At 60.0% G+C, this 56,699-nt stretch carries 50 protein-coding genes and 2 tRNA genes (2 of these 52 running past the window's edge); 18 read left to right on the top strand and 34 right to left on the bottom strand.

What is annotated here, in order from left to right:
* The 4 genes from cobA to C1896_13905 form a co-directional block, all read right to left on the bottom strand.
* On the bottom strand, window positions 1-18 hold the 5' portion of the coding sequence (gene cobA, locus C1896_13920) for a uroporphyrinogen-III C-methyltransferase (protein ID AZZ45897.1). Its footprint begins 720 nt before the window's first position; only the first 18 of its 738 coding nucleotides appear in the window; the start codon lies at window positions 16-18; its stop codon lies off the left edge, out of view.
* 75 nt (window positions 19-93) lie between these two features.
* Window positions 94-2,790: a nitrate reductase gene (locus C1896_13915; protein AZZ45896.1), complete on the bottom strand. Its 2,697-nt coding sequence runs from the start codon at window positions 2,788-2,790 to the stop codon at window positions 94-96.
* A gap of 204 nt (window positions 2,791-2,994) precedes the next feature.
* A complete protein-coding gene (nirD, locus tag C1896_13910) occupies window positions 2,995-3,318 on the bottom strand; it encodes a nitrite reductase (NAD(P)H) small subunit (protein AZZ45895.1) in 324 nt (107 codons plus the stop codon).
* A 54-nt stretch (window positions 3,319-3,372) separates the two neighbouring features.
* Window positions 3,373-5,823 (bottom strand): nitrite reductase large subunit, encoded by a 2,451-nt coding sequence (locus C1896_13905; GenBank protein ID AZZ45894.1) that lies wholly within the window; start codon window positions 5,821-5,823, stop codon window positions 3,373-3,375.
* Between the two features lie 731 nt (window positions 5,824-6,554).
* Here C1896_13905 and C1896_13900 point away from each other — a divergent pair.
* Entirely contained in the window at window positions 6,555-6,875 is a 321-nt protein-coding gene (locus C1896_13900; GenBank protein AZZ45893.1) for a hypothetical protein, read from the top strand.
* A gap of 15 nt (window positions 6,876-6,890) precedes the next feature.
* Here the strand turns inward: C1896_13900 and C1896_13895 are convergent, their stop codons facing one another.
* A complete protein-coding gene (locus tag C1896_13895) occupies window positions 6,891-8,564 on the bottom strand; it encodes a protein kinase (protein ID AZZ45892.1) in 1,674 nt (557 codons plus the stop codon).
* Between the two features lie 79 nt (window positions 8,565-8,643).
* Entirely contained in the window at window positions 8,644-9,855 is a 1,212-nt protein-coding gene (locus C1896_13890; GenBank protein AZZ45891.1) for a NarK family nitrate/nitrite MFS transporter, read from the bottom strand.
* Window positions 9,856-10,198: 343 nt separating this feature from the next.
* On the opposite strand from C1896_13890, the gene C1896_13885 reads away from it, so the two are divergent.
* Window positions 10,199-11,146 carry a phosphofructokinase gene (locus C1896_13885; GenBank protein ID AZZ45890.1) on the top strand — a complete coding sequence of 316 codons (948 nt, stop codon included), beginning with the start codon at window positions 10,199-10,201 and terminating at the stop codon, window positions 11,144-11,146.
* On the opposite strand, the gene C1896_13880 is transcribed toward C1896_13885, so the two are convergent.
* The 14 genes from C1896_13880 to C1896_13815 all read right to left on the bottom strand — a co-directional run bounded on the left by C1896_13880 (window position 11,139) and on the right by C1896_13815 (window position 26,245).
* Window positions 11,139-11,582, bottom strand: coding sequence for a thioesterase (locus tag C1896_13880; protein AZZ45889.1), 444 nt, complete (start codon window positions 11,580-11,582; stop codon window positions 11,139-11,141). The genes C1896_13885 and C1896_13880 overlap by 8 nt on opposite strands.
* Before the next feature lie 130 nt (window positions 11,583-11,712).
* On the bottom strand, window positions 11,713-12,408 hold the full coding sequence (locus C1896_13875; GenBank protein ID AZZ45888.1) for a hypothetical protein: 696 nt from the start codon (window positions 12,406-12,408) through the stop codon (window positions 11,713-11,715).
* Between the two features lie 2 nt (window positions 12,409-12,410).
* Entirely contained in the window at window positions 12,411-13,604 is a 1,194-nt protein-coding gene (locus tag C1896_13870) for a chemotaxis protein (protein ID AZZ45887.1), read from the bottom strand.
* A gap of 58 nt (window positions 13,605-13,662) precedes the next feature.
* Window positions 13,663-14,457, bottom strand: coding sequence for a bacitracin ABC transporter ATP-binding protein (locus C1896_13865; protein ID AZZ45886.1), 795 nt, complete (start codon window positions 14,455-14,457; stop codon window positions 13,663-13,665).
* A gap of 10 nt (window positions 14,458-14,467) precedes the next feature.
* A complete protein-coding gene (locus tag C1896_13860) occupies window positions 14,468-15,457 on the bottom strand; it encodes a nitrate ABC transporter permease (GenBank protein AZZ45885.1) in 990 nt (329 codons plus the stop codon).
* Window positions 15,458-15,509: 52 nt separating this feature from the next.
* On the bottom strand, window positions 15,510-16,883 hold the full coding sequence (locus tag C1896_13855) for a nitrate ABC transporter substrate-binding protein (GenBank protein AZZ45884.1): 1,374 nt from the start codon (window positions 16,881-16,883) through the stop codon (window positions 15,510-15,512).
* A gap of 584 nt (window positions 16,884-17,467) precedes the next feature.
* Window positions 17,468-18,046 (bottom strand): response regulator, encoded by a 579-nt coding sequence (locus C1896_13850; protein AZZ45883.1) that lies wholly within the window; start codon window positions 18,044-18,046, stop codon window positions 17,468-17,470.
* Window positions 18,047-18,060: 14 nt separating this feature from the next.
* Window positions 18,061-19,281 carry a nitrate transporter gene (locus C1896_13845; protein AZZ47676.1) on the bottom strand — a complete coding sequence of 407 codons (1,221 nt, stop codon included), beginning with the start codon at window positions 19,279-19,281 and terminating at the stop codon, window positions 18,061-18,063.
* A 187-nt stretch (window positions 19,282-19,468) separates the two neighbouring features.
* Window positions 19,469-21,091, bottom strand: coding sequence for a protein BatD (locus C1896_13840; GenBank protein AZZ45882.1), 1,623 nt, complete (start codon window positions 21,089-21,091; stop codon window positions 19,469-19,471).
* The gene (locus C1896_13835; protein ID AZZ45881.1) at window positions 21,088-22,815 is read right to left on the bottom strand and encodes a VWA domain-containing protein; all 1,728 of its coding nucleotides are present in this window, start codon (window positions 22,813-22,815) and stop codon (window positions 21,088-21,090) included. The genes C1896_13840 and C1896_13835 overlap by 4 nt, the downstream gene beginning before the upstream one ends.
* Window positions 22,812-23,825: a VWA domain-containing protein gene (locus C1896_13830; GenBank protein ID AZZ45880.1), complete on the bottom strand. Its 1,014-nt coding sequence runs from the start codon at window positions 23,823-23,825 to the stop codon at window positions 22,812-22,814. The genes C1896_13835 and C1896_13830 overlap by 4 nt, the downstream gene beginning before the upstream one ends.
* Window positions 23,818-24,318, bottom strand: a complete 501-nt coding sequence (locus tag C1896_13825) for a DUF4381 domain-containing protein (protein ID AZZ45879.1) — start codon at window positions 24,316-24,318, stop codon at window positions 23,818-23,820. The genes C1896_13830 and C1896_13825 overlap by 8 nt, the downstream gene beginning before the upstream one ends.
* Window positions 24,315-25,286 (bottom strand): DUF58 domain-containing protein, encoded by a 972-nt coding sequence (locus C1896_13820; protein AZZ45878.1) that lies wholly within the window; start codon window positions 25,284-25,286, stop codon window positions 24,315-24,317. The genes C1896_13825 and C1896_13820 overlap by 4 nt, the downstream gene beginning before the upstream one ends.
* Window positions 25,286-26,245 (bottom strand): MoxR family ATPase, encoded by a 960-nt coding sequence (locus C1896_13815; protein ID AZZ45877.1) that lies wholly within the window; start codon window positions 26,243-26,245, stop codon window positions 25,286-25,288. The genes C1896_13820 and C1896_13815 overlap by 1 nt, the downstream gene beginning before the upstream one ends.
* Before the next feature lie 321 nt (window positions 26,246-26,566).
* On the opposite strand from C1896_13815, the gene C1896_13810 reads away from it, so the two are divergent.
* A complete protein-coding gene (locus C1896_13810) occupies window positions 26,567-31,414 on the top strand; it encodes an NAD-glutamate dehydrogenase (GenBank protein AZZ45876.1) in 4,848 nt (1,615 codons plus the stop codon).
* 146 nt (window positions 31,415-31,560) lie between these two features.
* Here the strand turns inward: C1896_13810 and C1896_13805 are convergent, their stop codons facing one another.
* The gene (locus C1896_13805; protein AZZ45875.1) at window positions 31,561-32,484 is read right to left on the bottom strand and encodes a hypothetical protein; all 924 of its coding nucleotides are present in this window, start codon (window positions 32,482-32,484) and stop codon (window positions 31,561-31,563) included.
* A gap of 168 nt (window positions 32,485-32,652) precedes the next feature.
* Between C1896_13805 and C1896_13800 the strand changes: the two genes are divergently transcribed.
* Entirely contained in the window at window positions 32,653-32,874 is a 222-nt protein-coding gene (locus C1896_13800) for a DUF2835 domain-containing protein (protein AZZ47675.1), read from the top strand.
* Window positions 32,875-32,980: 106 nt separating this feature from the next.
* Window positions 32,981-34,021 carry a quinone-dependent dihydroorotate dehydrogenase gene (locus C1896_13795; protein AZZ45874.1) on the top strand — a complete coding sequence of 347 codons (1,041 nt, stop codon included), beginning with the start codon at window positions 32,981-32,983 and terminating at the stop codon, window positions 34,019-34,021.
* Window positions 34,022-34,111: 90 nt separating this feature from the next.
* On the opposite strand, the gene C1896_13790 is transcribed toward C1896_13795, so the two are convergent.
* Complete coding sequence (locus C1896_13790; GenBank protein ID AZZ45873.1) at window positions 34,112-34,327, bottom strand: ribosome modulation factor; 216 nt, start codon at window positions 34,325-34,327, stop codon at window positions 34,112-34,114.
* A 353-nt stretch (window positions 34,328-34,680) separates the two neighbouring features.
* On the opposite strand from C1896_13790, the gene C1896_13785 reads away from it, so the two are divergent.
* Window positions 34,681-36,861 (top strand): bifunctional 23S rRNA (guanine(2069)-N(7))-methyltransferase RlmK/23S rRNA (guanine(2445)-N(2))-methyltransferase RlmL, encoded by a 2,181-nt coding sequence (locus C1896_13785; protein ID AZZ45872.1) that lies wholly within the window; start codon window positions 34,681-34,683, stop codon window positions 36,859-36,861.
* Window positions 36,862-36,991: 130 nt separating this feature from the next.
* Here the strand turns inward: C1896_13785 and dacB are convergent, their stop codons facing one another.
* Window positions 36,992-38,452: a D-alanyl-D-alanine carboxypeptidase/D-alanyl-D-alanine-endopeptidase gene (gene dacB / locus C1896_13780; GenBank protein ID AZZ47674.1), complete on the bottom strand. Its 1,461-nt coding sequence runs from the start codon at window positions 38,450-38,452 to the stop codon at window positions 36,992-36,994.
* Between the two features lie 284 nt (window positions 38,453-38,736).
* Between dacB and C1896_13775 the strand changes: the two genes are divergently transcribed.
* Window positions 38,737-39,081, top strand: coding sequence for a DUF469 domain-containing protein (locus C1896_13775; protein AZZ45871.1), 345 nt, complete (start codon window positions 38,737-38,739; stop codon window positions 39,079-39,081).
* Here C1896_13775 and C1896_13770 read toward each other — a convergent pair.
* From C1896_13770 to C1896_13745, 6 genes are all read right to left on the bottom strand, one after another.
* Window positions 39,071-40,165, bottom strand: coding sequence for an FUSC family protein (locus C1896_13770; GenBank protein AZZ47673.1), 1,095 nt, complete (start codon window positions 40,163-40,165; stop codon window positions 39,071-39,073). The genes C1896_13775 and C1896_13770 overlap by 11 nt on opposite strands.
* A 5-nt stretch (window positions 40,166-40,170) precedes the next feature.
* Window positions 40,171-41,502 (bottom strand): deoxyguanosinetriphosphate triphosphohydrolase, encoded by a 1,332-nt coding sequence (locus tag C1896_13765; protein AZZ45870.1) that lies wholly within the window; start codon window positions 41,500-41,502, stop codon window positions 40,171-40,173.
* A 193-nt stretch (window positions 41,503-41,695) separates the two neighbouring features.
* Window positions 41,696-41,998, bottom strand: coding sequence for a hypothetical protein (locus C1896_13760; GenBank protein AZZ45869.1), 303 nt, complete (start codon window positions 41,996-41,998; stop codon window positions 41,696-41,698).
* On the bottom strand, window positions 41,995-42,375 hold the full coding sequence (locus C1896_13755) for a hypothetical protein (GenBank protein AZZ45868.1): 381 nt from the start codon (window positions 42,373-42,375) through the stop codon (window positions 41,995-41,997). The genes C1896_13760 and C1896_13755 overlap by 4 nt, the downstream gene beginning before the upstream one ends.
* Window positions 42,376-42,395: 20 nt before the next feature.
* On the bottom strand, window positions 42,396-42,800 hold the full coding sequence (locus tag C1896_13750) for a DUF883 domain-containing protein (GenBank protein AZZ45867.1): 405 nt from the start codon (window positions 42,798-42,800) through the stop codon (window positions 42,396-42,398).
* A gap of 216 nt (window positions 42,801-43,016) precedes the next feature.
* Window positions 43,017-44,261 carry an outer membrane porin, OprD family gene (locus tag C1896_13745; protein ID AZZ45866.1) on the bottom strand — a complete coding sequence of 415 codons (1,245 nt, stop codon included), beginning with the start codon at window positions 44,259-44,261 and terminating at the stop codon, window positions 43,017-43,019.
* Window positions 44,262-44,663: 402 nt separating this feature from the next.
* On the opposite strand from C1896_13745, the gene C1896_13740 reads away from it, so the two are divergent.
* The gene (locus C1896_13740; GenBank protein AZZ45865.1) at window positions 44,664-44,906 is read left to right on the top strand and encodes a glutaredoxin; all 243 of its coding nucleotides are present in this window, start codon (window positions 44,664-44,666) and stop codon (window positions 44,904-44,906) included.
* A gap of 170 nt (window positions 44,907-45,076) precedes the next feature.
* Here the strand turns inward: C1896_13740 and C1896_13735 are convergent.
* The 3 genes from C1896_13735 to C1896_13725 form a co-directional block, all read right to left on the bottom strand.
* Window positions 45,077-45,153 (bottom strand) — tRNA-Pro (locus tag C1896_13735).
* 102 nt (window positions 45,154-45,255) lie between these two features.
* A complete protein-coding gene (locus C1896_13730; protein AZZ45864.1) occupies window positions 45,256-45,477 on the bottom strand; it encodes a YgdI/YgdR family lipoprotein in 222 nt (73 codons plus the stop codon).
* Between the two features lie 45 nt (window positions 45,478-45,522).
* A complete protein-coding gene (locus C1896_13725) occupies window positions 45,523-46,125 on the bottom strand; it encodes a molybdenum cofactor guanylyltransferase MobA (protein ID AZZ45863.1) in 603 nt (200 codons plus the stop codon).
* Between the two features lie 435 nt (window positions 46,126-46,560).
* Here C1896_13725 and C1896_13720 point away from each other — a divergent pair, with 435 nt between their 5' ends.
* Window positions 46,561-47,592, top strand: coding sequence for an acyltransferase (locus C1896_13720; protein AZZ45862.1), 1,032 nt, complete (start codon window positions 46,561-46,563; stop codon window positions 47,590-47,592).
* Between the two features lie 107 nt (window positions 47,593-47,699).
* Here the strand turns inward: C1896_13720 and C1896_13715 are convergent, their stop codons facing one another.
* Window positions 47,700-48,002, bottom strand: coding sequence for a peptidase inhibitor I78 family protein (locus C1896_13715; GenBank protein ID AZZ45861.1), 303 nt, complete (start codon window positions 48,000-48,002; stop codon window positions 47,700-47,702).
* 176 nt (window positions 48,003-48,178) lie between these two features.
* On the opposite strand from C1896_13715, the gene C1896_13710 reads away from it, so the two are divergent.
* Together C1896_13710 and C1896_13705 are read left to right on the top strand one after the other, a co-directional pair.
* The gene (locus C1896_13710) at window positions 48,179-48,580 is read left to right on the top strand and encodes a hypothetical protein (protein AZZ45860.1); all 402 of its coding nucleotides are present in this window, start codon (window positions 48,179-48,181) and stop codon (window positions 48,578-48,580) included.
* Window positions 48,580-49,527 carry a hypothetical protein gene (locus tag C1896_13705; GenBank protein AZZ45859.1) on the top strand — a complete coding sequence of 316 codons (948 nt, stop codon included), beginning with the start codon at window positions 48,580-48,582 and terminating at the stop codon, window positions 49,525-49,527. Before C1896_13710 ends, C1896_13705 begins: the two co-directional genes overlap by 1 nt.
* Window positions 49,528-49,531: 4 nt before the next feature.
* Here the strand turns inward: C1896_13705 and C1896_13700 are convergent, their stop codons facing one another.
* Window positions 49,532-50,815: a gamma-glutamylputrescine oxidoreductase gene (locus tag C1896_13700; GenBank protein AZZ45858.1), complete on the bottom strand. Its 1,284-nt coding sequence runs from the start codon at window positions 50,813-50,815 to the stop codon at window positions 49,532-49,534.
* 169 nt (window positions 50,816-50,984) lie between these two features.
* Here C1896_13700 and C1896_13695 point away from each other — a divergent pair.
* From C1896_13695 to C1896_13665, 7 genes are all read left to right on the top strand, one after another.
* Window positions 50,985-51,061: transfer RNA gene (locus tag C1896_13695), tRNA-Val, on the top strand.
* Window positions 51,062-51,284: 223 nt separating this feature from the next.
* Window positions 51,285-53,207 carry a threonine--tRNA ligase gene (locus C1896_13690; GenBank protein ID AZZ45857.1) on the top strand — a complete coding sequence of 641 codons (1,923 nt, stop codon included), beginning with the start codon at window positions 51,285-51,287 and terminating at the stop codon, window positions 53,205-53,207.
* Window positions 53,208-53,224: 17 nt separating this feature from the next.
* Window positions 53,225-53,758, top strand: a complete 534-nt coding sequence (locus tag C1896_13685; GenBank protein AZZ47672.1) for a translation initiation factor IF-3 — start codon at window positions 53,225-53,227, stop codon at window positions 53,756-53,758.
* A gap of 62 nt (window positions 53,759-53,820) precedes the next feature.
* The gene (locus tag C1896_13680) at window positions 53,821-54,015 is read left to right on the top strand and encodes a 50S ribosomal protein L35 (protein AZZ45856.1); all 195 of its coding nucleotides are present in this window, start codon (window positions 53,821-53,823) and stop codon (window positions 54,013-54,015) included.
* Between the two features lie 27 nt (window positions 54,016-54,042).
* Window positions 54,043-54,399 (top strand): 50S ribosomal protein L20, encoded by a 357-nt coding sequence (locus C1896_13675; GenBank protein AZZ45855.1) that lies wholly within the window; start codon window positions 54,043-54,045, stop codon window positions 54,397-54,399.
* A 167-nt stretch (window positions 54,400-54,566) separates the two neighbouring features.
* The gene (locus tag C1896_13670; protein AZZ45854.1) at window positions 54,567-55,583 is read left to right on the top strand and encodes a phenylalanine--tRNA ligase subunit alpha; all 1,017 of its coding nucleotides are present in this window, start codon (window positions 54,567-54,569) and stop codon (window positions 55,581-55,583) included.
* 37 nt (window positions 55,584-55,620) lie between these two features.
* Window positions 55,621-56,699, top strand: partial view of a phenylalanine--tRNA ligase subunit beta gene (locus C1896_13665; protein AZZ45853.1) — the start only. It continues 1,300 nt past the right edge of the window; the window shows 1,079 of its 2,379 coding nt (coding positions 1-1,079); it begins with the start codon at window positions 55,621-55,623; its stop codon lies off the right edge, out of view.

Genomic DNA, 56,699 nt, shown 5'->3' with positions numbered 1-56,699 from the left:
CCAGACTTTTGCGCTCATGTCTCTACCTCTCATGCTGCTGTAATGGTGTCGGCGACACGCCAAGCATCGCCAGCTGTCTATTGGTGGAGCCGTTCAGGCCACCGCTGGCTGCTTCACCAGCAACCGCTTGATTTCCGGTACACAGGACCCGCAGCTGGTGCCGCAACCCAGCTCCCGCTTCAAACCACTGAGGTCGAGGCCGCGATCTATGCCGGCACAGATCGCGGCCTCGCCAACGTTCATGCAGTTGCACAGGGTCTTGGCCGCGCGGACTCCTCCGCTCGGCGGTGTGCTCAGTGGCGCCAGCAGCCAGCGACGCAGTGCCTGATCGGCCGTGCCGTCGTGCCAGAGCTGTTTCAGCCAGTCGCGTGCGGCAGTTTCGCCTGACAGGCTGAGGGCGACGATGCGACCGTCCTCGATACGCACCCGCTTGCCGACAGCACGTCGTGGGTCGTCGTAAGCCACCACCGGGCCTTCATCCAACCCCAGCAGCTGTTCGATCTGCGCCAGTTGCGTCGCATCCGGGGCTTCGTTACAGGCGGCGCGGATGACCAGCGCTGATCGGTCTCGCCCGGTCAGGCTGAAACTGGCATAGGCGAAGCCTTCAAATAATGGGCGCAATGCCTCGAAGCGTTTCTGCACACCGCCTTCTACCAGGGCAAAGAATTGCCAGGGCAGTTCGACCTTTTCCACCTCGATACCGGCGTGCTTGAGCTCCGGCTGTTTGGAGGCGGGATCGAAGTCGGGCAGCGTCAGCACATTCACGCCCATTCCCTTGAGGAAACGATCTCCCCAATGCATCGGCATAAAGGCCTGGCCGGGTCGCAGGCTGTCGTCCTTCTGTACCGGTAACAGCAGCTCGCCGCGGCGGCTGCGGACCTTGACCAGCTGGCCGTCGAGCAGACGGCGACGGTGCATGTCGTCGGCGCTCATGCTCAGCAGTGCTTCCTCGACGTGGCCGAACAGGCGCGCCGCGGTGCCAGTGCGGCTCATGCCGTGCCAATGGTCGCGCAAGCGACCGGTGTTCAGCGTGAGCGGGAAGCGCGCCTCGCGTCGTTCCTTTGGCGCCTGGTACTGCTCGGTGAGAAAGCGTGCGCGGCCGTTGTCCGTAGGGAAGACCCCGTCGCCATAAAGGCGCGTGGTGCCCTCTGTGCTGCCGGCGGGGAAGGGCCATTGCTGCGGCCCGAGCCGGTCGATCAATGCGTGGCTGAGCCCGGACAGATCCAGGTCGCGGCCCGCAGTGAGGAGCTTGTATTCCTCGAATATCGCCGACGGAGTATCGAACGCGAACAGGCTGGCCTGGCCCGGACGCATCAGCGTTTCCAGGCGGTGGGCGAAGTCACAGGTGATCGACCAATCGGCGCGCGCCTCGCCTGGCGCGGCGATGGCGGGGCGCACGTGGCTGACTCGGCGCTCCGAGTTGGTCACCGTGCCTTCCTTCTCGCCCCAGCTGGCGGCGGGCAGAAGGAGATCGGCGTAGCGACAAGTTTCGGTGGTGAAAAAGGCTTCCTGCACCACCACGAAAGGGCAGGCGGCCAAGGCCTCGCGAACTTTCTGCTGGTCCGGCATGGATTGCGCTGGGTTGGTACAGGCGATCCACAGCGCCTTGACCTTGCCGCTGCGCACCGCCTCGAACAACTCGATGGCGGACAGGCCTGGCGCCTCCGGCAATGCTGGCACGTTCCAATAGTCAGCCACTTCGGCGCGATGCACCGCATTGCCCGCTTCTCGATGACCGGGCAGCAGGTTGGACAGGCTGCCGGTTTCGCGACCGCCCATGGCGTTGGGTTGACCGGTCAGGGAAAAGGGGCCGGCGCCGGGCTTGCCAATCTGGCCGGTGGCCAGGTGCAGGTTGATCAGCGCGCTGTTTTTGGCGCTGCCAGCGGTGGACTGGTTGACGCCCATGCACCAGAGCGAAAGGAAGCGCTTCGACGTGCCGATGAGGCGGGCGGTGGTCTGCAGTTCATCGACGCCAATGCCGCAGAGGTCCGCCACCATGGCCGGGCTGTAGTCGCGCACCATGCGCTTGAGGTCGTCGAAGCCATCGGTATGAGCGTCGATGAAGTCACGGTCAATCCAGCCTTCCCAGAGCAGGATGTGAAGGATGCCGTGGAACAGCGCAACGTCAGTCCCCGGCAGGATCGCCAGGTGCATGTCCGCCAGGTCGCAGGTGTCGGTGCGGCGTGGGTCGACGACGATGACCTTCATCTCCGGGCGCTTGGCCTTGGCTTCTTCGAGACGCCGGAACAGTACCGGATGGGCGTAGGCCATGTTGCTGCCGACGATCAGCAGGCAATCGCTCTGTTCGATGTCCTCGTAGCTGCACGGCGGGGCATCGGCGCCGAGGCTGCGCTTGTAGCCGACTACGGCGGATGACATGCACAGCCGCGAGTTCGAATCGATGTTGTTGGTGCCAACCAGGGCGCGGGCGAGCTTGTTGAAGGCGTAGTAATCCTCGGTCAGCAGCTGGCCGGAGATGTAGAAGGCCACGCTGTCCGTGCCATGCTCGGCGATGGTTTCGGCGAATACGTTGGCGGCATGGTCCAGGGCGCTGTCCCAGTCGGTGCGTGCGCGGGCCAGCCCCTTGGCCAGCCGCAGTTCCGGATAGTGCGCGCGGGCGTCCAGGTCGCCGGTCAGGTGCAGCGTCGCACCCTTGCTGCACAGCTTGCCGAAGTTGGCGGGATGATTCGGGTCGCCGGCGACATCGAGGATGCGCTCGCCGTCGTGCTCGATCAGTACGCCGCAGCCCACGCCGCAGTAGCAGCAGGTCGAAGCGGTTGTCTGGCGCATGGCGTCGGTTCCTAGGAAGTGTGGCTTCGTAGGGTGGGCTTTAGCCCACCGTTATTTATTGGTACAGCGGTGCATCGTTGCCCGAGCTCGCGTCCTTCGGGGAAACCCTGCGGTGTTCGGGCCAGTTCATAGGGTGGGCTGAAGCCCACCCTACGATGTGTGCCGCCGTGCGGTCGGGTAGGGTGGGCCGGGCGGCGCTCCGCTTTAGCCACCTGTCTGGCTGTTAAGCGAAAGCAGCACGCGACCGTTCTCGATCCGCGCTTCGTGTCGATGCGCGCAACCCACATCCGGCGCCACGGCTTCGCCGCTGTCGAGATTGATCTGCCAGTTGTGCAGCGGGCAGGCGACCTGCTTGCCGAAGACGATGCCCTGGGACAGCGGGCCGCCCTTGTGCGGGCAGCGGTCGTCCAGTGCGAACACCTGATCGTCCGCAGTGCGGAAGACCGCGATGTCACCCTTCGGCCCGGCGACGATGCGCGCGCCAAGTGGGTTGATCTCATCCAGGGAGCAGATGTCGAACCATTTCATGGTTGTTTCCTCGCAATTCGGTTGATCAAGCAGCTTTCCGGTGGCGGCGAATCGTCACGCGGGCTCGATCTGGGCCAACTGGATGGTTTCGTATTCTTTCTTCAACGATTGCTCGGCGATGGCCTTCTTCCAGCCATCGCCCTCGAAACTCAGCGAGAACATCAGCCGCTGGGCCAGCGCCTTGCGCCGGGTTTCGTCTTCCAGAACTATTTTCTTGATGTATTCCAAGCCGACGCGCTGCATGTAGTGCACGGTGCGTTCGAGGTAGAAGCCTTCCTCGCGGTAGAGCTGGAGAAAGGCGAAGCTGTATTCGGCGACTTCCTCGGCGGTCTTGACCTTGACGAAAAACTCGCCGGCCTCGGTCTTGATGCCGCCGTTGCCACCGACGTACAGCTCCCAGCCGGAATCGACGCCGATGATGCCGACGTCCTTGATACCGGATTCGGCGCAGTTGCGCGGGCAGGCGGAGACGGCCAGCTTGACCTTGTGCGGCGAGTACATCCCGAACAGTGCCTTCTCCAGATCGATGCCCAGCCCGGTCGAATTCTGAGTGCCGAAACGGCAGAACTCCTTGCCGACGCAGGTCTTTACCGTGCGAATGGATTTGCCGTAGGCGTGGCCATCGGGCATGTCTAGGTCCTTCCAGACGTTTGGCAGGTCATCCTTCTTGATGCCCAGCAGGTCGATGCGCTGGCCGCCGGTGACCTTCACCATCGGCACCTGGTACTTGTCGGCGACGTCAGCGATGCGGCGCAGCTCGGCGGCATTGGTCACGCCGCCGAACATCCGCGGGACGACTGAATAGGTTCCGTCCTTCTGGATATTGGCGTGGGCGCGCTCGTTGATGAAGCGCGACTGTGGATCGTCCTTGGCTTCGCCGGGCCATGAAGAGATCAAGTAATAGTTCAGGGCCGGGCGGCAGGTGGCGCAGCCGTTGGGCGTGCGCCAGTTCAGATAGCTCATCACCGCCGGGATGCTGATCAGGTGTTCGTCGACAATGGCCTTGCGCACTTGGCCGTGGTTCAGGTCACTGCAGCCGCAGATGGCTTTTTCACTTTTCGGTTTCACGTCCGCAGCGCCGCCGACGGTACTCATCAGAATCTGTTCCACCAGCCCAGCGCAGGAGCCGCAGGAACTGGCGGCCTTGGTGTGCTTTTTCACATCGTCGACCGAGAACAGCCCGTGCTCCTGTATCGCCTTGACGATCTCGCCTTTGCACACGCCATTGCATCCGCAGACTTCCATGCTGTCGGGCATCGCCATGGCCTTGTTCTGGCCCTGGTGACCGGTGTCGCCGATGGCACCTTCGCCGAACATCAGGTGATCGCGGATTTCGCTGACGTTATGGCCTTCGCGCACCTGACGGAAGTACCAGCCACCGTCCGCGGTGTCGCCGTACAGGCAGGCCCCGACGAGGATGTTGTCCTTGATCACCAGCTTCTTGTACACGCCGCCGATGGGGTCGGAGAGGGTGATGGTTTCGGTGCCTTCGCCGCCGAGGAAATCGCCTGCGGAGAACAGGTCGATGCCGGTGACCTTCAGCTTGGTCGACGTCACCGATCCCAGGTAACGCGAGAAACCCAGCATTGCCAGATGGTTTGCGCAGACCTTGGCCTGCTCGAACAGCGGCGCCACCAGTCCGTAGGCGGTGCCGCGATGACTGGCGCATTCACCAACTGCATAGACACGCGGGTCGTAGGTTTGCAGGGTGTCATTGACCAGGATGCCGCGGTTGCAGGGAATTCCAGACTGTTCAGCGAGTTCGCTGTTGGGACGGATGCCAGCGGCCATCACCACCAGATCCGCGTCAATCACTTCGTCATCGGCGAAACGCACGGCTCGTACTCGGCCCTGATCGTTGCCGATCAGCTCGGCGGTCTGCTTCTGCATCTTGAAGTTGAGCCCACGGGCTTCCAGTGCCTGCTGCAGCAGGGTGCCGGCTGTCTTGTCGAGCTGACGCTCCATCGGCCATTCGCCGATATGCACTACGGTGACCTCCATGCCGCGCAGCTTCAGGCCATTGGCCGCTTCCAGTCCGAGCAAGCCACCGCCGATGACCACGGCGTGCTTGTGGGTCTTGGCGGTGTCCATCATCTTCTGGGTGTCAGCAATGTCGCGGTAGCCGATCACGCCGTCGAGCTGGTTGCCCGGGATCGGCAGGATGAAGGGGTTTGAGCCGGTGGCGATCAGCAGGCGGTCGTACTCGGCCTCGCTGCCGTCTTCGGCGATCACGCGGCGCTTGGCGCGGTCGATCTCGACCACCTTGCGGTTGAGCATCAGACGAATGTTGTTTTCGGCGTACCAGCTGAGATCGTTGAGCACGATTTCCTCGAAGGTCTGTTCGCCGGCCAATACGGGGGAAAGCAGGATGCGGTTGTAGTTCGGATGGGGCTCAGCACCGAACACCGTGATGTCGTAGAGCTCAGGGGCGAGCTTGAGCAACTCTTCAAGGGTGCGAACCCCGGCCATGCCATTGCCAATCATCACCAGCTTGAGTTTCTTCATGCTGTTCTCCGTGCCGGGCCGGCGCGCTGAATGCTGTCGGGCCATGCCGTTGAAATATCCAACAACGAAAAAGGCGTCCCACTGATCTCCCAGTGAGGACGCCTTTGTCCTTGTTTTCCGTATTCGGAGCCTGACCCTCCACGTTGAAGGTCCGGCTTGATGTAAGCCTGACAATGCAGAGGCTGTGCCAACCTGATCGCGGTTCAGCGGCTGGCCGCGGTCAGCCGTAGCGCGCATGTCGCCCTGCACAACGTCTTCGTCGCGCAGCCCAGCACTGACGGGCGCCTGGCACGGAGCGAACCGGTACAGGCGCACGTAATGCTGCGTTGTCTTATCGTTTCGCCAAGCCTGCGCAACCGGGCCGAAGCGACTTGCAGCTGCACCCCTATATAGCAAGCTGCGCAGTACTGGTGCGTCGGAGGACTGCTGCGAGTCTTTTTGGTGGGCTGAAGCCCACCCTACGCATTGAGGCCGTGTGTCGTGACGGCTTTCGGTGGTTGAGACCCGTAGGGTGGGCTTCAGCCCACCATCACGGAGGGATCCGCGGGCTGCATGGCGAAATTGACCGTTGACAGCCGCCGGCCCGCTTTTCTATTGTTTCGCCCATGCGCCGATTTAGTCAGCTACTTGCGGGGCGCCTGGAGCCAAGGCTTCGAAATACCGCTAAAGCGCTGGTTCGGTGTCGCCTCCCACCGCTGCCCAGCGGAATTTTCGAGGCGGGACTTCTCCCAATGAATGCACTGCAACGCGCCCCTCTACGTTTGGCCCCTATCACCAGTGGGCTGGTCCGCAGCAACCCGAAAATCCTCCTTGGCGGTAGCCATCAACCCTCGCTGTTGCGCTATCTCGACGGCTGGCCGAAGCGCTGGGGCAGGCCGCGTGCCTTTCAGGTTCAGTTCACCGGGGTCGATGAGTCGCTGGCGCACTTTGCATCGAACAGTTTCGATATGGCCGTGATCCAGGCGCCGAGCGCTGAACGTCTCGAAGACTGCGTGCGGCAACTGACGCGTGTGGCCCGGCAAGGTTTGATCGTCCGGCGCGTGTCGGTCTGATCGCAAGGTGATTGGTTAGCTGCCTTTCGCCAGCCAGACCAGCAGCATCATGTTCAGCAGCAGTGAAATCAGGGCCAGCCCACGCCAGACCTTCAGCGGTTCGCGTTCCAGCAGCGGTAGTGTTGCCGTGTTGCTGGCCAGCCGCTCCCCCTGTTCCAAGGTCAGCAGCCATTCTTCCGCGGTTTCGAAGCGCTGCGAGGGGTCAACCGCGACGGCGCGCCTGAGCATGTCATCCAGCCACTGGGGCAGATCAGGGCGATACCGGTTTGCTGGCACAGGGCTGCCGAAACGGGGCCGCTGGAAAGCCTCGACTTCGCCATAGGGAAAACGGCCGGTCAGCAGGAAGTAGAGGGTGACGCCTGCCGCATAGAGGTCCTGCTCCCGGCTCGGCGCTTCGCCGCTAAAGGCCTCGGGCGCGATGTAGCTTGGGGTGCCCGGAAGATGATGCGGCAGGTCTCGGGACAAACCTGGGCAATAGGCGAGGCCGAAATCCAGCAGGCGCAACTCGCCCTTGTCATCCAGATGCAGATTCTCGGGCTTGATATCGCGGTGCAGGATGTTGCGCCGGTGCAGCATGCCCAATGCTCGGACCAGGCATGGGGCCATCTGCAGCCAATCGGTCAGTGCCAGCGGGCCCTGCTGACAGAATTGCTGGGCGAGGGTCTGGCCACGGTATTCACGCTGCACGTAGTACAGGTGCTGGCGCTGCGGCAGTCCGTGGACTTCGGGAAAGGCACGACCTGCGACGCGGCGCAAAAACCACTCTTCCTGCAGCAGGGCTGGCCCGGCTTCGGGTTCATCGTCGCGGCTGGCCGGCAGCGTTTTCAGCAACCAGGGCTGACCCTGCTGATCGCTCACGCGGTAGACCAGTGACTGGCGCGATTCGGCCAGCAGCGAGTCGACGGTCCAGCCTTCGAACACCTGGCCGGGGCGTAGCTTGGGTGGCAACAGCCAATCTGCCAGCTGTGCGAGCGAATCGGCCAATGCCGCTTCCGGCAGTTCGTCGACCCGCAGCAGCAGGGCGCTGGCGTTGTCCTGGCTGCCGGTCTGGTGGGCTAGATGGACCAGCGCCCTAGCCACGCTGGTCAGATCAGGTTCGGCGCTGAGCACATTCCGGATATCGCCTTCGGTAATGCTGGCCCAGACACCATCACTCAGCAGCAAAAAGGATTCGCCGAGGCGCAGTTCGCCGTCGAGGTAATCCACCACCAGATGCTGGTCCAGGCCCATGGCACGCTTGAGCACGTGCTGCATGTTCGGCTGTTCCCACACGTGGTCCTCGCTGAGTCGCTGCAGCTCGCCATCGAGCCAGCGATAGGCGCGACAGTCGCCGACATGGGCGAGTGTGAAGCGACGGCCGCGCAGCACCAGTGCGGTCAGCGTGGTCAGCAGCGGCTGCCCGCCACCGTTGGCCTGCAGCCAGCGATTGTGGGCGACCAGCAGCCGGTCAAGGGACTGCGCGACAGTCCAGGTCTCCGGCGTGGCGTAGTAGTCGGTGGCCAACGCCTGCAAGGTGGCCCGAGCGGCAAGGCCGCCATCAGCGCACTGGCTGACGCCGTCAGCAATCGCGAACAGCGCACCCTTGCTCGCGGCGAGCCCCGGCGTTGGTGTGACGATCCGCAGCGCGTCCTGATTCTCCTCACGCGGGCCGGTTGCGGTGGCTTCGCCAAACGAGAGCTGCAACGGCATGAGGGACTACTCCAAAGGCACGCCAAGTGAACGGTAAAGGCAGGTCGGGGGGCCTGCCTTGTAGTCAGCGTATTCGAACTCAGACGCGTGCGGCGGTCATCGCAGCGGAACCCCAGGTGGTTCTCCAGCGACGCTTGACACCATAGAGCCCGAACCAGGCCAGCGCACCGAGGCTGGCGAACAGCCACAGGCCCATCTGGTAGTCACCGGTGGCCTGCTTGACGGCGCCCAGGCCTGCGGTGAGCAGGAAGCCGCCTATGCCACCGGCCATGCCGACCAGTCCGGTCATCACGCCAATTTCCTTGTTGAAGCGCTGCGGCACCAGTTGGAACACCGCGCCATTGCCAGCACCCAGGCTGAGCATGGCGACAACGAATAGCGCCAGCGCCGCCGTCGAGCTTGGCAGGTTGAAGCCAACCACGAACAGGCACGCCGCGGCGACGGTGTACATCACCAGCAGCGAGCGAATACCGCCGATGCGGTCCGCCAGTGCACCGCCCAACGGGCGCAGCAGGCTGCCGGCGAATACGCAGGCAGCCGTGTAATAACCGGCCTTGACCGGGTCGAAGGCGTACTGGTCGTGAAAGTAGCCGGGGAGGGTGCTGGCCAGGCCAAGGAAGCCGCCGAAGGTCACGCTGTAGAAGAACATGAACCACCAGCTGTCGCGATCGCCCAGTGCCTTCATGTAATCGGCGAAGGACTTCGGCGCAGGGCGGTTCGGCGCATTCTTGGCGAGCGAGGCAAAGATGATCAGCGTCAGCACCAGCGGAATCAGTGCCAGACCGAACACGTTGCTCCAGCCGAACATCGTGGCCAGTACCGGTGCGAACAGCGCCGCGAGCACCGTGCCGGAATTACCCGCTCCGGCGATACCCATTGCTTTGCCCTGATGCTGCGGCGGATACCACTGCGAGGCCAGGGGTAGCGCCACGGCGAACGAAGCGCCGGCCATGCCGAGGAACAGGCCGAGCAGCAGCGCTTGCTCATAGCTGTGAATGCCATGCAGCCAGGCGATGAACAAGGCGGCGATCACCACGACCTGGCCGAACAACCCTGCGGTCTTCGGTGAGGTGCGATCGGCCAGCATGCCCAGCACCAGTCTGAGCACGGCACCGGAGAGAATGGGTGTGGCGACCATGAAGGCACGCTGTTGCGTAGTCAGCCCCAGGTCGGCGGCGATCTGCACGCCCATGGGGCCGAGCACGTACCAGACCATGAAACTCAAGTCGAAATAGAGAAAGGCGGAGAACAGTGTCGGGGTGTGGCCGGCTTTCCAGAAACTGGTATTCATCGGGTAGGCTCCAGGCATTCATCTAGTGCAAAAGAGGCCGCCCCAGCTTCGAGGCGAAAACAAAAAGGCGCCGCAGCACGCCTGCCGGAGCAGGAATGTTGCGACGCCTTTGTCATAACGTGGAGACCGCCGTTGGCCTACCGTGCCGAGAGCCAAGCACCTAGCGTGCCAGTCTGCTGGCGGCCGCGTTTTACGTAGTAGTGATGCTGGGCACGCCCGCCCGGCCGGCGTCGGCTGCACAACCGTTGTGCGATGAGCGCCATTTCGGGGCAGTGCTTTGGTGAATGTCTTTACCCTCTCGGGGGCTGCTAGGCTTGGCCTGCAAAGCTTCGAGGAGTGATCGATGCCCGTTATTGCCACCCTGACCCTGAACCCGGCAATGGATCTGTCCGTCAGCACTACGCGGGTGACCAGCACCGAGAAGTTGCGCTGCTCGCTGCCGCGCCATGACCCGGGCGGCGGAGGGATCAACGTCGCGCGGGTGGTCGATACGCTGGGGGGCGATGCGGTGGCCATCTATCCCGCAGGCGGTCCGTTCGGTGATCTGCTCACGCGTGCGCTGGATCAGCTGGGCCTGGCGCACCGCCCCGTTCCGATCGTTGGCGACACGCGTGAAAGTTTCACGGTGGACGAGTTCGAGACTGGGCTGCAGTACCGTTTCGTGCTGCCTGGCCCTTCATTGTCCTCAGATGAGCTGACCCGCTGCCTCGACGCATTGGCCTCGCTGGATCCAGCGCCGAGGTATCTGGTGCTGAGCGGGAGCTTTCCGCCGGGTGTGACGCTTACGTTCTACGATGATCTGCTCAGACTGACGCGACGCATCGGTGCCAGGCTGGTCGTCGACCTGTCCGGCGAGCCCCTGGCATACGCTGCAGGCCGGGGCGGTGCATACCTGCTGAAACCGAGCCTCAACGAGCTGTCGACTCTGGTGGGTCGCGCGATCACGAGCGAAGTGGAACAGGAGCAAGCGCTACGCGGCCTGATGGCGAACGGTTGTGCGCAAATGATTGTGCTCTCGCTGGGCGCGGAAGGGGCGCTGGTGGCTTGCGGCGAGCAATTGCAGCGGCTGAGCTCGCCCCAGGTTCCGGTGGTCAGTGCGGTAGGCGCAGGCGACAGCATGCTCGGTGCCATCGTGCTGGCGCTCGCCGAAGGGAGCAGCTTGGACGAGGCTGTGCGCTACGGTATCGCCGCCGGGACCGCCACCGTGATGCGCCCCGGTACCGAGCTCTGCCATCGCGAGGATGTGCAGCGACTGCTGCAGCTCGGCGATGGCGAATGTTGGGCTAATTGATCCGGTTGACCCGCGGGAATTTGGTGGCAAATGCGTCAGGCATGGCGACGACACGGCTTTGCGAATAGTCGTAAAAAACGAAGCCGGATTTGGCCATGGCAATCAGGGTGCCATCGGCCGGCCGGGTAATACGGAAGGTGATGTCGCCACCGTACTTGTTGAAATCCATGACGCCGACCTCGAACAACAAGGCATCCCGTGCATGGGCTTCGGCTTTGTAGGTGGTGGCCAGGTCGGTGACGATAATTCCACCACCGTCCTTGTTGGTCTCGGCGATGCCATAGGCAAACAGGAAGCGCGCGCGGGCCTCTGAAATCATCGAGATCATCGAGTCGTTCGCCAGGTGGTTGCCGGCGTTGATATCGGTGATACGTACCGTCAGTTGGGTGGTGAAACAGAACTGGTCTTCTGGAAACTGCAGAGTCAGGCGGGCCATGGTGCTCTCGTGGGCTGGATGCGTGGCGCCGTTTCAGCGCAACGTGCGGGACGCGGATTGTACGCGTCCGCCGACCAGGCCCAAGTCCGACAATCGTCTCAAGAGGCCGCGCCCTTTGCTGTCATACCTATTAGGCGATGCTATGGCGAATACCCTGCAGGCGCTCATCAATAATCGGCGTGATCAACGCGTAGCATTCGGCCGGCGCGAGGTTGATTCGCGGCGCATTGATCAGGTTCTGCTCCAGGTGTTCGATGAGGCTGCTCAGCGTCTTGCCGCCAATCGGGTCGGCCAGTCGCTGGCACAGGTAGCGCATTTGGATCTGCATATCCAGCGGGCAGGTGTCGAAATTGGCCGCACGCACCGCGAGGCCGCGCAACCGGCCAAGGTCTTCCAGTGCGCGGCAGGCTTCGCATAGGCCGGTGACCTGTGGATTGCCCTGGTAGGCCAGGCGCAGCTCCAGTACGTGAATGCTCTCGAGCACCTGTTCGATGAGGATGCAGTGCGGCTCGAAGTCGGCCGGGTTCGGGCGAACCTGCTGCCACAGCGCGCGCATCGCGGGGCGGTTTTCGTCGCCATTCCATTCCTGCCAGAGCCGGTCGAGCCGGCCAGCCACTTCCAGGCGCTGCGTTGCTGCCGAGGCATCCCGTTGACCACCGAGGCCGCGATGCTTCTGGACGAACTGTAGAACTTCCAGCGCCTGCTGCAGCGCCTGGACGTCGGTGGTGCTGATTCGTTTGCGATGCCGCTCGGCCGCGACGCGGCTCAGATGGTTGCCAAGCAGGACTAGGCAGGCAGCCAGGGTCAGGGCAATTGATACTTCCATGGTCAGGCTTCCGTACGGCTGAGGCGGGTGAGATAGAGGGTCAGGCTGTGCAGTTCTTCGGCCTGGGCGCGCTGCTGATCGACGCCTGTTTCGACGTGCTCAAGCTGGACGCGAAGCAGGTGATTGCTGTTGCGCTGTTCATCAAGGGCCGCATGCAAATGGTCGAGTTCGGCGAGGCTCTGCTGACTGCGTCGCGCCAACTGATCGAGTTCGGTCGCCAGCGCGCTGCTCTGCTGGCCGCTTTGCTCGAGCAACTGCTGATGCTGAACGACCTCGACTTCCACACGGCGGACAGCAGCGCCTGTGGTTGCAACCACACGGGTGATGTCCTGAGCGGCCCGGTCGCTGGTCAGCGCCAACTGACGAACCTCGTCAGCGACGACTGCAAAGCCGCGGCCATGCTCGCCGGCGCGCGCGGCTTCGATCGAGGCATTCAAGGCGAGCAGCTGGGTTTGTTTGGCGACGTTCTGGATGCTTAACGCGGCGTTGCCCACCGCGGCGGTGTCCAGAAGCAGCTGGCCGACCGCATCGGCGGTGCGTTGCATGCTTTCGCGGACATCGCTCATCGAATGGCTGACAGTCAGAGCGCGGTCGCGACCGGCTTGGCTGTCACGATGGCTTTCGGCAAAGGCCTGCATGGCTTGCTGGCCCAGCGTGTCGACACGCGCGAGGTTGTCGCTCAGCGCTTTGCTGGCGTCACTGATTGCCAGGACGCGCTGACCCTGGTCGATGCTGCTGTGCTCGGCTGCCCCGGCCATGCGCTCCAGAGCATCACTGGCGAATTGCACCTCGCTGCGCAGACGTTCGCTGCGCAGCGACTGGGCACTGAAAGCGGCGACCAGATCCTCGCGCGGCTCGCTGAGGCGCTGTTGCCGGCCAAGCAGCCTCAACAGGTGGTCGCTATGACGCTGGCTTGCGCGCCGTTTGCGCTGCTGGCCGAGTTGCATGCCTCCGGCAACGCAACCGAGCGTCAGCGACAGCAGCGGCTGCTGCCAGAGGGCTGCGAGACAGGCGCCCGCCCAGGCGGCCAGCAGCAGCCAGTCCAGGTGCTGGTTTATCGCAGTGCCTGGCTCCGCTTTGAAGCCTTCTGTCGTCTGGCTGGTCCCGATCAATGCTCTGTCCATGTCGTTGATTCCGGTTCGATTTGCTGAGGGCTGTGCGAGCTCGAACTGAACTCGCTTCGCGAGCAACTTCATTGATACGAAAAGTGTCGGCGCGGCGCGCCATTCAAGGCAAAACTGAGCCGTGTGGCGGTCATGCCGCGGGCCGCTGCTGACGCTGGTAGAGGAACTCGAGGACTTGCGCGCGGTAAGCGTGGTACTGGGCGTCGTGTGCCAACGTCATGCGGTCGCGTGGATGCGGGAGCTCAACACGCAGGATGTCGCCGATGGTGGCCGAGGGGCCATTGGTCATCATCACGATACGGTCGGAGAGCAGGACGGCCTCGTCGACGTCGTGGGTGATCATGATCACTGTGTTACCGAGGTCGGCATGGATCTCCATCAGCGAGTCCTGCAGGTGCGCACGAGTCAGCGCGTCGAGCGCGCCGAAGGGCTCGTCCATCAGCAGCACCTTGGGTTGCATGGCCAGCGCGCGGGCGATGCCGATGCGCTGCTTCATGCCGCCGGAGATCTCGCTGGGGCGCTTGTCGCGGGCGTAGGTCATGTGCACCAGTTCGAGGTTGTGCTCGATCCAGTCGCGCATTTCACGTCTGTTCTTCTGGCCCTTGAAGACTTGGCGCACCGCCAGTTCGACGTTCTCATAGCAGGAAAGCCAGGGCAGCAAGCTGTGGTTCTGGAACACCACGGCGCGCTCCGGGCCGGGCTCGTTGACCTCTCGGCCGTCGAGGATCACGCCGCCGGTGGTGGCCTGATAGAGGCCAGCGACGATATTCAGCACCGTCGACTTGCCGCAGCCGGAGTGACCGATCAGCGAAACGAATTCGCCTTTGGCGATGCGCAGATTGACGTTCTGCAGGGCGCAGTAGAGGCCCTTGTCGGTGGGGAAGCTGATACCGACGCCGGTGAGTTCGAGATGGGTAGGGTTCATCGTGGTTTCCTCAGCGCAGGTCTGCGTTCTTGTCCCAGCTCACGCGGCGCTGGAGCATCAGCATGATGCGATCCAAGGCGAAGCCGATCAGGCCGATGACGATCACTGCGACCATGATCCGGCCGAGTGAGTTGGAGCTGCCGTTCTGGAACTCGTCCCAGATGAATTTGCCGAGGCCGGGGTTCTGCGCCAGCATTTCCGCAGCGATCAGCACCATCCAACCGGTTGCCAGCGACAGGCGCAGGCCGGTGAAGATCATCGGAATGGCAGCGGGCAGGACGATGCGACGCACGTGACTAAGTGGTGACAGACGCAGCACGCGGCTGACGTTCTGCAGATCCTTATCGAGGTTGGCGACGCCCACCGTGGTGTTGATCACCGTGGGCCACAGGCAGCACAGCGCGACGGTGATGGCCGAGGTGACGAAGGATTTCGCCACCAGCGGGTCGTCACTGACATAGACGGCGCTGACCACCATGGTCACCAGAGGCAGCCAGGCCAGCGGCGACACCGGCTTGAAGATCTGGATCAGCGGATTGACGGCGCTGTACACCGTCTTGCTCAGCCCGCAGACGATGCCCAGCGGCACGGCGATCAGCGAGGCAATGGCAAAGCCGGTCATCACCGTGTAGAGGCTGGTGAAGATCTGCTCGAAGAAGGTCGGCTTGCCGGTGTAAGAGCGAATCTTCACATCGGCGTCCGGGTTCTTCGCCAACTTGGCGGCGTTGCGTTCCTCTTGGCGCTGGTAGAAGGCATCGGCTTTCTCCCGCGATTGAAGATGCGCATCGACCAGCCCGTTGAACTGCTCGGCTACCTGGCTGGGCCCTGGAAACTGGCCGAGGCTAGTCTGGATATTGGTCGCCACCAGCTGCCAGAACAGCAGGAAGGCCAGAATGCCCACCAGCGGCATGATTACCTGCGGCAGCCAGCGCTTGAGCCGGGCCTGACGGCCGGCCTCGAGCGTTTGCTTGATGTTTTTTGCGACGGCTGGATTGCTCATCGACGTGTCCTCTCCGGGTATCGGGAGCCGCAACGGCTCCCTGGTGGCGGGGTCAGAGGGTGGTATCGCCTTTCAGGCCGATCGCGAACTGTTCGAGATAGGCGTTGGGCGTGTGGCCGTCGTAGGTGATGCCATCAATGGTGTCGGCCAGCGGCTCGCGGATGCCGTCTTCATCGGCTGCGGGAAAGTCGTCCGCAGTGAGTAGGCCATCCTCAATCAGCGCGGCGGCGGCTTCGCGGTAGATGTCGGGGCGATAGACCTGTTTGGCGGTCTCCAGATACCAGCTGTCCGGCTTGGCTTCGGCGATCTGGCCCCAGCGGCGCATCTGAGTCAGGTACCAGATGGCGTCGGAGTAGTAGGGGTAGGTGGCGTGGTAACGGAAGAAGACGTTGAAGTCCGGCACCTCGCGCTTGTCGCCTTTTTCGAACTCGAAGGTGCCGGTCATGGAATTGGCGATCACCTTGGCATCGGCACCGACGTACTCGGGCCGCGAGAGTATTTCCACTGCTTCCTGGCGGTTGGCGTTGTTGTCTTCATCGAGCCACTTGCCGGCTCGAATCAGCGCCTTGACCAGCCGTTTGTGAGTTTCCGGGTTGGCTTCGGCCCAGGCCTTGGAGACGCCGAAGACTTTTTCCGACATGTTCTTGCGGATCGCGTAATCGGCCACCACTGGTACACCGATACCCTTGAAAACCGCCTGCTGGTTCCACGGCTCGCCGACGCTGTAGCCATGGATGGTGCCGGCTTCCATGGTTGACGGCATCTGCGGCGGCGGCGTTACCGAGAGCAAGGCTTGGGCGTCGATCTGGCCGCTGATGTCGCCCTTGTTCGGTGCGTAGTAGCCGGGATGAATGCCGCCAGCGGCGAGCCAGTAGCGCAGCTCGTAATTGTGGGTGGAGACCGGGAACACCATGCCCAGGTTGAAGGACTTGCCGCTGGCGTTGAGCTGCTCGATCACCGGCTTCAACGCGTCGGCCTTGATCGGATGCTGCGGTTTGCCATCGACCATGGGCACGTTGGGTTTCATCTGCTCCCAGACGGCGTTAGACATCGTGATGGCATTGCCATTGAGGTCCATGGTGAAGGCCGTGATGATGTCGGCCTTGGTGCCAAAGCCGATGGTGGCGCCGATCGGCTGGCCGGAGAGCATGTGCGCGCCGTCCAGCTCACCGTCGATGACACGGTCCAGCAACACCTTCCAGTTGGCTTGAGCTTCGAGCGTGACATAGAGGCCCTCATCTTCGAAAAAGCCCTTTTCGTAGGCGATGGCCAGGGGCGCCATGTCAGTGAGCTTGATGAAGCCAAGCTTCAGCTCTTCTTTCTCCGGTTCGGCAGCCCAGGCGGTCATCGGTACCAATTGCAGCAGGGCAGAGCATCCGAGGCTGGCAACCAGTGTTTTCAGCAGCGTACGGCGAGTCTTGCGCATGATTCTTCCCTCAATCGCGAAACGAAAAAAAGGCGTAACGGACGCACCCTCTGCATGAGCAGAGCGAGCACCGTTGACGCCTTTGTCAATTCGTCCCGATCACCGCCGTTGGCGACCCGAAGACGTGGTAACAGAGGGTTTGCAAGGGGCAGGCCAGTTCGCGCGATACCGGGATTCAAGACGATGAAAAATCAAAAAGATCAATCAATACAATGATTTGCGTATCGATCCAGTCATGGGCGGCTTGCCGCCGTCTCGGCACGCTGCAACTCGGTTCGGCGCGATAGGCGTGCAGCCAGCGCACCCCTTGGCTCCGTTTTGGTTCGTTTGAACGGAGCGCAGGTGTGCTGCTCATCGAGGCGAAAAGTGGGCTTGGCTGTCTAGGCGTTGTTGCGGGGGCGAGGGCAGTGCGGTTCGGCCCAGAACCGCGTGGTTTGAGAAGCGAACAAATCCGTACGAGGGACGCTTAGTGCAAGCCTCAGCACTGGGCTCTTACCTGACACCCGGCATGGTGTTGCACGGCCGAATTTATTCGGCCATTTGGCTAGGCTAACGCTAGGAGAGGGCCGAAACGCCGCCGCAGGTTACTGCCCCAGCAGGTCGTTCATCGCAATGATCTGTTCAGCCACCTGAATCAGCTTTTGCTGGCGGCTCATGGCCTGGCGGCGCATCAGGGTGTAGGCCTCTTCCTCGTTGCAGCTGCGCATCTTCATCAGCATGCCCTTGGCGAGTTCGATGCGCTTGCGCTCGACCAGTTGCTGGTCGCGCGCGTGCAGTTGCGCACGGATCGCCTGGTCACTTTCGAAGCGGGCCATGGCCACGTCGAGGATCGGTTTCAGCCGCTGGGCCTGGATGCCTTCGACGATATAGGCGCTGACGCCGGCGCGGATGGCCTGGCGCATCGCGTTGGGGTTGTTGTCGTCGGTGAACATGACGATGGGTCGCGGCTGGTCACGGCTGACCATCACCACTTGTTCCATTACGTCGCGGCCGGGGGAGTCGGTGTCGATCAGCACCACATCCGGGCGAATCGCCTCGACCCGTTCGGGCAGGTCGATGGTCAGACCGGATTCCTCTATCACCTCGAATCCGGCTTCGATCAGAGCGCTGCGCAAGCGGCCGACCTTGCGCGGGGTATCGTCGATCAGGAGAACGCGAAGCATGACAGTCTCCCTTTTCAAGGCTTGGGGTGCAGTGCGGTGCCGGCCAGAGCATGCAACGCGAAGCTGCGTGCGTAACCCGCCGGATCGCTGCCATCCCAGCGACTGCCGTCCATGAGAATGGCGTTGCGCATGGGTGAGTCGGGCACAGGGATGTTCAAGGCAGTCGCCGCGTCACGGTAGAGGCTGGTCTGCTGCACGCTTTGCGCCACGGCGAGATAGTCCGGATCTTCACGCAGCAGGCCCCAACGGCGTAGCTGAGTCATGAACCAGAGGCCGTCGGAGTGGTAGGGCATGTTCACTTCGCCGTTGCCAAAGAAGCGCAGCGGGTGCTTGTCCAGCCAGGCATGGCCGAGGCCGTCTTCATATTGACCGAGAAAACGCGGCTCGATGGCCGCAACGGGCGCATCGACATAGTCGCTACCGGCGATCAGCTGTGCGGTGCTGCGGCGGTTTTCCTGGCTCTCGTCTATGAAACGGCTGGCCTCGAGGATGGCCATGACCAGCGCACGAGCGGTATTGGGGTACTGATCGACGAACTCTCGCGTGCAGCCGAGCACTTTTTCCGGATGGTCCGGCCAGATCGATTGGCTGGTCGCGATGGTGAAGCCCATGTCTTCTTCAATGGCCTGCGCCCCCCAAGGCTCGCCGGCGCAGAAACCATCGATGCGACGCGCCCGTAAATGGGCCACCATCAAGGACGGCGGCACCACCAGCGTGCGCACGTCGGCCAACGGGTGAATGCCGTAGGCGGCCAGCCAGTAGTAGAGCCAGAGTGCATGAGTACCGGTTGGAAATGTCTGCGCGAGGGTGAGTTTTGCACCACTCTGGCGCACGCATCTGCCGAGCGCATCGGGATCGGTCACGCCGGCGGCCTTCAGCTCACGGGAGAGGCTGATGCTCTGACCGTTTTGCGCCAGCCCCATCAGCACCGCCATGTCCTTCGGTGCACCGCCTCCGATGCCCAGATGCACGGCGTATATCAGCCCGTAAAGCCCATGAGCGGCATCCAGTTCGCCTTCGACGAGTTTGTCTCGCACGCTGGACCAGGAACTCTGCCGTTGCAGGTTGAGCGTGAGGCCGTAGGGCTGGGCAAAGCCCTGGGTGGCGGCGACGATCAATGATGCAGCATCGGTCAACGCCATGAAACCAAGGTTCACGACATGCTTTTCTGGCGCGTCGCTGCCGGCGACCCAGGCTTTGGCGTCAGGGCGGAGCGAAGGGGTGGGATCGGTCATGCTGAGGGGAACCTTTGCCATACGAAGCGCACACCGTCCGGAAGGGGTTCGGTGCGAGCCGGGATACCTGACTCAGGTTTAGCAAGCCACATGCCAAGCGCAGGACACGACGCGTCTATCTAGTCAGCGCACGAACCAGCGGCAGCGGCGAATGGACTGGCCGCCACCCCGGAACTGGGTCCCCAATTCAGCGCGGGTACAACGGCGGCAGTGCGCTGGCTTCCCGTTCTGCATCGCCAGCCTGTCTTGCCGGCAGGCTCTGAATGGCCTGCCACAAGGCTTCGCCTTGCCAGCGTTGACCGGTCTCGCTGTACAGCGCACCGTTCAGCCCGTCGAGTGCATCGGACAGCGGCTCGAAGCGCGCCGCCATATCGGCCAGCGTCTCGGGCTGCTGACGCGCCCAGGCATCAAGTGCATGGCGGGTAGCCTGGGTGTCATTGGCCAGGCAAGCCCGTTTCAGGTCATCGAGCAGGCTGCGCGGGGTCGGACCGGTCTGCACGGTGCGGATCACCGCAGGCTGGCTACGCGCATGCAGCCACAGGCCAAAACCGAGCAGGGTGGTCAGCGCCAGCAAGGCGCTGCTCAGCTGCCAGGGCCACAGCCGACGCGCTTCACGCTGTTCAGGCACGTCTGGTGCGTCGATGGCGGGCTGTTGAATGTTCGGGTTGTCGGCCACCAGCAGGTTCCGCCCAGGCAGAGTGCTGCGCTCCAGGCGATCCTCAAGGGTGTTCCACCAGACCACTTCAACGGGTGGGAGCTGGAAATCACCGGTGCGCGTCGCGACCAGGGCTTCGCGCTGCTCGCGACTGCCGCTGACGCCGTTGGCGGTGATTTCGTTGTTCAGGGTCGGCTGGTCGGGGTAGCTGCGCAGGCCTGGAACCTCGGTCGAACCGATGGGTGGCAGCTGGCTACTGGTCAATCCGTCGGCTTTCAGCAAAAGGCTGCGGGTCAGGGCTTCACCCAGTTGAGCCTCCGCCGGCTCCGGACTCCAGGCTTCGACCAGCGTCAGGCTTCGGGCAGGCAGCCAGGGGACGTCGGCGGGATACTCAGCTGGCTTGGCTTTGACCGTCAACGGAATGGTGGGAGATTTCACCTGGGTCGAACGCCCGAATCTGGAGCCGTACTGATCACCGGTCGCGGGTGCGACCGTGGTGGCGCTGAACAGCTGTGCGGGGATCGTCAGCTCGCCGCTCTTCTGCGGAAACAGCGCGTAGCGGATTTCGATCACGCCGTGGCGAACCCCATTGATGTCTTTTTCATAGGTGCGTGGTTCGCCCAGCCGCTCTACCAGCGCGTCGCTCATTTGCAGCGGGGACAAGGTGCTGTCGTCGTAGAGCGATACGGAATGGTAGATACGCAGGGTCAGCAACACCTGTGCCTGCACATAGGCCACTTCCTGATCGAGGCTGGCGTCGATGAAAATCGGAGCAAGAAGGTCGCTATTTCCGGCGCTGGGCTCGGTGACATGCAAGGTGATGGGTTCGCTACGGGCATCGCCAAGTTCCAGAGGGGGAATGACGACATAGCCGGTCTGCAGTGGCTGGAGCGTGACCTGCCATTGGGTTATCGCCTTCGCTTCGCCATTGGCGCCGGCAAGCTGGTTGCTCTGGCGAGTACCGGACACCTTGAAAAGCCCGTCGAGTGGCTGCAAGTCGGGCTTGCCAAAGGCGGTGCCGTCGGCCGTTTCCAGAGTGAGTTCGACCGTTTCGTCCAGGCTCAATTCGGTGCGGTCGACCCGAGCGAGCAAGGTGGCGGCGTTCGTCTGCAGGCCCAGCAGGAGCAGAAACACCAATGTCATCCAGCGCATCATCGATTCAATTCCTGCCGTTTGCGTTGTTCATAAAGAAACTTGCGCCTTAGCAGCTCGCCGGGATCGTCCGGAATCTTGCGCAGCCACTGGTCCATTGCCTGATCCTGCTCGGGATCGACGGGCACTTGCTGCGCTTGTGCGATCGGCTGGTCGGTCGCTTCTGAGTTGGACTCGGGAGGGGCCTCGTTCTGTGTTTCGCTCGACACCTCGCCCGCTTGGCTTGGCGGGGCCTGCGTCGTGGCTTGATCCGTCGAGGCAGGCGATGCGGCTGGCCCGTTGCTTCCGCGCGCCTGCTTGTGCTGGGCGGCTTCAGGTGGCCGTTCTTGCGGTGTCGACTCGTCGGGATTGGCTTCTTCCTGAGTCTGTTGCTGGTGTAGGGCTGCTTCGACTGCGGCTTTATTACGCCGCGCAACGTCCAGGCCGGGGTCCAGTTCCAAGGCTTGCTCATAAGCCTCGATGGCGGCTTTCAGCTCATCATTGCGTGCCAAGGCATTGCCGCGGTTGTAGTGGTCTGCTGCGGAGTCGCCCTGGCTGAATTGTTCGGCGGCGCCGGCAAAGTCTCCGGCCTGGTAGCGGGCATAGCCCTGCCACTGGTGATTTTTGAAGTGCTTCGCGGCTTCGTCTGGACGAGAAGACTCCAGCAGGCGCATGCCCTGCTGATCGGGGCGCAGCCAGAGGTCGTCAAAGCTTAGAGCGCTGGCAGGTTGCGGGACGAACAGGAAGAGTGGCAAGCAGAAAAGCCAGCCCCGTCGTCCGGCACAGGCTGCAAGCAACAATAGGGGCAGTAGCAGCCAGTAGCCTTGGTCATGCCAGGTGTCGAGCCGGGTGGTCTCGTCTTGGGCCACGAGCTTGCCGTTGCGTTCGAGTAAACCGAGGTTGCGCAGGTCCGCATCATCGACTCGAGCCTGCTGATAGCGCCCGCCGATACGGCTGGCAAAACGCCGCATGGCAGTTTCGTCCAGCCGAGGAATGATGATGGCGCCTTTATCATCTTTAAAGAAACTGCCGTCCTCACGGGGAATCGGAGCGCCCTGTTCGGTGCCGATGCCGAGCAGGAGCAGCGACTGATCGCTGTCTTCGAGCAGTTGCTCGATTGCTGTGCGTTCTGGCGCGCTCAGGCTGCTGCCGATCAGCAGCAAGCGGCCGCGGCCGTTGGCGCCCTGCTGGAGCAGTTCGATGCCTTGCATCACCGCCAGATCAGCGCGGTAACCAGGTTCGGGCATAAGGTCGGGTTTCAATGCATCCAGAAGGTTTTGCGTGGTGGCCATGTCGTTGGTCAGCGGCACCAAGGTGTGAGCGCTGCCGGCGAATACTACCACCGCCGTCTGCGCGTCCTGACGGGTCTGGAGCAAATCGATGATCTTGCGTTTGGCCTGCTCGAGCCGGCTTGGGCGCACATCGGTTGCCAACATGGCCGGGGTGGTCTCCAGCAAGATCACCAGCGGGTCCGTGCGTGACAGGCTGGGCTGCTCGACCTGTTGCCAGCTTGGCCCCAACAGCGCCAGACAGCTTAAAAGCCAGGCGGAGCCAAGCAGAAGCCAAGGGAGCTTGCTGTTACGCAGCTTGCCGCGGGTGAGCAGAACGCTATGAAAGGCTTCGGGCAACAGGCGCTGCCAGCGGCCTGTCTGGCGCTGTCGATGCCATAACCGCCACAACAGCCATATCGGTAGTGGCAATAGGATTAACCAGAACGGTCTGAGCAAATGCGGCAGAAGTTCGCTCATGATGGCGTGCTCCGCCGGCCGAGTTGACGCAGCGATAGCGGCCAGATGCTGCGCGCGACCAGCAGCCAGCTGAACAGCAGCGCGCCCCCCAGAGGCCAGGCATAGAGCGCAGTGGCCACGCGTGCCTGAGCCGGCTGTTGGGCTGCAGGTTCGAGTTGGTCGAGTGTGGTACCGACTGCTTCAAGTTCTTCATGCGTACGCGCTCGGAAATACTCGCCGCCGGTTTCATGGGCAATCGCGCGCAGGGTCGTTTCGTCCAGATCGCCGCCGGGGTTGAAACCGAAGCGATTAAGCGTGCTGTCACTCGCTTCTGCACCGATGCCGATGGTATGCACCTTGACGCCTGCCGCCGCGGCGAGGCGAGCTGCGAGCAAGGGGTCGACTTCGCCACCGTTATTTGCGCCGTCGGTAATCAGCACCAACACGCGACTTTTCGCTGGCCGTTCGCGCAGGCGCTTGACGGCTAGGCCGATGGCGTCGCCGAGGGCAGTGTTGTTCCCGGCGATGCCGATCACAGCCTCATCGAGCCAGGTGCGTACCGTTTGCCGGTCGAAGGTCAGTGGTGCCTGCAGGTAGGCCTTGCTGCCGAATAGGATCAGCCCGACGCGGTCGCCGCGCCGCTCGGCAATGAAGTCACCGAGCAGGTGTTTGACCAGTTCCAGCCGGCTGACCTCTTCGCCTTGCCATTGCATGTCCGGGTAGTCCATGGACCCGGACACGTCGACCGCGAGCAATAGGTCGCGACCATTGGTGGGAAGCGGCAGCGGTTCGCCAAGCCATTGTGGCCGCGCGGCCGCGAATACCAGCAGAAGCCAAATGAGCAGATAGGGTAGCTGCTGTCGCCAGGCGGGCAGGGCGATGGCGGCCCGGCGGCCGGCAAGGGCTTCCAGTTCGGCCAGAAAACCAACCTTCAGCGCCGCGTCGCCGCTTTCGGATACTGGCAAAAGCCAGCGCAACAGCCAGGGCAGTGGCAACAGGAGCCAGACCCACGGCCAGGCCAGCTCAAACATGCTTGCGAATCCAGATCTGCACGGACTGCTCTAGGCCTTGGATGGCCTTGTCGTCCAGCCGGCACTCGGCGCGGTAAGTGCCTTCAACCAACACCATCCAGCGCGTCAATCCGGCCGCTGGACACCGATTGTCAAGAAACGCCAGCCAGGCACGACCGCTCAACGTATGTGGATGATCGTCCGGATAGCGTATCCGACACAGGCGTTTGAGCAGCGCATTGAGTTGCTGCAGCCAGTGGCTGGCTGGTTGGCCATTGTAGGGCTTGTCCAACTGGGCAAGTTCCAGCAGTGCAATCTGGCGCTGAGGGTCGAGGGGTTGTTCGTGTTGGGTCAAATCGCCTCGTTTCCCGCGCTGGAGTCGCTTCCAGGGTCGGAATTTCAGCAGAAGAACAACGCTGAGCAGCAGGGCGGCGAGGAACCACCAGCCGGCCGCCAGCGGCCACCAGCTTACAGCCGCTGGGGTAATGAGGGGTTCAAGCTCAAGGGTGCTCATCGGGGCGCGCCTTTATGCTGCCCGATGAGGTGCTCGCGCATCTGCTCAACTAGTTCACGCGAGGTATTCAGCGGCATTAACGGCAGGCGTAAACGGTCAGCCAGACGTTTCCAGCGCGCACTGCGCGCTTCGCCTTGCAGTCGGTAGGTATGTCGCAGCGCGGCGTCATGGGTGTCCAGCTCCAGCCGAGCGCCGAACTGCGCAAAACGCAACAGCCCGGCTGCCGGTAACGCATGATCGAGTGGGTCACAGACCGGGATCAGCAGCAGGTCGACATGCCGCGCAAGCAAGGTCATCTGCTGTTCCGCGGCATCGCTCAGGGCGCGTTCGTCACAGATGATGACCGCCAGGCTACCCGGACGTAGCACTTCGCGTGCTCGCCTGAGGGCCAGGCCAAAGGCCTCGGGGTCATCGGGCTGGTCGGCTTCTAGACTGGCATTGGCGCGGGCCAGGCGGTCCAACAGTTGCAGCAGGCTCTGCTTGCTGCGCCGGGGTTTGATTTCTTGCTGTTCGCCGCGCCCGAAGACGAGACCGCCGACGCGGTCGTTGTGACTTAGCGCGGCCCAACCCACCAGGCTGGCGGCCTGGGCAACCACCACTGATTTGAAGGCCCGCTCGCTACCGAAGAACAACCGTGGACTTTGTTCTACGAGCAGATAGATGGGTCGTTCGCGTTCTTCATGAAACAGCTTGGTATGCGGCTCCTGCGTGCGTGCAGTGACTCGCCAGTCAATGGTGCGGACATCATCACCGGCCTGGTAGATGCGCACCTGATCGAAATCTACCCCACGCCCGCGCAGCTTCGAGTGGTGCAGGCCGACCAACTGGCTGCGCCGATGCGGGCTGGTAAACAAGGGCACTTCACGGACGCGATGACGCATGTCGATCAGCTCGGCAAGGCTCACCCGGATCCCATCGTCGGGCTTCGTAGGCGGCGACCTGTCGTCGGCGGACCGCGAGGGTTGCATCAGGCCACCGCGACCACGTCGAGGATGCGCTGCAGGACGCGATCCTGATCGATACCGGCGGCTTCCGCTTCGAACGAAAGGATCAAGCGATGACGCAACACATCGAACAGCACGGCCTGAATGTCTTCAGGGCTGACGAAGTCCCGGCCAGCCAGCCAGGCGTGGGCGCGTGCACAGCGATCCAGCGAGATCGAACCGCGCGGGCTGGAGCCGTAAGCGATCCAGCCAGCCAGCTCTGCGTCGAACTTCGCGGGGGTGCGCGTCGCCATGACCAGCTGCACCAGGTATTCCTCCACCGCGTCGGCCATGTACAGGCCAAGGATTTCCTTGCGCGCGGCAAAAATTGCCTGCTGAGACACTCGGTGCTCGGGCGCGGTTTCGCCATTGATTGCTTCACCGCGCGCCTGTTGCAGGATGCGTCGTTCCACCGAAGCGTCGGGAAAGCCCAACTTAACGTGCAGCAGGAAACGGTCCAGCTGCGCTTCGGGCAGAGGATAGGTGCCTTCCTGTTCGATGGGGTTCTGTGTGGCCATCACCAGAAAGAGTGGCGACAGGTCGTAGGTGCTGCGGCCGACGCTGACCTGCCGCTCGGCCATGGCTTCGAGCAGCGCCGACTGGACCTTCGCAGGCGCTCGGTTGATTTCATCCGCCAGCACCAGGTTGTGAAAGATGGGGCCCTGCTGAAATACGAAACTGCCGGTTTCCGGCCGGTAGATCTCGGTACCGGTGATGTCGGCAGGGAGCAGATCCGGCGTGAACTGGATGCGATGGAATTCCGCTTCGAGGCCACCTGCAAGCTCTTTGATCGCCCGCGTCTTAGCCAGTCCCGGGGCGCCTTCGACGAGCATGTGGCCATCAGCCAGCAAGGCGATCAGCAGACGCTCGATCAGCCGTTCCTGACCAAGAATCTGAGTTGAAAGAAAGTGTCGCAATGCGACTATGGCTTCACGGTGGTCCATCGCTTGGCTCTTCTGCAGGGGCGTGTCGGGGCGGGCGCTCGACCGGCACGACTTTAATTCATTAGCGAGGGGCCGGCTATGCGCGGCTCGGCAAGTTCGTCACACCAGATCAGCCAGTGGTCTGCACTGGCCGGCGCCGTGCATTGTTCGTCATGCGCCTGAATTAAATGTGACTGCTGGGTCGCTGGCGTCGCCAGACTAAGGAGACCAGAGTGGGGTGCATTCCCGGTCCGCTGAACTAACGTTGAACTTACAGGTTGCGTTGCCGGTCAGGTCCCGCGACTGCCCAAGTCGAATTCCAAGCCAGAATGGAGCGAAAAAATGGCGTTCTTTACAGCTGCCAGCAAAGCCGATTTTCAGCAACAACTGAAAGTGGCCCTGGCACAGCATGTCGACGAGAAACTCCTGCCACAAGTGGGACTCTTCGCCGAACAGTTTTTCGGAATCGTCGCATTGCCCGAGCTGACCCAGCGGCGCATGACCGACCTGGTTGGCTCGACGCTGGCCAGTTGGCGTCTGCTGGAGCGTTTTGACCCGAGCAGCCCTGTCGTTCAGGTATTCAACCCCGATTATGAAAAGCACGGTTGGCAGTCGACCCACAGCGTGGTCGAGGTGCTGCACCCGGATATGCCATTTCTGGTCGACTCGGTGCGCATGGAACTGACCCGTCGTGGCTATGCCATTCACACCCTGCAGAACAGCGTGCTGCAGGTCCGCCGTGACGGGGATGGCAGCCTGGTCGAATTACTACCCAAGGGCAGCTCAGGTGAAGGCAGCGAAGCCGAGTCGTTGATCTTCGTCGAAATCGATCGCTGCGCCAGTGCCGCGGCTCTGCATGAGCTGGAGCAGTCGCTGCATGGCGTGCTGGCTGAGGTACGCCTGGCCGTCACCGATTTTCCGGCGATGAAGGCGAAGGCTGAGGAGCACCATGCCCGTCTGGCGATGTTGCAAACGGCTGATAATGCCCAACTGGCTGAAAGCATGGATTTTATGCGCTGGCTGGCTGACGATCATTTCACCTTCCTCGGATACGAAGAGTTCACGGTTGTCGACCAGGGCGAGGGCGGTCGCATTATTTATGACGAGGCGTCGCTACTAGGTCTGTCGCGCCATCTACGCACTGGCCTTGAAGCTGACGATCAACTGATCATGCCGCCGGCCTTGGCCTATCTGCGCGAGCCGCTGCTGCTGTCATTCGCCAAGGCGGCTACTCCGAGCCGGGTGCACCGGCCGGCTTATCCGGATTTCGTCTCCATTCGTGAATTCGACGAGCACGGGCGGGTTACCCGTGAGTGCCGCTTCCTCGGACTGTTCACGTCCTCGGTCTACACCCAGAGCGTGCGGCGGATACCCTATATTCGGAGCAAGGTGGCGGAGGTGATCGAGCGGTCGCACTTCGATGATTCGGCGCATCTGGCCAAGGAGCTGACTCAGGTATTGGAAGTGCTGCCGCGCGACGAGTTGTTCCAGATGACGCTCGATCAGCTGTTCAGCACCGCTATTGCCATCGTGCAAATCCAGGAGCGCAACAAGCTGCGCCTGTTCCTGCGTATCGATCCGTATGGGCGCTTCTGCTACTGCCTGGCCTATGTCCCCCGCGACAGTTATTCGACCGAGACCCGCCTGCGCATCCAGCAGGTGCTGGTGGACCGCCTGGAAGCCAGCGGCTGTGAATTTTCCACCTACTTCTCCGAGTCCGTGCTGATCCGCGTGCAGTTCCTGCTGCGTCTGGATCCGCACAAGCAGGTGCAGTTCGATCCAGTCCAGTTGGAAAACGAGGTGGTTCAGGCCTGCCGAACCTGGCAGGACGACTACTCAAACGTGGTCATCGAGCGTTTTGGCGAAGCCCAGGGTACCGGGATACTCGCCGACTTCCCGAAAGGCTTCCCCGCTGGATATCGCGAACGTTTCGCGCCGCAATCGGCGGCTGTTGATATGCAGCACGTGCTCAGTCTCAGCGGACAACGGCCATTGGTGATGAGCTTCTATCAGCCAATCACGGCTGTGGAAAACCGCCTGCACTGCAAGCTCTATCACCTGGATACACCGCTGCCGTTGTCCGACATGCTGCCGATTCTGGAGAACCTCGGGCTACGTGTTCTGGGAGAGTTTCCCTTCCATCTGCGGCGCAAGGATGGCCGTGAATACTGGATTCACGATTTCGCGTTCACCTATGCAGAAGGGCTCGAGATCGATCTGATGGAGATCAACGAGCCGCTGCAGGACGCGTTCATTGCCATCAATAACGGCCAGGCGGAAAATGACGCGTTCAACAGGCTGGTACTGACCGCCGGGCTCACCTGGCGCGAAGTCGCGCTGTTGCGCGCCTACGGCCGGTACCTTAAGCAGATTCGCATGGGCTTCGATCTGGGCTATATCGCCAGCGCTTTGCTCAACCACACCGACATCGCACGCGAACTGGTGCGGCTGTTCAAGATGCGGTTCTACCTGGCGCGCAAACTCGGCGAAGAGGACCTCGCTGATAAACAGGCGCGGCTGGAACAGGCCATCATCACGGCTCTGGATGACGTTGCGGTGCTCAACGAGGACCGCATCCTGCGGCGCTATCTGGCGCTGATCAAGGCAACGCTGCGAACCAACTTCTATCAGGCCGATGCCAGCGGCAAACCGAAGAGCTATTTCAGCTTCAAGCTAGACTCGCGATCGATTCCAGAGATGCCGCGCCCGGCGCCAAAATTCGAAATATTCGTCTATTCGCCACGTGTGGAAGGCGTACACCTGCGAGGCGGCAAAGTCGCGCGAGGCGGCTTGCGCTGGTCCGATCGGGAAGAGGACTACCGCACCGAGGTGCTAGGGCTGGTTAAGGCGCAGCAGGTGAAGAACGCCATCATCGTGCCGGGGGGCGCCAAGGGTGGTTTCGTGCCACGGCGTCTGCCTACCAACGGCTCGCGCGATGAGGTGCTGGCCGAGGGCATCGCTTGCTATCGGATCTTTATCAGCGGCCTGCTAGACATCACCGATAACCTCAAAGAAGGCGTCGTCGTACCGCCTGTCAACGTACTGCGCTACGACGAGGATGACCCTTACCTGGTGGTTGCCGCTGACAAGGGCACCGCAACCTTTTCCGACATTGCCAATGGCATCGCCGCGGAGTACGACTTCTGGTTGGGCGACGCCTTCGCATCGGGTGGTTCTGCTGGCTACGACCACAAAAAGATGGGCATCACTGCCAAGGGCGCCTGGGTCTCGGTGCAGCGGCACTTCCGCGAGCGGGGCATCGATGTCCAGCGCGACAACGTCAGCGTGATTGGCATTGGAGACATGGCTGGCGATGTGTTCGGCAACGGCTTGCTGATGTCCGAAACCTTGCAGCTGGTAGCCGCTTTCAACCATCTGCATATCTTCATCGATCCCGACCCGGACGCTGCGCGCAGCTTTGTCGAGCGGCAGCGCCTGTTCGATATGCCGCGCTCATCCTGGACCGATTACGATTCTTCATTGATTTCCGCCGGCGGTGGCGTGTTTCCCCGTTCAGCTAAGCGTATCGCGATCACGCCACAGATGAAGGCGCGGTTCGAGATCGAGGCGGATCAGCTGACCCCGGCCGAACTGATTCATGCTTTGCTCAAGGCGCCGGTCGATTTGCTATGGAACGGCGGCATTGGCACCTATGTGAAGAGCACGGCGGAGACCCATGCAGACGTTGGGGACAAGGCCAACGACATCCTGCGGGTCAACGGGAACGAGCTGCGTGCCAAGGTCATCGGCGAAGGCGGCAACCTGGGCATCACCCAGTTGGGGCGCGTCGAGTACTGCTTGCAGGGCGGCGCGGCAAATACGGACTTCATTGACAATGCCGGTGGGGTGAACTGCTCCGACCACGAGGTCAACATCAAGATTCTCCTCAACGAGATCGTCAGTGCTGGAGACATGACCGGCAAGCAGCGCGACCAGTTGTTGTTCGAGATGACCGACGCCGTGGCCGAACTGGTGCTGCATGACAACTACAAGCAGACCCAGGCGCTATCGCAGGCCGAACGTCGCGCCCATGAGAGCGGCAGTGAATACAAGCGACTGATCACTTCCCTTGAAGCGGACGGCTTGCTGGATCGCGCGCTTGAATTTCTGCCGAGCGACGAAGTGCTGGCCGAGCGCGCAAACCTGGGCAAGGGATTGACGCGACCTGAGCTGTCGGTGCTGATTTCATACAGCAAGATCGAACTGAAGGAGGCGCTGCTGCAGTCTCGCGTGCCGGACGATGCCTATCTTGCTCGGGAGATGGAAAGCGCATTCCCGCAGTTGCTAGCCGAGCAGTATCGCCCGGCGATGCTGCAACACCGTCTCAAGCGCGAGATTGTCAGCACGCAGATCGCCAACGACCTGATCAATAACATGGGGATCACCTTCGTTCAGCGGCTCAGAGAGGCGACCGGCCTGAGTGTCGCCAACGTTGCGGGTGCTTATGTAATTGTGCGGGACATCTTCCATCTACCCCATTGGTTCCGCCAGATCGAAGCGCTCGATTACAAGGTCCCGTCCGAATTGCAGCTCAACCTCATGGATGAACTGATGCGGCTGGGGCGGCGAGCGACCCGCTGGTTCCTGCGCAACCGTCGAAGCGAGCTGGACGCCGCACGTGACGTCGGGCACTTCGGGCCGCGGGTCGCGGCGCTCGGGTTAAAGCTCGATGAGCTGTTGCAGGGCGGAACACGCGAGCTTTGGCAGGCGCGTTACGAGCGGTACACCGACGCCGGGGTGCCCGAGTTATTGGCGCGAATGGTGGCCGGCACCAATCATCTCTATACGCTGCTTCCAATACTGGAAGCCGCTGATGAAACAGGGCAGCCACCCGCTGAAGTTGCAGCGGCCTACTTCGCTGTCGGCGGCGCGTTGGAGTTGCCCTGGTATCTTCAGCAGGTGACGGGTCTGCCGGTGGACAACAACTGGCAAGCCCTGGCTCGGGAAAGCTTCCGCGATGATTTGGACAGTCAGCAGCGCGCCATTACGGTATCGGTGTTGCAGATGGCCGACGCGCCTGAAAACCTGGATGCACGCGTTCAGCTTTGGCTGGAGCAACGGGAATATCAGGTCGAGCGTTGGCGGCGAATGCTGGTCGAGCTGCGCAGCGCCAGCAGTGTGGATTACGCCATGTACGCTGTTGCGGGTCGCGAGCTACAAGACCTCGCGCTGGAAAGTGCGAGACGCTAGGTGCGATTCACCGCCGGGTTTCCTGGCGGCTGATTTCGTCTGAGATGAAACGCCGGTGCCTTGTGCATCGGCGTTTTTTTTCAGCTGCAAAATGGTGCTGGTCGGCGAGGGGGTGTCTGAGTTCCGACGCAGCTGCGTCGGATAGATCAGTCCGCTTGTACCGTCCGATTGCCGAGGCGGAAACGCGTAATCTGCGGCAGGTCGCGCAAGTAGCGAACCATATCCGGAGCGCCGGCGAGCTTGAGTCCTTCTCCCAATGCATTCGCAGCGGGTTGCCCCTTGTCCAGCAAGAGCAGCTCGGAGTTATTAGCGTTGCGCAGCAGCGTCAAGCGCGCATAGGGAATCTTCGCTTCGAGCAGCAGGCCCATGAATCCTCGGTCGCTCCACGCTTGTGCTGGCATGGTGACTGCGTGGTAGTCACTATCGAGGGCCTGTAGACCGGCTGCATCGAGCCGGTAATCGGTGAGTTCGCAAGGAAGGTTGACCTCCAGCCCCCGCAGCCGTGCGTAGGCGATGGCACAGGCGAAGGCTTCGGCATGGTGCTCGCCGCTCCAGTAAATCCGCTCGCCGAGCCAGCTGGCTTGACGAAGCTCGATTGGTGCCTGTTCGTTATAGCCCGGCAGCGCAGCGGTGATGGTCCGTATGAAATCCTTGTAGCTGATCACGCGTAACTGGCGACAAGCGGGTGTAGCGGCCAGTGCTTCGAAGGTCGGGTAGACTGCTCCGTCAGTACTTTGCCCACCGAGACCGTCAACCTGACGTAAGTCGAGCGATGGATAAGCGCTCTGTTCCTGACGCACGAGCCGCGTCAACGCAGCGTGAGCCTTGGCTTTGTCTTCCTGAATCGGGCCGGATAGGGCGCTTCTCGGTAGATCAGCGAATCGCTGCAGACAAGGGCCGTCGTGCCAGAAGATGCTCGGCGCCGGCTCGGAGAGCGGGGCAAAGGGTAAGTTGATCTGGCTGGCGTGCTCGAGGACCTGACGCGGCGATTTGCCGGTCAATCCAAGGCGTTGGGCAAATCTGACGATTCGTGAAGTCACGGGCGGCATCGGCTCGGGCAGACTCATCATGGTAGATGAACGCATAGGGCAACGGTCGAAGTGTGGCAGAGCCGTCCACGCTGCGCACCGTATTTGCCGAGCTTTTCTATGGCGAGTTCGGCAACCAACAGCAGTGACAGGTCACTGCTAGAGAGCCGGTATGGCAAAATCGCTGCGCTGATCAATGAGGGAGCCTCCATGCCAAGCCTCTTGCTGGATATTGCACTGCCCGCCGATAAGCTGCTGGCGGTCTATCAGGGGCGCGCCAATCGTATCCTGATCAAAAGCCGGGAAGGGAAGAGCGTCAGCTTGCCGGCACATCATCTGCGACCCTTTCTGACAACTGCCGGTGTGTTTGGTTCATTCGAGATGGAGTTTGCTCCGGAAGGCAAATTGATTCGTTTGCGCAGACTCGAATAGACGCCTTTCTTTGGATGATCCAGATAAGGGCGCTACGTTGCGCCCGCTATGAGTACTGCCCGCCTGCTATACTCTCGCGCCACTCTTTCCAGGATCTTGGCTGCGTATGTATAACCTGGCCCGCCAGCTGCTTTTCAAGTTTACGCCTGAGACGTCCCATGAACTGTCGCTTGATCTTATCGGCGCGGGCGGCCGTCTAGGCCTTAACGCCATGCTGAACAAGGCACCGGCTAGCTTGCCGGTGCGGGTGATGGGATTGGATTTCCCTAACCCGGTGGGACTGGCGGCCGGACTGGATAAGAACGGCGAGGCGATTTGCGGAATGTCGCAGCTCGGATTCGGGTTTGTCGAAGTGGGTACTGTGACGCCGAGGCCGCAACCTGGTAATCCAAAGCCGCGCATTTTTCGGCTGCCCGAAGCCGAAGCCATCATAAACCGTATGGGTTTCAACAATCACGGCGTCGATGCCTTGCTGGAGCGGGTCGATGCGGCTCGTTTCAAGGGCATCCTGGGTATCAACATCGGCAAGAATTTCGACACGCCGGTCAAGCGCGCTCAGGATGATTACCTGTTGTGCCTGGACAAGGTTTATCACCAGGCGAGTTACGTCACTGTGAACGTCAGTTCGCCCAATACACCGGGGCTGCGCAGCCTGCAGTTCGGTGACTCGCTCAAGCAGCTGCTTGACGCGCTTGGCCAGCGCCGCGAAGACCTCGAAGTGCTTCATGGCAAGCGTGTGCCGCTGGCCATCAAGATCGCGCCGGATATGACCGACGAGGAAACCAGGCTGGTTGCCGAAGCGATATTCCAGGCCGGAATGGACGCAGTTATCGCGACCAACACGACGCTGGGTCGTGACGGTGTGGCGGGGCTTGCCCATGCCGATGAGGCGGGCGGGCTTTCTGGTGCTCCGGTGCGAGAAAAGAGCACCCACACCGTTCGGGTGTTGGCCGAAACCCTGGCGGGCCGCTTGCCTATCATTGCCGTTGGTGGGATCACGCAAGGGCGCCATGCGGCAGAAAAAATCGAGGCCGGAGCAAGTCTGGTCCAACTTTACACGGGTTTTATATACAAGGGGCCAGCGCTGATTCGCGAGGCTGTAGACGCCATCGCTGCACTGCAATCTCGGAAGGGAACGAATAGTTAAGCTGTTCTTCGGTGGGGCTCCCGATGGGAGCCCCGGGCTTCAAGCCCGCCGCCCGGATGGGGCGTGCCAGTCGAAGTCGGTGTGATTGTGTCAGCCGACCGCGTGAAGTTCGTTCAATCGGTGGAGACCGGCCGCGCCGGTCAGACCGTCCCAATTGTCGCCGCGACCCTCCCGCCAGCCGTTAATCCAGGCTTGGCGTACTTCGGGATGAGAAAAAGGACAGAGATCGCGAGATTTACCGTGTATGCCATGCTGATAACCGCGTAGAAATGCTCGTTCCATCGGATCACGCTTGAGTCTTCTCATTGGGTATTGCCCTCAGTGGTTGACTGGTGTTTCCGTTGTCCTCATGGCGAGGTTGGCAGATAGACTGCCGGTGAAGCCCGCTGCCGGCGTGGCGGGTTCTTCCAGCATCGTTGCGATGCCGGACTGAGTCGAGTTCTAACCCAATGACTGCAAAGCGGGAATGATCGTTTTGTAATAAGTAGGTCACCAAACCGTAGCACCGCCTATAAGGCAGGCAGGGAGCGCTCCCGGCGCTGCCAATGTTGTACCGCAGCGTCAGCTTCGCGACGAAAAGACAGTCGGAAACCGCGCGATATATCGAATCGAGATTCGGAAGTCTGCCCAACCGAATCGAACAATTGACTGGACATGCTATGACTGATCGCCACGAACTTATCCTCACGTGCCCCAAAGGTCTTGAAGGCCTGCTGCTCGAAGAAGCCAAAGAGCTCGGGCTCGAGGAGACGCGTGAGCAAACCGCGGCAATTCGCGGCTATGCCAGCATGGAGGTTGCCTATCGGTTGTGCCTCTGGTCTCGGCTGGCCAACCGAGTACTGCTGGTGATCGAGCGCTTCGCCACGGTCAACGCCGAAACGCTCTATGAAGGTGTGCACCAGGTCGACTGGTCGGAGCATCTCGCGGCGACCGGTAGCCTGGCGGTCGAATTCAGCGGTCATGGATCTGGTATCGACAATACTCATTTCGGCGCGCTCAAGGTCAAGGATGCCATCGTCGATCGACTCCGTACGGCGACCGGCGAACGACCCAGTGTCGATAAGTTGAATCCGGACCTGCGTGTCCATCTTCGTTTGGATCGTGGGCAGGCGGTGCTATCTCTGGATCTGTCCGGACACAGCCTGCATCAGCGCGGCTACCGTCTTCAGCAGGGCGCGGCGCCGTTGAAGGAGAACCTTGCAGCCGCCGTATTGATTCGTGCGGGCTGGCCTCGCATCGCTGCTGCTGGCGGCGCTCTAACCGACCCGATGTGTGGCGTCGGCACCTTTCTTGTCGAAGGCGCAATGATGGCGGCTGATATTGCGCCTAATCTTCGCCGCGAACGCTGGGGCTTCAGTGCCTGGCTCGGACATGTGCCGGCACTGTGGAACCGTCTGCATGCCGAAGCACAGGCGCGTGCCGAAGCGGGCATGGCCAGGCCGCCATTATGGATCCGTGGCTACGAGGCGGACCCGCGCCTGATCCAACCGGCGAAGAACAATATAGAGCGAGCGGGGCTGGCGAGTTGGATCCGTGTCTATCAGGGTGATGTAGCGACGTTCGAGCCTCGGCCTGACCAGAATCAGAAAGGCCTGGTCATCTGCAATCCTCCGTATGGCGAGCGTTTGGGCGATGAGGCGAGTCTGGTCTATCTCTACCAGAACCTCGGTGAGCGACTGCGACAGGCGTGCCTCGGCTGGGAAGCGGCGGTGTTGACCTCAGCACCGGAGCTGGGCAAGCGCATGGGCATCCGCAGCCACAAGCAATACGCCTTCTGGAACGGTGCGCTGCCTTGCAAATTGTTGTTGATAAAGGTCGAACTGGACCAGTTCGTCACTGGCCAACGGTCGTCCGCTACTGAGCCAAAGAACGAAGACAAACCCGTGCAGGAGTTGGCGCGCCTCAGTGAAGGCGGGCAGATGTTCGCTAACCGGCTGCAGAAAAATTTGAAGCTTCTGGGCAAATGGGCCCGCAAGCAAGGTATCCAGTGCTACCGCCTGTACGATGCCGACATGCCCGAGTATGCCCTGGCGATCGATCTATATGGCGACTGGGTGCATGTGCAGGAATACGCGCCGCCGCGCTCGATTGACCCTGAGAAAGCCCAGGCGCGACTGTACGACGCGTTGGGCGCCATCCCTCAGGCGCTGGGCATTTCCCAGGACCGTGTTGTGGTCAAGCGTCGTGAGCGCCAGAGTGGAACGCGGCAGTACGAGCGTCAGGCCAGTCAGGGAACCTTTCTTGAAGTTACCGAGGGCGATGTCAAGCTATTGGTGAATCTCACCGACTACCTCGATACCGGGTTGTTTCTTGACCATCGGCCGATGCGGCAACGTATCGCGCGCGAGGCGGCTGGCAAGCGTTTCTTGAATCTGTATTGCTACACCGCAACTGCAACCGTTCACGCGGCCAAGGGCGGCGCTCGCAGCACGACCAGTGTTGATCTGTCGAAAACCTATCTGGATTGGGCGCGACGCAATCTGGCACTGAATGGCCTGTCAGATCGACAACGTCTGGAGCAGGCTGACGTTATGGCCTGGCTAGAGGAGGATCGTGGCGAATACGATCTGATCTTTATCGACCCGCCGACGTTCTCCAACTCGAAGCGCATGGAGGGGGTGTTCGATGTCCAGCGCGATCATGTCGCTTTGCTCGACCTGGCGATGGCGAGATTGGCTGCTGGCGGCACGTTGTATTTTTCCAACAACTTCCGCAAGTTCGTGCTCGACGCGGGCGTGGCCGAGCGCTACGCCGTGGAGGAAATTACCAGTGCCACACTGGATGAGGATTTTCGTCGCAACAGCAAGATCCATCGTGCTTGGGAACTGCAGGCACGCTGATTGACGGTGGGGTGGGCGCTACGGCGTTGCGGTCCCAGCGCCGCGCACGAGTGACACCTGCGGCGGTTACCTAGCGTTGCTGCCGTAAGTCCAGCGTCGGCGGTGGCCTCCGACGCCAGCACTTAATTGACTAACGTTGCGCGGTATTCTCGTTGGCCGGACGGTTGTACAGACTCACCAGTACCTGATCCAGCACCGAGGAAGCGCCCCACGGGCGAGGATGGTTGAGTATCGCGACGACGGCCCAGGTATTGCCGTCGTTGTCGCGGCTATAGCCTGCAATTGCACGCACTGTGTTCAACGTTCCGGTCTTGACATGCGCCTTGCCGGCAACCCCTGTATTGCGCAGGCGCTTGCGCATGGTGCCGTCCACTGCGGCCAGCGGCATGGATGATATGAACTCTGCCGCGTATGGGCTTTTCCAAGCGGCTTGTAGCAGGCTGGCCAATTCGCGTGCGCTGACGCGTTCGGCCCGCGACAGGCCGGATCCGTTCTCGATGACCAAGTGCGGCGAAATCAAACCCTTTTTCGCCAGCCACTGCCGGATGACCCGCTGCGCGGCCATGGAATCATCTGCATCCGCTCCGTTACGGAATTCGGCGCCCAAACTCAGGAACAACTGCCTTGCCATGGTGTTGTTACTGTACTTGTTGATGTCGCGAATGATCTCAACCAGATCTGGCGAGTAGGCTCGTGCAATCATTTTTGCATCCTTGGCCACTGGCGCTACTCGATCCCCGCCGAGAATAGTGCCGCCAAGCTCCTTCCAGATCGCCCGTACCGCACCGGCGGCATAGCGCTGGTGGTCGAGTACTGAGAGGTAAGTCTGTCCGCTGCATCCAGCCGGCAGCTTGCCGGTGACGACCACGGTTACCCCATTACCGTTTTCGATCGGGTTGTAGCGGATGTCGGGCCAGCCCGGGCATTTGGCTTTTGGCAATGCCTGAATGCGATTGTCGATCTGAACGGTGGCAATTGGCGGCTCGACCAAGACTTTGACGTTGCCGTCATCGTTGCGGGCGATGAAGCGAAGTGCCTTGAGGTTGACCAAGAGTGCATCTGGTCCGACCAGGAAAGGCTTGTTCTTGTCATTGCCATCGTCGTCGAAGACCGGCAACGTCGGTTGCACGAAATGGCTGCGGTCGAGGATAAGATCGCCCGTAACGGTCTCTACGCCGTTGGCTCGCAGGTCTCGCAGCAACAACCAGAGCTTTTCCATGTTGAGCTTCGGATCACCGCCGCCCTTGAGGTAAAGGTTGCCATTTAGCGTGCCGTTCTCGACCGGTCCGTCAGCATAGAACTCTGTCTTCCACTGGTGGTTAGGACCCAGTAGTTCCAGCGCGGCGTACGTCGTGACCAGCTTCATGGTCGAGGCTGGGTTAACCGAGACGTCCGCATTTACGAACGTCGGTGATCCGGTACCGTTGAGCGGTAGCATGACGACGGATAGCGCGCTGTTCTCGATCTTGTTTGCCTTGAGCGCCTGCGCCACGCGGGGCGGTAAGGTCTGATTGACGGTTTCGGCGAAGGCGGGAAACGCCAGCGGCAGCGCTAGCGCGGCAGCGGCGACACGGGAGAGGAACTGGCTAATCGCGCCGCTCCGATTGGCTGGGGCAGACAGACTCGAGATCAATGACATACAGGTTCCCTACAGCGTTCAGGGAAGAATGGCGGGCCATTATGCCCACGTCCGAGAAGTGACGTGCTTCTCATCCGACAAGCGTAGACGTCTGGCTCCCTTCCCTGCAAATAAAGACTTAGCGAGCTGTCGTTGTTTTGGAAATATTGGTCTAGCAGGCCGGCCCGGCAATCGCACTAGCCGTCCGTTGCTGTTAGAGTGCGCGCCGTTATTATCGTTATGTAAGGACCGAATCAATGGCTACCAATCGCTCGCGTCGTTTGCGCAAAAAACTTTGTGTCGATGAATTCCAGGAATTGGGTTTCGAGGTCAGTCTGACCTACCGTGATGGTCTCGAAGCCAAGGCGGTCGATGCGTTTCTGGAAGCCTTCCTGAACGAAGCCATCGAGGTCAACGGTCTGGGCTATATTGGCGGCGAAGATTACGGTTTCGTCTGCCTGGCCACTCGCGGTTCGGTCAATGAAGAGCAGCGCGGTCAGGTAGAGGCTTGGCTCAAGGGCCGTGAAGAGCTGTCCGAATTCAACGTGAGCCCGTTGATGGACGTTTGGTATCCGGAAAACGAGATCAACGCTAAGGCGTGATCGAATCATCCCTGCCCTGATCGGTTGCGGCTGGATGCCTGGATTTGCGCAACGCAATCCGGGTAGCCAGCCGGCGCAGTAAGTACATGAGTAAGGTAACAACCAGCGCCACGCCCACGCCAATGGCGGCATTGATCAGACGCAGCTGTGGCAAACCCCAATCTTGCGCCAACGTTTCGGCCAGCAGAACGAAGCTCAAGGTTGTCTGCAGAACGAATAACCCATAGTGGTGCGACTGGAATGCCCGGCTGAGCATTACCAACGGCAGCATGATCATGACCATCATGGGTGGATCGGCCAGGCTGTGGCCCATATAGATCAACACCGCCGCTGCACAGAAGATCCCGATGCTGGCTTGCAGGGCGCGAACGAAGCTGCGCTGAAGGTCCATCTGCAGAGTGGTGAACACCGCAAGCGTCAGCCAGTAGCCTCGGGGTAGATCTGCCAGGGTTACGATCAGACCGCCAATCGCTGCTGCCAGGACGTAGCTAATCGCGTGCAGCCGCCACTGGCGAATGGGTGTGCGCCGTGCTCGGCGGCGCAACACTTTCAACAAGCTCAACAGTCGTGGCATATACGGCCACATACGCAAGCCATGCATGCCTCGAAGACCGAAAGCTAGAAGAGTGACCCAAAGGCCGCCCAGGGCAAACAGCGCGGCAATCGCCTGAGGATTGTTGAAATCGCCAACGCCATGCTGGCCCTGGCCCAGACACAAGCAGATGGCCAGACCTATCCCGAGCTTACCGGCCTCGCTGCCGTATCGTTGCAGCCATGCGAGCAACAGGCCGTAGAAGGCAAACAGGCCGAGACTGATCAGGGGGTGTGTCGCTGACCAGAAGCCGAGCCCGGCGCTACCGGCGCCAAGCCCAATCAAGAGCAGCATTCGCAGCATGCCGAGGCGGTGGAGCGGGTTCGCCTTTGCCGCCTGGAATGCACCAACCGTCGCCCACAGGAAGCCGGGATGGCCGCTAAACAGTCCCAGCAGCAAGGGCAGGGCGCAACCCAGACCGGCGACTGCGGCAGCACCCCAGGCGGGGCGCCCAGGCTGCCAGCCGACATACTTCCATAGCGACTTCTTCATCAGGCTCACGTCGGGCTCGAGCGTCCGGTCATTTCGCTGGCCATCTCGGTCGCGTAGCTGTCAGTCATGCCTGCGATGAAGTCGATCATTCGAATAAACGATTGATACAGCGGCCAGTCAGGATCTGGTGCGTTGTTTCCGAGCAGATCCAAGATGCGGCGATTCTTGAACGATAGTGTGCGACCCCCGTGTTGCTCCAGTGCTGCCCCACAGAACGCGTTGAGCAGTATTTCGAGCGTCGTATAGGCGCCAATCTCGTGCAGTGTCTTGCGCTTGTCTTGGAAAATCTTTTCCCGGGCCATGGCCTTGGCCTGCAGGACGCATTGCTTGGCTGGGCCATGCATATGCTCGACCAAATCTCCAGTAAGGTGACCGGTCAGCAACGCCTGCTGTTGTTCGACGAAAGCTTCCGCGGCGGCATTGGTGAGATGCTCAATGGCCTTGCCCCTGAGGATCGCCAGCTTGCGCCGACGTGAGCCTTCGGGACCCAGCTGCCGGTAGGTCTCAGGCACGTCATCGCCCACCAGATTCAAAAGTAGGGCTTCAACCTCGCCATACTCCAGAAGGTCCATCTCAAGGCCATCTTCGAGATCGATGAGCCCATAGCAAATATCGTCGGCAGCCTCCATCAGATAGACCAGGGGGTGTCGCGCCCAGCGCTGCTCGTCCAGCTTTGGAAGGCCGAGCTTAGCGGCTATCTGCTCCAGTAACGGCAGCTCGCTCTGGTAGCAACCGAACTTGTGTTTCTTGTACCCAAGCGCCTCTGCATGACGCGATGTCCAGGGGTACTTGAGGTAGGTTCCCAGCGTTGCGTAGGTCAGGCGCGTGCCGCCGTCGAACTGATGGTACTCGAGCTGGGTGAGCACCCGGAAGCCTTGGGCGTTGCCCTCGAAATTGAGAAAATCAGCGCGTTCGGCATCGCTCATGTCATCCAGCCAACCGCGTGCGGCAGCCTGTTGAAACCAATGGCGGATGGCATCCTCTCCGGAGTGGCCGAACGGTGGATTGCCGATATCATGAGCCAAACAGGCGGACTGGATCACCATGCCGAGGTCTGCTGGGCTGCACCACTCTGGCATGTCATCGCGAAGCACTTCACCCACGCGCATGCCGAGCGAGCGGCCAACGCAGCTGACCTCCAGCGAATGGGTAAGGCGTGTGTGAATATGGTCGTTGCTTGATACCGGATGCACCTGGGTTTTGCGCCCAAGCCGGCGGAACGCACCGGAAAAGATGATCCTGTCGTGGTCCTTGTGGAACGGACTCCGACCAAGCTCTTCATTGCTACGTACAGATTTTCCGAGCCGCTCACGATTGAGCAGCGTGTGCCAGTCCAAAGAGCAACCTCCTTGATGTCGCCAGTGGGGGAGGCTTGCTCAGCGGATCAGATTCCTCTGTACGCACAACTGAGCAGCCTGATAACCATTCCTGTAGAAGGCTGCCAGCCTACAGGAGTTGCTGGCCGCGAGACCATCAGCATTTAGCTGGGAGGCGTATCACCTGAGTCACGCACAAAGACCATTTCTACGTCTAGTGCCGCAGCCTGCGGATCAGGGGGTAGAGCATTATGCCTACCCTGGCCAGTCTGCCGACCTTGCCCAGTCGACGGCCGAAGAGGGTAAGCCCCACAGTCGCGGCAATCATCAGTGGGCCTTTCCCACTATGGTGCTCCGAGGTCGTGCCACGGCTCGCGACCATTCCCTTGAATCGTTGGAAAGGGTGGACTAACGGCTGTGAGTGATACAGGACTTGTTGGCGGTTCATTTCCATGCGCAAGCGAACCAGGTCCTTACGCATGGCTAGATCGCCGGAGCTGCTGAGTGGAAGGCTCATGGCAGTAAACGCTCCCGGTTGCGGGCCAATTCTTCGACCGTCGCTTGAAAAGGCGAGACGCTTTCTTTGGCGAGACGTATGGCGCGGCTGATGCAGACGGCCAGTACAACCGCATAAATAGCGCAGAGAACCAGAATCGCCGCGATAGGGTTGCTGTCCCAAAAGGCGATCACAATTGCCGCCGACAGCCCAACGAGAATCAGCAACCCAAGGATCAAGCTGAGACTGGCCAGAAGAAACAGCTTGAAGACCCGCGCCCGCTCTTCCTGAATCTCAATTCCGATGAGCTCCAGATGCCCTTGTACGAGGCCTGCAACCGCGCTGCCCATCTTCTTGATGGACGGCGCAGGGGCGTCTTCAGCGTGTCTGGTTTCCATTGGATCCGTTCCCCACATTATTAGCGGCGGGTAATCAGGCCGAAGAGAAAGCCAACTCCCGCCGCAATACCGATCGATTGCCATGGGTGAGTATGAACATACTCCTCGGTGCACTGGATGGCGGCCTGGCCCTGTTCCTTCAGGGTACCTTCCTGATCCTTAAGCATCTGGCGGGCCCGACTGAGGTTGGCGTTGATCTTACCGCGGAGCTCTTCAGTCTGGGTGCCGGCAGTATCCTGCGTGTGTTTCAACAGGCGCTCGGTATCGCCTATGAGGGTATGGAATTCTTCGATGAGCGCATTCTGAGCTGCCTGCAGATTGCGACGATGAGCGGGCTTATCGATCAGGGACGAGTTGTGGGTTTCGGTTGTTCCGTCAGGGATTGGCGTGTTGTCGCTGGTGCCGAAAGTCGATTCGGTAGACATCTGCAGTTCCTCTTGAGTCTCGCAGGGACGATAGGTCCCGGTGCTTAGGGTTTCGAGCGTGCAGGCGGTGCAAGGTTCCCGTTTCGGTTGAAAGCGCTTGGAGCATCCATTTATCCGAAGTTCACAATGGCTCCGCAGCATGAGAAAAGACCAGCAAAAAGAAAACCCGCCGAAGCGGGTTTCCCTCTCTACTGCGTTTTCACGCTGCAGCCGCTATTACATCAGCGGGATAGTGTAGCTGACGATCAGGCGGTTCTGATCGATATCGCGAGTGCTATTGCTGCGATAAGTACCGTTACGCCATTTCACGCCCAGGTTCTTCAGGGCGCCTTCCTGGAAGACATAGGCGATATCTGTATCGCGCTCCCATTCCTTACCATTGCCACCTGCGCCGAAGTCGTCGCCGGTTACATAGCGGGTCATAAAGGTCAGGCCAGGAATCCCGATCGCAGCGAAGTTATAGTCATAACGAGCCTGCCAAGACTCTTCATTCGCGTTAGCAAAATCCGCAGCGATCATAACGTAATTGACGAGAAATGGGTCTGTACCGCTCAGGTAAGCAAAGCCGGTGTCGCCTTTCATTTCCTGATAGGCAAGACCGAAGCTGTGGCCGCTAACCGAGTAGGTCACCATTCCACCTAACGCTTTGTTGTCAACTGTTGAAGAGCCGTCATCGCTAGAACGGGCATAACGAAGATCAGTTTTCAGTGACTGACCTTCTCCAAGCGGCTGCACGTGAACGAGGTTGAACGAGTGCTGCTTGTAGGCTTCTTCCAGATTGCTGTAGTAGTAGCTGCCGGTGAGGTTGTCTAACAGCTTGTAGCTAGCGCCAGCAAAGATAAAATTGTCTATATCGTTGGCGGTGGTGCCGCCTTTCAAAGCGCCTTTGAGATCCTCGTAGTGTGAGTCGTTTCGCTCATTCACTTCGGTTAGATAGCCTAGGTCAACTGTCAATCCTTTCACTTCTTGCGAGATTAGCTGGCCGCCCTTGAAAGTCTGCGGCAGCAAGCGAGAATCGCTCCGTGCAACTGCCATATTCTTCGGTTCAAGCGTGCCGACTTTCAATACGGTGCTGGAGATCTTAGCTTTGGCTGTGAGTCCCAGTTCAGAATATTCATCTGGAGCAGAACCGTCGTTATCAGTAGGCAGTAGCCCGGTCCCAGTACGCCCGCGTCCGGAATCCAACTTCACACCCAGGAGGCCTAGTGCGTCTACGCCGAAACCGACCGTGCCTTCTGTATAGCCAGACTCTGCTCTCAGCAAAAAGCCCTGCGCCCATTCTTCACTCTTCGATTGAGACGAGGAAGGAACGGAACGGTTGTCAGAATTCATGTAGAAGTTACGCAGTTCCAAACCAGCCTTGGTGTCCTCAACGAACGCAGCCTGAGCCATGGTTGGAATAGCCAGTGTTGCTCCCAGAGTGGCAAGGGCCACGCCCCGGGCGATTGGGGTCTTGAGCATTTCTTATTTCTCCTCGTTGGATGATGCTCTGAAGTCGCTCTTTGGCGCCGTGTAATAAAACACTACCTCAGTATTTGAGCCTTTAGACCTTAGTCTTTAAGGCTTAAGTGTGGGGCGTTGGTAGCTCTTCTGATAGCTGTTTCTGACCAATTAAACGCCGGCCAGAAATACTACCGATGCGTGCCTAAGCCTCCGGCCCTGCGGCTCTGGGGTCGCTTGGGCTGCCGCATCCTAGCCGTTTGCCAGCGTCGCGTCGATTCGCAAAATCAAACCGTTGTTTGAGTGGGTTCAAGGTCACACTTTTTTATTCGGACTAGGTCCAGAGAACGAGACGCTGTGGGCGGTCTGCTGCATCGTGACGGGCCTGCTAGAATTGCGCTGCCCCTTAATGAGCTCCTGACTATGTATCTTCCAGAATGTCAGCTATTCGGAACGCTGGGTTGCCACCTGTGTGAGCAAGCCGAGGCGGTAGTGCTGCCGCTCGTAGAGAATGGGTTGCTAGTTGAACTGCTGGATATAGCGGAGCGTCCGGATTGGTTTGACAGCTATGGCCTTCGTATACCCGTGCTCCGTCGTGTCGACACGGGCGCTGAACTGGATTGGCCGTTCGAGGTAGAGCAAGTCGTTTGGTTCTTGCGGAGCTAGCGTACGCTAGCTTCGATGAAGCGTGGTGGATGAGCCCGAGTCAGCCGTGACGAATCGATATCAAAAGGGGCGAGGGAGGTAAACCTAGGCAATGCCTTATGGTTCAAAGCAAAAAAAACCGGCCATAGGGCCGGTTTTTTTCAAGACTGATATAAGCCTGAGCGGGATTTTGGTCGGAGCGACTGGATTCGAACCAGCGACCTTCTCGTCCCGAACGAGACGCGCTACCAAGCTGCGCTACGCTCCGAAGATGGCGCGCATTTTACATAAAAAGTTTTGCTTCACAAGCGTCTAGCGAAGGCTTTTTCACCAGTGCCAAGGATGATGCGTCGCCCGTAAGAGCGGTGAGCTAGAGCTCTTGGACGGTGCGAACCTGATCCTTATTTACTCTGCCCGGTTTCCCGTCAATGCCTTCAAATTCATAGAAGCCTGCTTCGTCGTCATATTCAGGCTGGTCCAGCGTTTGAATTTCGCGACCGTCGTTGAGCGTGATGACGCTGGGGCTCGAGCAACCGGTAAGGAGGGTCATTCCGACCAGGGCGGCCAAGGCGGGCCCGGTAATTGTACGCATATTGAAACTCCTCTGTAGTTGCGTCTGTGACGGCGTTTGACGCGCCTAAGTTCCCTCTGGAGGCGCCTGCTGCGAAAGCAGCTCCGGTGAGTTTAGATTGGCCAGGCGCGGGTCGTCTGGATGGAGATCAAGGGCGCGCACTTGCAGCGTCAGTAGCGCCTTCAAATTGCTTCGTTCGCCCATTTGCCAGGCGGCCTCGATAGCGGGGGCAAGTTTGACCGGGATGATGCAGAACAATGGTTCCCACTGTGCGCCTCTTCGAGTCATCAAAGGCGTGTCGGGGTCTTGTTGTGCCGTTTCGTACAGTTGTCTTAGTAATGCTTCGTCTATCAGGGGTGCGTCGCAGGGCAGCACCATCATCCAATGGTGGTAAGCCGCTGCGAGCCCGGCTCGTATGCCTGCAAGCGGTCCCGGAAAATCCGGCTCATCGTCATTAACCAGCCGGTCGGCAAAAGCGGCGTAACGCGTTTGGTTGCGGTTGCAAGAAATAAGGAGATCATCCGTCAGGGGGCGAGCTATGCGATGCGGCCACGCCAAAAGGGGCTTGCCGTGCCAGTCTACGAGCCCCTTGTCTCGCCCGCCCATGCGCTGTCCTCGCCCGCCCGCCAACAGCAGAATCGAGCAATTCGCAAACCTGCCTTGAACCATCGAATGCTCCTTCAAAATTCTGTCTATAACACCCGGTCGCAGTATCCAACAACCGTAAGGTGGGGGACGCGATGACCTAATCGGTCGTCGTTCTGTTGGATATCGAACGAAAAGGGAGGGCGGGGTAGGCAGGATTTAGCTTCAGGCGCCCTCGTCTGCAGCCTCGGTGAATGGGAGTCTTGAGAGCTACCAGTCTGCATCGTTTGGGCAATGCTGTACTCAGTGAATTTTACGTCGAGTGGCCCTTAGTTAATGGCTGAATCAGCAATGGACCGGATGTCTGCCGTGACCCCAAGGCTCAAGGCATTACGTCGGACATCGTCGCCCCTCGCTGCCGGCGACAAACTGATCGGATTTTTTACTGTCTACCTTTCCCGTCTTTGCCAACTCTGGCTGTGATGTGTCTGGTATTGCCCATAACCAAGGAGAAATATGATGCAGGAGAGAAATGCCTGGGTCGATTACGCCAAAGCCATTGGGATCATTCTGGTGGTCTACGGACATGTCGCGCGTGGAGTCTTCAACGCCGGTTTGTCGATGGATCAAGACAAGTATCTTCTCGTCGATAGCGTCATCTATAGCTTCCACATGCCACTGTTTTTCTTCCTGTCGGGTTTGTTCTTTTACGACTCACTGGTTAAGCGAGGGAAAACCGGACTGGTCGTGAACAAGATCGATACCATTGTTTACCCCTTCATCGTGTGGTCTTTGTTGCAGGGCGTGGTAGAGGTCGTGCTATCAAACTACACGAACGGTGATGTGACGTTAGGGGAGGTGTTCTCGTTGCTCTGGTCGCCACGGGCTCAGTTCTGGTTCCTCTATGCGCTGTTCCTGGTCTTCGTTGTCTGCTCCTTGGTTTACGCCAAGACCGACCGTCGTTACTTTCTGCCGCTTTTGCTGGTCTTCGGTGTGCTTTATGTGCTCAGTCAAGATCTGGCTGTCGGCAGTATCGGCAAGTTTATCTTCGGCAATGCTGTGTTCTTTGCGCTCGGTATTTGGTTCAACGAGATCAAGGCGTACTTCCTTGCCCGGTATGTCCCTCTCACCTTGTTGCTCGGGGCGTCATTTCTAATTGGGCAGTACCTGTTTCACGTAACGTTCGGCTTGAATTGGGAGGTGGGCGGCTTGTCGGTGCTTGCGCTGGCGACTGTTTCGATCCTGTTCGTGATCGCCCTTTCGATGTGGCTCGGCCGGTTTCGCATGGGCTGGCTGCTATTCATTGGCGCCTCATCCATGACGATCTACCTGATGCATATTCTGGCGGGGAGCGGTATCCGAGTGGTCCTTGGCAGCTTTATGGGCATCGACTCCATAGCTGTCCATTTGATTGTCGGAACCTTGATCGGGCTTGTCGCGCCCTTGCTGGCTCAGATGATCATCAAGCGGTACGACCTGTATTTCTTGTTGGCTCCGCCAAAGTCGTTTTCCGCGAGCCACCTGCTGGCACGCAGGGCAATGGCACATTGATTGGGTAGATTTATAGGTGTAACGGTTGGCCTTGCCTGCGCCCCGTGTCGTTTTACTGCCAGGATCCGAAAGGCTTTCGGATCTTTTGCGGCCAGTAGCGGTTTTGCTTAACCACAGCTGACTCGTAGAATTTCAAGCGATTCGTCTGTCGTCAGGGTTAGCCGCTGAGCGTTGTATTCCATTGTCACAACGTCTCCCGGTCGAACGATTCGAGCAATGGCGGCCTTGCTTTTTCGTCGGGCCTGATCGAGAAGCTCCGGGCTGGCCTGCTCCCCAATAAGCGTCTGGATAGGAGAAGCATCGCATTTACCGGCATTGCTTCTTGTCGGTTGCACGGTGCCGAATGGCGGCTGACAGCCAGTTAGGATGGCGCTGCATGCCATCAGAGCAGCTATGGGTACAATGTTCATATCGGTCTCCTTCGGTTTTGACGTTGTTGATAACAGTCACGAGTCCGCAAATCCAGTCGAGCCGCTGGCGCAAACCACCGCGGGCAAAGGGAACTGGCGGAACAGTCGCCCCGTCTTACTGTTGAAGGCACATTGCGCACCGCACTGGCCGCAAACAAAAATCAAGGAATTCCGCCATGTTTAACTCGTCCGTGATGAAGCGTGTTGCCACCCTTTTAGCAGCGATGCATTTCATGCTGTTCGCACAGATTCCACTGGCCCAGGCGGCAATGATCGGCAGTGCGGAAATAATTGCCGAACAACAGCAGCAGGTAGATCGCCAGCAATTGCTGACAATGCTTGAGAATCAAGACGTCCAGAAAAAACTAGTCTCAATGGGCGTTGAGCAGGATCAGGTCGAGCAGCGAATCAACAGCCTGACACCTGCAGAACTTGCACAGTTCAATCAGCAACTGGATCAAGCGCCGGCCGGTGCAGGGGTGGTTGGGATTATCGTGCTGTTTCTCGTCATCTTCATCGTGACCGACCTCCTGTGCGCTACGAACATCTTTAACTTCGTCAACTGCATCAACCGTTAATGCAGCGACTGCTATTGCTGTTTGCCGTACTCCTTCTCGGGGCGTGTGCGCGAGCGCCGATCGTCCCGGTTGGAGTCGCGGGTCTCCCCGAGCAGATTGAGTTGGACGAAGTTCCATTCTTTCCGCAAGAAGACTATCAATGCGGGCCTGCTGCGCTCGCGACTATGCTTACCCAGCGTGGCATCGCTACCCGGCCGGAGCAGCTAGTCGAGCGGGTTTATCTTCCGCAGCGCAAGGGCAGCCTGCAGGTTGAAATGGTTGCGGCTGCCAGGGCTCACGATTTGCTGGTTTATCCGTTAGAGCCCCGGCTTGAAGCGGTGCTGACCGAAGTGGCAGCTGGAAATCCTGTTCTGGTGCTGCAGAACCTTGCCTTTGATCGCTGGCCTCAATGGCATTTTGCGGTGGTGGTGGGGTATGACCTGGCGACGCAGACCCTCGTGCTGCGCTCCGGGACTACTCGACGCTGGACCGGAACTTTTCGCCAGTTCGAGCGAAGCTGGGCCAAGGGCAAGCGTTGGGCTGTGGTGACGGTTTCGCCCGATCAGTTGCCTCGTACTGCGCAGGAAGCTGTCTGGCTGAAGGCTGGGAACGATCTTGAGCAAATCGGGCGTGATGGTGCGGCTTTGAACGCTTATGAAACGGCTGCGCAACATTGGTCTAGTGGCTTGTCATGGTTCGTGCTCGCCAATGCTCGGTACGCGCTAGGCGACGGGCATGCTGCGGAGCAAGCCCTGCGGACCAGTGTTCAGCGTGACAACTCTTTCGCACCTGCCTGGTTCAACCTTTCGCAGGTGATGGCGGAGCGGGGATGCCGTATTCAGGCATCTGCATCCCAGGCGTGCGCGGTGCAGCTGGCGCCGAAGGACCGCCGATTCAGAGCAGAGCTACCCCCAGGGCCGGACGAGCCTGGCGCCTGTGAGGCCGCTCCAGCTTGCCCCGTTCAGTGATGCGTCAGAAGCCGATCCTATCGCGCAGGCTGTAATAGAGCGCACCGAGCGCACTTATTGGCGCGCTGAACTTCTGACCACCAGGAAAGGGGTAATGCGGCAAGCTGGCAAAGGCGTCGAATCGCTCTGCCTGGCCCCGTAGTGCTTCGGCGATAACTTTCCCGGCGACATGGGTGTAGGTGACACCATGACCGCTGCAGCCTTGGGAATAATAAATGTTATCGCCGAGTCGGCCGACTTGCGGTAAGCGCGATAGTGTCATCAGAAAGTTGCCGGTCCAGGCGAAATCCGTCTTGATGTGTTCGAGTTGAGGGAAGGTTTTGAGCATTTTCGGTCGGATGATCGAATCAATATCGGCTGGATCGCGCGCGCCGTAGACCACTCCACCGCCATAGATCAGCCGCTTGTCGGCGGATAGCCGAAAGTAGTCGAGCAGGTAGTTGCTGTCTTCTACGCAGTAGTCTTGTGGGAGCAGGGCCGCTGCTAACTCAGGGTCGAGGGGCTCTGTAGCAATCACTTGGGTTCCGCAGGGCATGGATTTAGCTGCCAATTCCGGAATCAGTCCTCCGAGATAGGCATTTCCCGCAACGACGACGAACTTCGCGGTCACTTGGCCGTGCTGAGTATGAACACGCGGATTGCTTCCTCGATCGATACGGACTGCAGGGGTTTGTTCGTGGATCACGCCGCCCAGCGATTCGACGGCTGCTGCTTCGCCTAGTGCAAGGTTGAGCGGATGGATGTGGCCGCCGCCATGATCCAGCAGTCCGCCTGCGTATCGCTCGCACGCAACAACCTTTCTGATGCCGACGTGGTCGAGCATCTCAAGTTGATCGTAGCCGTAACGCTCCCAGAGCGCTTTTTGCGACTCGAGATGGTGCATCTGCTTGATATTGAATGCGGCAAATACGCCTCCGCTTTTCAGATCGCAGTCGATGCCATAACGTGCCACTCGCTCGCGGATGATGCGCCCACCCTCGAAAGCCATGGCCCCGATTAGCCGTGCAGCTTCAGCACTGGCAGTGCGCTCGACTGTGTCGATATCGCGGCTGTAACTGTTGACGATCTGCCCGCCATTGCGTCCGGAGGCGCCAAAGCCGACCTTGGCGGCCTCCAGTACGACGACGCGAAATCCTTGCTCGAGAAGGAACAGCGCTGTCGACAGCCCGGTATAGCCAGCGCCGATTATGCAGACATCCGTCTCAATGTCGGTTTTCAGGGGGGTGCGAACTGGAGCCGGGTTCGCTGAGGCCGCGTAATAGGACGCCGGGTATGAGGTGTGCGACATTATGGTTGTCCTGTTGTAAATACTTGACGCCGATGCTATCTCGAGAGTGCTGCGCGCGCTATAGCAGCATTAGGTTCCTATTCGTTAGGCCAAAAATTACAAATATCAGTGGCTTAGCGAAAAAGCGCTTGACTCTTTCAGGCGAGTCTCTAGAATGCGCGTCCATCGGAGGCACATAGCTCAGTTGGTTAGAGCACCACCTTGACATGGTGGGGGTCGTTGGTTCGAATCCAATTGTGCCTACCAATTCCGAAAAGGGTCGCGCTAGCGACCCTTTTTTTATGCCTTGCTTGTCAGTGCGGCGGCTTTCTGAAAGCATCCGCGCTCCCGTATTTCCAGTGACTTCGGTCCGTCTCGATCGCCTTAGGGCTCCTGCCAATGTGCGGCAGGTTATTCGGCGGGTCGCTTTCCTGGCTCATCCCAACCCATGTGGCCTTTGGTAGGGGTCACCACTAGGAGAGGAGGCGCCATGCCCACCATTACTCTTCCTGACGGCAGTCAGCGTTCGTTCGATCAACCGGTCTCCGTTGCTGAAGTGGCGCAATCCATTGGCGCCGGTTTAGCCAAGGCGACTCTTGCCGGTAAGGTCAATGGTCGTCTGGTTGATGCCTGTGACCTGATCGAGACCGATGCGAGCCTGCAGATCATCACGCCGAAGGATGAAGAGGGGCTGGAGATCATCCGCCACTCCTGCGCTCACCTGGTTGGTCACGCTGTCAAGCAGCTCTATCCAACTGCGAAGATGGTTATTGGTCCGGTCATTGCCGAAGGTTTCTATTACGATATCGCCTTCGAGCGGCCGTTTACCCCGGATGATATGGCTGCTATCGAGCAGCGCATGAAGCAGTTGATTGATACCGAATACGATGTGATCAAAAAGGTTACGCCTCGTACTGAGGTTATCGAAGTATTCCGGTCGCGTGGTGAGGACTACAAGCTACGTCTGGTTGATGACATGCCTGACGAGCAGGCCATGGGTCTCTACTACCACGAAGAATACGTCGACATGTGTCGTGGTCCGCATGTGCCAAATACTCGTTTCCTCAAGTCATTCAAGCTGACCAAGTTGTCCGGTGCCTACTGGCGTGGCGATGCGAAGAATGAACAGCTTCAGCGCGTCTACGGCACTGCCTGGGCGGACAAGAAGCAGCTCGCTGCTTACATTCAGCGAATTGAAGAAGCCGAAAAGCGCGATCATCGCAAGATTGGCAAGCGCCTTGATCTCTTCCATACCCAGGAAGAGGCGCCTGGCATGGTGTTCTGGCACCCGAATGGCTGGACCATCTACCAAGTGCTTGAACAGTACATGCGCGGCGTGCAGCGTGTGAACGGCTACCAAGAGATCAAAACACCGCAAGTTGTAGATCGCAGCCTGTGGGAGAGATCCGGGCACTGGGGTAACTACGCTGAAAACATGTTTACCACTGAGTCGGAAAGCCGCGATTACGCGATCAAGCCTATGAACTGTCCCTGTCACGTTCAGGTGTTCAATCAGGGGCTCAAAAGTTACCGTGAGCTGCCGCTGCGTCTTGCAGAGTTTGGCTCTTGCCACCGCAACGAGCCCTCTGGTGCGCTGCACGGAATCATGCGTGTCCGGGGTTTTACCCAGGATGACGCGCACATTTTCTGCACTGAGGAGCAGGTCAGTGCTGAGGCAGCTGATTTCATCAGGCTGACCATGCAGGTCTATGCTGATTTCGGTTTCAGTGACATCAAATTGAAGTTGTCAACGCGGCCTGAGAAGCGCGTCGGAGACGATGCGTTCTGGGATCGCGCCGAAGCAGCCTTGGCAGGTGCGCTGGATGCGGCTGGTTTGCCTTGGGAGTATTTGCCGGGGGAGGGTGCGTTCTACGGTCCGAAGATCGAGTTCACGTTGCTCGACTGCCTGGGTCGTTCCTGGCAGTGCGGCACCTTGCAGTACGATCCGAACATGCCCCAGCGTCTCGATGCGAGTTACGTGGCGGAGGATAACAGTCGAAAAACTCCAGTCATGCTGCATCGCGCGATCCTTGGTTCGTTCGAGCGCTTTATAGGTATTCTTATCGAGCACTATGAGGGCGCGTTCCCGGCCTGGCTGGCTCCGACGCAAGCTGTGGTCATGAATATCACCGATAAGCAGGCTGATTTCGCACAGGAAGTGGAGAAAACACTTACCCAAAGCGGCTTCCGTGCCAAGTCCGACTTGAGAAACGAAAAGATCGGCTTTAAAATCCGCGAGCATACCTTGCTCAAGGTTCCCTATCTCTTGGTTATCGGAGATCGGGAAGTAGAGACACGAGCCGTTGCTGTGCGCACCCGTGAAGGCGTCGATCTGGGCTCCATGCCCTTGGATGACTTCGCGCAGCTGCTGACACAAGCGGTTTCCCGGCGTGGTCGCCAAGAATTGGAGTAATGACTATTAAGCGTGAAATGAGACAGGATAAACGAGCTGCACCCAAGGCCCCGATCAACGAGAATATCTCGGCTCGTGAGGTCCGTTTGATTGGTGCTGATGGCGAGCAGGTTGGCATCGTCTCGATTGATGAAGCGCTTCGTATAGCTGAAGAAGCCAAGCTGGATCTGGTGGAAATTTCCGCCGATGCGGTTCCTCCTGTGTGCCGGATCATGGATTACGGCAAGCACCTCTTCGAAAAGAAGAAGCAGGTTGCTGCAGCGAAGAAGAACCAGAAGCAGATTCAGGTTAAAGAAATAAAGTTTCGTCCAGGGACGGAAGAAGGGGACTACCAGGTCAAGCTACGCAACCTGGTTCGTTTCCTGAGTGAAGGGGACAGGGCCAAGGTATCGTTGAGATTCCGCGGTCGTGAGATGGCGCATCAGGAGCTGGGGATGGAACTGTTGAAGCGGGTCGAGGCTGATCTCGTGGAGTACGGTTCGGTCGAACAGCATCCAAAGATGGAAGGACGCCAGCTGATCATGGTCATCGCTCCCAAGAAAAAGAAGTAACCACCAGGGCACTGGCAGGCCTTGCGGTTATTTGAAATCACCCACACTGTGGAGTACCGAACATGCCAAAGATGAAGACTAAAAGTGGCGCTGCAAAGCGCTTCAAAAAGACGGCGAATGGCTACAAGCACAAGCACGCTTTCAAAAGCCACATCCTGACCAAAATGTCTACCAAGCGTAAGCGTCAGCTGCGTGGTACATCTCTGATGCACCCGGCCGACAAAGCAAAAGTAGAGCGCATGCTGCGCGTTCGTTAATTCGGTCAAGACTCAGAGGAATAACTCATGGCTCGTGTTAAGCGTGGCGTCGTCGCTCGTCGCCGTCACAAGAAAATTCTGAAACTCGCTAAAGGCTACTATGGCGCTCGTTCAAGAGTGTTCCGTGTTGCCAAGCAGGCGGTAATCAAGGCTGGCCAATATGCCTACCGTGACCGCCGTCAGCGGAAGCGTCAGTTCCGCGCTCTGTGGATTGCTCGTATCAACGCCGGCGCTCGTGTAAATGGTCTGTCCTACAGCCGTTTCATTGCTGGTCTGAAAAAAGCAGCCATTGAGATCGATCGTAAGGTCCTGGCCGAGTTGGCAGTGAATGAAAAAGCAGCTTTTGCTGCAATTGTCGAAAAAGCCAAAGCTTCTCTGGCCTAAGCCCATCGACAATCGAATCTTCGGATTCGTAGCGTCACCGATAGGGGAAGAGCCTTGTGCTCTTCCCCTATTTCGTATCTGAAGGGGCATTTGCAAAAATGCACCTCGCGTAAAGCCTAAGCGCTGATCGTCTGGTGCGGTTCTGCAAGAACCTCTGGAGGTTGTACATGGAAAACCTGGATGCACTGGTCTCGCAAGCGCTTGAGGCGGTGCAACATAGCCAACACATCAACGCCCTGGAGCAGATCCGGGTTCAGTATCTCGGCAAGAAAGGCGAGCTGACCCAAGTCATGCAGACCCTGGGCAAACTTTCCGCGGATGAACGCCCCAAAGCCGGTGCGCTCATCAATGCAGCGAAGAGCCGTGTTCAGGATGAGCTGAATGCCAAGAAGGCGGATCTGGAGCAAGCTGCGCTGAGCGCCAAGCTCGCTGCCGAGCGGATCGATGTGACATTGCTAGGTCGGGGAGAGGCCTCCGGTGGGCTGCATCCGGTGACGCGTACACTAGAGCGGATCGAACAATTCTTCAGCCATATCGGTTATAGCGTTGCCGAGGGGCCGGAGGTCGAAGACGACTACCACAACTTTGAAGCGCTCAATATCCCCGGCCATCATCCTGCCCGGGCGATGCACGACACCTTCTATTTCAACGCCAACATGCTGTTGCGTACCCATACCTCGCCCGTTCAGGTGCGCACGATGGAGTCGCAGCAACCACCCATCCGCATCGTTTGCCCGGGGCGTGTCTACCGATGCGACTCGGATATCACCCATTCGCCTATGTTTCATCAGGTTGAGGGCTTGCTTGTCGATGAGGGTATTAGCTTTGCGGATCTAAAAGGCACCATCGAGCAGTTCTTGCGGGTGTTCTTCGAAAAGCCGCTGGGCGTCCGTTTCCGGCCCTCGTTCTTCCCGTTTACCGAGCCGTCGGCCGAAGTGGACATGCAATGCGTCATGTGCAGCGGAAAGGGATGTCGCGTCTGCAAGCAGACCGGCTGGCTCGAGGTGATGGGCTGCGGCATGGTGCATCCGAATGTGTTGCGCATGTCCGGTATCGATCCGGAAAAATACCAGGGCTTCGCTTTCGGTATGGGAGCCGAGCGGCTTGCCATGCTGCGCTATGGCGTCAACGACTTACGCCTGTTCTTCGATAACGACCTGAGGTTCCTAGCTCAATTTCGCTAGGTCCAGAGTCCAGTCAAAGAAATTTTAGGAGAGCAGGATGAAATTCAGCGAGCAGTGGTTGCGTACTTGGGTCAATCCGCAAGTTTCTCGTGAGGAACTGGTGGCGAGGCTGTCGATGGTCGGCCTCGAAGTGGATGCGGTCACACCGGTGGCCGGTGAGTTCAGTGGCGTTATCGTCGGTGAGGTGCAGAGCACCGAGCAACATCCGGATGCGGACAAGCTGCGCGTCTGCCAGGTCAGCAACGGCAGCGAAACCTTTCAGGTAGTCTGTGGTGCGCCCAACGTGCGCCCGGGCTTGAAGATTCCTTTTGCGCAGATCGGCGCTCAGCTGCCGGGCGACTTCGAGATCAAGAAAGCGAAGCTTCGCGGCGTCGAGTCCAACGGCATGCTCTGCTCGGAAACCGAGCTACAAGTTGGTACAGACGACAGTGGACTGATGGAGCTGGCTGGCGATGCCCCGGTTGGTAGCGATTTGCGAGTGTATCTCGGCCTGGACGACGCGAGCATCGAGATAGGCCTGACGCCGAACCGTGGCGACTGCCTCTCTGTCGCAGGGCTAGCGCGTGAGGTAGGCGCTATCTACGGCGCGACGGTCGCTCCAGTCGATATCGTTCCGGTGGCTGCGAGCCACGATGAGGTACGCCCGGTCGAGGTATGGGCACCCACAGCCTGTCCGCGTTATCTCGGACGCGTGATTCGTGATGTAGACCTGTCGCGGCCCACTCCGCTGTGGATCGTCGAGCGGTTGCGTCGTTCCGATATCCGCAGCATCGATGCGGTGGTAGATGTCACCAACTACGTAATGCTTGAGCTTGGGCAGCCACTGCACGCGTTTGACCTGGCCGAGATCCATGGAGGCATCAGGGTTCGGATGGCTGAGGATCAGGAGAAGCTCGTCCTGCTCGATGGGCAGGAAGTGACCCTGCGCAGCGATACCTTGGTTATCGCTGATCATCAGCGTGCCCTCGCGATCGCTGGGGTCATGGGTGGTGAGCACAGCGGCGTGAGTGCAGCAACACAGGATCTGTTTCTGGAGAGCGCCTTCTTCGACACCATTGCCCTTGCCGGCAAGGCGCGCTCCTATGGTTTGCATACCGACGCCTCGCATCGTTACGA

The organism is Pseudomonadaceae bacterium SI-3, assembly GCA_004010935.1.
Lineage (GTDB): Bacteria > Pseudomonadota > Gammaproteobacteria > Pseudomonadales > Pseudomonadaceae > Stutzerimonas.
The sequence above is the reverse complement of the archived record's forward strand: the minus strand, read 5'-3'. Positions and strand labels throughout refer to the sequence as shown.

Excerpts from the sequence above, each read along its gene's own strand:
- C1896_13915 (AZZ45896.1), bottom strand. The coding sequence starts at position 2,790 with ATGCGCCAGACAACCGCTTCGACCTGCTGCTACTGCGGCGTGGGCTGC.
- nirD (AZZ45895.1), bottom strand. The coding sequence starts at position 3,318 with ATGAAATGGTTCGACATCTGCTCCCTGGATGAGATCAACCCACTTGGC.
- C1896_13905 (AZZ45894.1), bottom strand. The coding sequence starts at position 5,823 with ATGAAGAAACTCAAGCTGGTGATGATTGGCAATGGCATGGCCGGGGTT.
- C1896_13900 (AZZ45893.1), top strand. The coding sequence starts at position 6,555 with ATGAATGCACTGCAACGCGCCCCTCTACGTTTGGCCCCTATCACCAGT.
- C1896_13895 (AZZ45892.1), bottom strand. The coding sequence starts at position 8,564 with ATGCCGTTGCAGCTCTCGTTTGGCGAAGCCACCGCAACCGGCCCGCGT.
- C1896_13890 (AZZ45891.1), bottom strand. The coding sequence starts at position 9,855 with ATGAATACCAGTTTCTGGAAAGCCGGCCACACCCCGACACTGTTCTCC.
- C1896_13885 (AZZ45890.1), top strand. The coding sequence starts at position 10,199 with ATGCCCGTTATTGCCACCCTGACCCTGAACCCGGCAATGGATCTGTCC.
- C1896_13880 (AZZ45889.1), bottom strand. The coding sequence starts at position 11,582 with ATGGCCCGCCTGACTCTGCAGTTTCCAGAAGACCAGTTCTGTTTCACC.
- C1896_13875 (AZZ45888.1), bottom strand. The coding sequence starts at position 12,408 with ATGGAAGTATCAATTGCCCTGACCCTGGCTGCCTGCCTAGTCCTGCTT.
- C1896_13870 (AZZ45887.1), bottom strand. The coding sequence starts at position 13,604 with ATGAAGTTGCTCGCGAAGCGAGTTCAGTTCGAGCTCGCACAGCCCTCA.
- C1896_13865 (AZZ45886.1), bottom strand. The coding sequence starts at position 14,457 with ATGAACCCTACCCATCTCGAACTCACCGGCGTCGGTATCAGCTTCCCC.
- C1896_13860 (AZZ45885.1), bottom strand. The coding sequence starts at position 15,457 with ATGAGCAATCCAGCCGTCGCAAAAAACATCAAGCAAACGCTCGAGGCC.
- C1896_13855 (AZZ45884.1), bottom strand. The coding sequence starts at position 16,883 with ATGCGCAAGACTCGCCGTACGCTGCTGAAAACACTGGTTGCCAGCCTC.
- C1896_13850 (AZZ45883.1), bottom strand. The coding sequence starts at position 18,046 with ATGCTTCGCGTTCTCCTGATCGACGATACCCCGCGCAAGGTCGGCCGC.
- C1896_13845 (AZZ47676.1), bottom strand. The coding sequence starts at position 19,281 with ATGACCGATCCCACCCCTTCGCTCCGCCCTGACGCCAAAGCCTGGGTC.
- C1896_13840 (AZZ45882.1), bottom strand. The coding sequence starts at position 21,091 with ATGATGCGCTGGATGACATTGGTGTTTCTGCTCCTGCTGGGCCTGCAG.
- C1896_13835 (AZZ45881.1), bottom strand. The coding sequence starts at position 22,815 with ATGAGCGAACTTCTGCCGCATTTGCTCAGACCGTTCTGGTTAATCCTA.
- C1896_13830 (AZZ45880.1), bottom strand. The coding sequence starts at position 23,825 with ATGTTTGAGCTGGCCTGGCCGTGGGTCTGGCTCCTGTTGCCACTGCCC.
- C1896_13825 (AZZ45879.1), bottom strand. The coding sequence starts at position 24,318 with ATGAGCACCCTTGAGCTTGAACCCCTCATTACCCCAGCGGCTGTAAGC.
- C1896_13820 (AZZ45878.1), bottom strand. The coding sequence starts at position 25,286 with ATGCAACCCTCGCGGTCCGCCGACGACAGGTCGCCGCCTACGAAGCCC.
- C1896_13815 (AZZ45877.1), bottom strand. The coding sequence starts at position 26,245 with ATGGACCACCGTGAAGCCATAGTCGCATTGCGACACTTTCTTTCAACT.
- C1896_13810 (AZZ45876.1), top strand. The coding sequence starts at position 26,567 with ATGGCGTTCTTTACAGCTGCCAGCAAAGCCGATTTTCAGCAACAACTG.
- C1896_13805 (AZZ45875.1), bottom strand. The coding sequence starts at position 32,484 with ATGATGAGTCTGCCCGAGCCGATGCCGCCCGTGACTTCACGAATCGTC.
- C1896_13800 (AZZ47675.1), top strand. The coding sequence starts at position 32,653 with ATGCCAAGCCTCTTGCTGGATATTGCACTGCCCGCCGATAAGCTGCTG.
- C1896_13795 (AZZ45874.1), top strand. The coding sequence starts at position 32,981 with ATGTATAACCTGGCCCGCCAGCTGCTTTTCAAGTTTACGCCTGAGACG.
- C1896_13790 (AZZ45873.1), bottom strand. The coding sequence starts at position 34,327 with ATGAGAAGACTCAAGCGTGATCCGATGGAACGAGCATTTCTACGCGGT.
- C1896_13785 (AZZ45872.1), top strand. The coding sequence starts at position 34,681 with ATGACTGATCGCCACGAACTTATCCTCACGTGCCCCAAAGGTCTTGAA.
- C1896_13775 (AZZ45871.1), top strand. The coding sequence starts at position 38,737 with ATGGCTACCAATCGCTCGCGTCGTTTGCGCAAAAAACTTTGTGTCGAT.
- C1896_13770 (AZZ47673.1), bottom strand. The coding sequence starts at position 40,165 with ATGAAGAAGTCGCTATGGAAGTATGTCGGCTGGCAGCCTGGGCGCCCC.
- C1896_13760 (AZZ45869.1), bottom strand. The coding sequence starts at position 41,998 with ATGAGCCTTCCACTCAGCAGCTCCGGCGATCTAGCCATGCGTAAGGAC.
- C1896_13755 (AZZ45868.1), bottom strand. The coding sequence starts at position 42,375 with ATGGAAACCAGACACGCTGAAGACGCCCCTGCGCCGTCCATCAAGAAG.
- C1896_13750 (AZZ45867.1), bottom strand. The coding sequence starts at position 42,800 with ATGTCTACCGAATCGACTTTCGGCACCAGCGACAACACGCCAATCCCT.
- C1896_13745 (AZZ45866.1), bottom strand. The coding sequence starts at position 44,261 with ATGCTCAAGACCCCAATCGCCCGGGGCGTGGCCCTTGCCACTCTGGGA.
- C1896_13740 (AZZ45865.1), top strand. The coding sequence starts at position 44,664 with ATGTATCTTCCAGAATGTCAGCTATTCGGAACGCTGGGTTGCCACCTG.
- C1896_13730 (AZZ45864.1), bottom strand. The coding sequence starts at position 45,477 with ATGCGTACAATTACCGGGCCCGCCTTGGCCGCCCTGGTCGGAATGACC.
- C1896_13725 (AZZ45863.1), bottom strand. The coding sequence starts at position 46,125 with ATGGTTCAAGGCAGGTTTGCGAATTGCTCGATTCTGCTGTTGGCGGGC.
- C1896_13720 (AZZ45862.1), top strand. The coding sequence starts at position 46,561 with ATGCAGGAGAGAAATGCCTGGGTCGATTACGCCAAAGCCATTGGGATC.
- C1896_13715 (AZZ45861.1), bottom strand. The coding sequence starts at position 48,002 with ATGAACATTGTACCCATAGCTGCTCTGATGGCATGCAGCGCCATCCTA.
- C1896_13710 (AZZ45860.1), top strand. The coding sequence starts at position 48,179 with ATGTTTAACTCGTCCGTGATGAAGCGTGTTGCCACCCTTTTAGCAGCG.
- C1896_13705 (AZZ45859.1), top strand. The coding sequence starts at position 48,580 with ATGCAGCGACTGCTATTGCTGTTTGCCGTACTCCTTCTCGGGGCGTGT.
- C1896_13700 (AZZ45858.1), bottom strand. The coding sequence starts at position 50,815 with ATGTCGCACACCTCATACCCGGCGTCCTATTACGCGGCCTCAGCGAAC.
- C1896_13690 (AZZ45857.1), top strand. The coding sequence starts at position 51,285 with ATGCCCACCATTACTCTTCCTGACGGCAGTCAGCGTTCGTTCGATCAA.
- C1896_13685 (AZZ47672.1), top strand. The coding sequence starts at position 53,225 with ATGAGACAGGATAAACGAGCTGCACCCAAGGCCCCGATCAACGAGAAT.
- C1896_13680 (AZZ45856.1), top strand. The coding sequence starts at position 53,821 with ATGCCAAAGATGAAGACTAAAAGTGGCGCTGCAAAGCGCTTCAAAAAG.
- C1896_13675 (AZZ45855.1), top strand. The coding sequence starts at position 54,043 with ATGGCTCGTGTTAAGCGTGGCGTCGTCGCTCGTCGCCGTCACAAGAAA.
- C1896_13670 (AZZ45854.1), top strand. The coding sequence starts at position 54,567 with ATGGAAAACCTGGATGCACTGGTCTCGCAAGCGCTTGAGGCGGTGCAA.